At 67.2% G+C, this 55930-nt stretch carries 53 protein-coding genes and 1 riboswitch (2 of these 54 only partly in view); of the genes, 20 read left to right on the plus strand and 33 right to left on the minus strand.

The window, feature by feature from the left end; all coding sequences use genetic code 11:
* A protein-coding gene (locus OU998_RS00800) for a heparinase II/III family protein (protein ID WP_267514957.1) crosses the window boundary here: on the minus strand, positions 1-1487 show its 5' portion. It extends 367 nt beyond the left edge of the window; 1487 of the gene's 1854 nt are visible here — the first part of the coding sequence; it begins with the start codon at positions 1485-1487; its stop codon lies off the left edge, out of view.
* Positions 1484-2149 carry a ribulose-phosphate 3-epimerase gene (rpe, locus tag OU998_RS00805; protein WP_267516668.1) on the minus strand — a complete coding sequence of 222 codons (666 nt, stop codon included), beginning with the start codon at positions 2147-2149 and terminating at the stop codon, positions 1484-1486. The genes OU998_RS00800 and rpe overlap by 4 nt, the downstream gene beginning before the upstream one ends.
* A gap of 102 nt (positions 2150-2251) precedes the next feature.
* Between rpe and rhuM the strand changes: the two genes are divergently transcribed.
* A complete protein-coding gene (rhuM, locus tag OU998_RS00810; protein ID WP_267514958.1) occupies positions 2252-3307 on the plus strand; it encodes a RhuM family protein in 1056 nt (351 codons plus the stop codon).
* Here rhuM and OU998_RS00815 read toward each other — a convergent pair.
* Together OU998_RS00815 and OU998_RS00820 are read right to left on the minus strand one after the other, a co-directional pair.
* A complete protein-coding gene (locus tag OU998_RS00815) occupies positions 3304-4641 on the minus strand; it encodes an RsmB/NOP family class I SAM-dependent RNA methyltransferase (RefSeq protein ID WP_267514959.1) in 1338 nt (445 codons plus the stop codon). The two genes, rhuM and OU998_RS00815, sit on opposite strands and share 4 nt — an antisense overlap.
* A gap of 65 nt (positions 4642-4706) precedes the next feature.
* Positions 4707-6683, minus strand: coding sequence for a potassium transporter Kup (locus OU998_RS00820; protein ID WP_267514960.1), 1977 nt, complete (start codon positions 6681-6683; stop codon positions 4707-4709).
* Between the two features lie 167 nt (positions 6684-6850).
* Here OU998_RS00820 and OU998_RS00825 point away from each other — a divergent pair, with 167 nt between their 5' ends.
* Entirely contained in the window at positions 6851-7321 is a 471-nt protein-coding gene (locus tag OU998_RS00825) for an Rrf2 family transcriptional regulator (protein WP_267514961.1), read from the plus strand.
* Between the two features lie 7 nt (positions 7322-7328).
* Positions 7329-8126, plus strand: coding sequence for an SDR family NAD(P)-dependent oxidoreductase (locus OU998_RS00830; RefSeq protein ID WP_267514962.1), 798 nt, complete (start codon positions 7329-7331; stop codon positions 8124-8126).
* Here OU998_RS00830 and OU998_RS00835 read toward each other — a convergent pair.
* From OU998_RS00835 to OU998_RS00845, 3 genes are all read right to left on the minus strand, one after another.
* The gene (locus OU998_RS00835; protein WP_267514963.1) at positions 8123-10336 is read right to left on the minus strand and encodes a protein-disulfide reductase DsbD family protein; all 2214 of its coding nucleotides are present in this window, start codon (positions 10334-10336) and stop codon (positions 8123-8125) included. The genes OU998_RS00830 and OU998_RS00835 overlap by 4 nt on opposite strands.
* Before the next feature lie 57 nt (positions 10337-10393).
* Positions 10394-10837 (minus strand): OmpA family protein, encoded by a 444-nt coding sequence (locus tag OU998_RS00840; RefSeq protein WP_267514964.1) that lies wholly within the window; start codon positions 10835-10837, stop codon positions 10394-10396.
* Positions 10838-10941: 104 nt separating this feature from the next.
* A complete protein-coding gene (locus OU998_RS00845) occupies positions 10942-11283 on the minus strand; it encodes a glycine zipper domain-containing protein (protein ID WP_267514965.1) in 342 nt (113 codons plus the stop codon).
* 153 nt (positions 11284-11436) lie between these two features.
* On the opposite strand from OU998_RS00845, the gene OU998_RS00850 reads away from it, so the two are divergent.
* From OU998_RS00850 to OU998_RS00860, 3 genes are read left to right on the plus strand one after another with little or no spacing between them, the layout of a single operon-like run.
* On the plus strand, positions 11437-11715 hold the full coding sequence (locus OU998_RS00850; RefSeq protein ID WP_267514966.1) for a hypothetical protein: 279 nt from the start codon (positions 11437-11439) through the stop codon (positions 11713-11715).
* A 44-nt stretch (positions 11716-11759) separates the two neighbouring features.
* Entirely contained in the window at positions 11760-12722 is a 963-nt protein-coding gene (locus OU998_RS00855) for a diacylglycerol/lipid kinase family protein (protein ID WP_267514967.1), read from the plus strand.
* The gene (locus tag OU998_RS00860) at positions 12722-13573 is read left to right on the plus strand and encodes a metallophosphoesterase family protein (RefSeq protein WP_267514968.1); all 852 of its coding nucleotides are present in this window, start codon (positions 12722-12724) and stop codon (positions 13571-13573) included. The genes OU998_RS00855 and OU998_RS00860 overlap by 1 nt, the downstream gene beginning before the upstream one ends.
* Positions 13574-13660: 87 nt before the next feature.
* On the opposite strand, the gene OU998_RS00865 is transcribed toward OU998_RS00860, so the two are convergent.
* From OU998_RS00865 to OU998_RS00875, 3 genes are all read right to left on the minus strand, one after another.
* Positions 13661-13840: a DUF1328 domain-containing protein gene (locus OU998_RS00865; RefSeq protein ID WP_267514969.1), complete on the minus strand. Its 180-nt coding sequence runs from the start codon at positions 13838-13840 to the stop codon at positions 13661-13663.
* A 110-nt stretch (positions 13841-13950) separates the two neighbouring features.
* Positions 13951-14364 (minus strand): hypothetical protein, encoded by a 414-nt coding sequence (locus tag OU998_RS00870; RefSeq protein WP_267514970.1) that lies wholly within the window; start codon positions 14362-14364, stop codon positions 13951-13953.
* Entirely contained in the window at positions 14364-14708 is a 345-nt protein-coding gene (locus OU998_RS00875) for a glycine zipper domain-containing protein (protein ID WP_267514971.1), read from the minus strand. Before OU998_RS00875 ends, OU998_RS00870 begins: the two co-directional genes overlap by 1 nt.
* 141 nt (positions 14709-14849) lie before the next feature.
* Between OU998_RS00875 and OU998_RS00880 the strand changes: the two genes are divergently transcribed.
* From OU998_RS00880 to OU998_RS00890, 3 genes are all read left to right on the plus strand, one after another.
* The gene (locus OU998_RS00880) at positions 14850-15503 is read left to right on the plus strand and encodes a fumarylacetoacetate hydrolase family protein (RefSeq protein WP_267514972.1); all 654 of its coding nucleotides are present in this window, start codon (positions 14850-14852) and stop codon (positions 15501-15503) included.
* Positions 15503-16138, plus strand: coding sequence for a maleylacetoacetate isomerase (gene maiA, locus OU998_RS00885; protein ID WP_267514973.1), 636 nt, complete (start codon positions 15503-15505; stop codon positions 16136-16138). The genes OU998_RS00880 and maiA overlap by 1 nt, the downstream gene beginning before the upstream one ends.
* A gap of 83 nt (positions 16139-16221) precedes the next feature.
* Complete coding sequence (locus OU998_RS00890) at positions 16222-17142, plus strand: aldo/keto reductase (RefSeq protein WP_267514974.1); 921 nt, start codon at positions 16222-16224, stop codon at positions 17140-17142.
* Here OU998_RS00890 and OU998_RS00895 read toward each other — a convergent pair.
* A complete protein-coding gene (locus tag OU998_RS00895; protein WP_267514975.1) occupies positions 17126-18967 on the minus strand; it encodes a TonB-dependent receptor plug domain-containing protein in 1842 nt (613 codons plus the stop codon). The two genes, OU998_RS00890 and OU998_RS00895, sit on opposite strands and share 17 nt — an antisense overlap.
* Positions 18968-19116: 149 nt before the next feature.
* A riboswitch (cobalamin riboswitch) is annotated at positions 19117-19312 on the minus strand.
* Positions 19313-19374: 62 nt separating this feature from the next.
* Here OU998_RS00895 and mutS point away from each other — a divergent pair.
* Both mutS and OU998_RS00905 read left to right on the plus strand, forming a co-directional pair.
* On the plus strand, positions 19375-22077 hold the full coding sequence (gene mutS / locus OU998_RS00900) for a DNA mismatch repair protein MutS (RefSeq protein WP_267514976.1): 2703 nt from the start codon (positions 19375-19377) through the stop codon (positions 22075-22077).
* An 87-nt stretch (positions 22078-22164) separates the two neighbouring features.
* Positions 22165-23991, plus strand: coding sequence for a methyl-accepting chemotaxis protein (locus tag OU998_RS00905; RefSeq protein ID WP_267514977.1), 1827 nt, complete (start codon positions 22165-22167; stop codon positions 23989-23991).
* Positions 23992-24081: 90 nt separating this feature from the next.
* On the opposite strand, the gene lpdA is transcribed toward OU998_RS00905, so the two are convergent.
* The 3 genes from lpdA to OU998_RS00920 all read right to left on the minus strand — a co-directional run bounded on the left by lpdA (position 24082) and on the right by OU998_RS00920 (position 30042).
* A complete protein-coding gene (gene lpdA / locus OU998_RS00910) occupies positions 24082-25488 on the minus strand; it encodes a dihydrolipoyl dehydrogenase (protein ID WP_267514978.1) in 1407 nt (468 codons plus the stop codon).
* Between the two features lie 123 nt (positions 25489-25611).
* Entirely contained in the window at positions 25612-27483 is a 1872-nt protein-coding gene (locus OU998_RS00915; protein ID WP_267514979.1) for a PAS domain-containing sensor histidine kinase, read from the minus strand.
* 216 nt (positions 27484-27699) lie between these two features.
* A complete protein-coding gene (locus OU998_RS00920; protein WP_267514980.1) occupies positions 27700-30042 on the minus strand; it encodes a TonB-dependent receptor plug domain-containing protein in 2343 nt (780 codons plus the stop codon).
* 238 nt (positions 30043-30280) lie between these two features.
* On the opposite strand from OU998_RS00920, the gene OU998_RS00925 reads away from it, so the two are divergent.
* Positions 30281-31402, plus strand: a complete 1122-nt coding sequence (locus OU998_RS00925; protein ID WP_267514981.1) for a phytase — start codon at positions 30281-30283, stop codon at positions 31400-31402.
* Between the two features lie 4 nt (positions 31403-31406).
* Here the strand turns inward: OU998_RS00925 and OU998_RS00930 are convergent, their stop codons facing one another.
* The 5 genes from OU998_RS00930 to OU998_RS00950 form a co-directional block, all read right to left on the minus strand.
* A complete protein-coding gene (locus OU998_RS00930) occupies positions 31407-31679 on the minus strand; it encodes an HPr family phosphocarrier protein (RefSeq protein WP_267514982.1) in 273 nt (90 codons plus the stop codon).
* Positions 31676-32080, minus strand: coding sequence for a PTS sugar transporter subunit IIA (locus OU998_RS00935; protein ID WP_267514983.1), 405 nt, complete (start codon positions 32078-32080; stop codon positions 31676-31678). The genes OU998_RS00930 and OU998_RS00935 overlap by 4 nt, the downstream gene beginning before the upstream one ends.
* Positions 32081-32199: 119 nt before the next feature.
* Positions 32200-32628, minus strand: coding sequence for an HPr kinase/phosphorylase (locus OU998_RS00940; RefSeq protein WP_267514984.1), 429 nt, complete (start codon positions 32626-32628; stop codon positions 32200-32202).
* On the minus strand, positions 32625-34232 hold the full coding sequence (locus OU998_RS00945) for a stimulus-sensing domain-containing protein (RefSeq protein ID WP_267516670.1): 1608 nt from the start codon (positions 34230-34232) through the stop codon (positions 32625-32627). The genes OU998_RS00940 and OU998_RS00945 overlap by 4 nt, the downstream gene beginning before the upstream one ends.
* Before the next feature lie 319 nt (positions 34233-34551).
* Positions 34552-35256: a response regulator transcription factor gene (locus tag OU998_RS00950; protein ID WP_267514985.1), complete on the minus strand. Its 705-nt coding sequence runs from the start codon at positions 35254-35256 to the stop codon at positions 34552-34554.
* 200 nt (positions 35257-35456) lie between these two features.
* Between OU998_RS00950 and OU998_RS00955 the strand changes: the two genes are divergently transcribed.
* Positions 35457-37163 (plus strand): hypothetical protein, encoded by a 1707-nt coding sequence (locus OU998_RS00955; RefSeq protein WP_267514986.1) that lies wholly within the window; start codon positions 35457-35459, stop codon positions 37161-37163.
* Positions 37164-37166: 3 nt separating this feature from the next.
* Here the strand turns inward: OU998_RS00955 and OU998_RS00960 are convergent, their stop codons facing one another.
* The 9 genes from OU998_RS00960 to rho form a co-directional block, all read right to left on the minus strand.
* Entirely contained in the window at positions 37167-37520 is a 354-nt protein-coding gene (locus OU998_RS00960; RefSeq protein ID WP_267514987.1) for a zf-TFIIB domain-containing protein, read from the minus strand.
* Positions 37521-37789: 269 nt separating this feature from the next.
* Complete coding sequence (locus tag OU998_RS00965; protein WP_267514988.1) at positions 37790-37972, minus strand: hypothetical protein; 183 nt, start codon at positions 37970-37972, stop codon at positions 37790-37792.
* 82 nt (positions 37973-38054) lie between these two features.
* On the minus strand, positions 38055-38936 hold the full coding sequence (locus OU998_RS00970) for a ParB/RepB/Spo0J family partition protein (protein WP_267514989.1): 882 nt from the start codon (positions 38934-38936) through the stop codon (positions 38055-38057).
* A gap of 38 nt (positions 38937-38974) precedes the next feature.
* Complete coding sequence (locus OU998_RS00975) at positions 38975-39772, minus strand: ParA family protein (protein ID WP_267516672.1); 798 nt, start codon at positions 39770-39772, stop codon at positions 38975-38977.
* 4 nt (positions 39773-39776) lie between these two features.
* Positions 39777-40352: a 16S rRNA (guanine(527)-N(7))-methyltransferase RsmG gene (gene rsmG / locus OU998_RS00980; protein WP_420709776.1), complete on the minus strand. Its 576-nt coding sequence runs from the start codon at positions 40350-40352 to the stop codon at positions 39777-39779.
* Positions 40353-40408: 56 nt separating this feature from the next.
* Positions 40409-42277 (minus strand): tRNA uridine-5-carboxymethylaminomethyl(34) synthesis enzyme MnmG, encoded by a 1869-nt coding sequence (gene mnmG / locus OU998_RS00985; RefSeq protein ID WP_267514991.1) that lies wholly within the window; start codon positions 42275-42277, stop codon positions 40409-40411.
* A gap of 116 nt (positions 42278-42393) precedes the next feature.
* Positions 42394-43704, minus strand: coding sequence for a tRNA uridine-5-carboxymethylaminomethyl(34) synthesis GTPase MnmE (gene mnmE, locus OU998_RS00990; RefSeq protein ID WP_267514992.1), 1311 nt, complete (start codon positions 43702-43704; stop codon positions 42394-42396).
* 199 nt (positions 43705-43903) lie between these two features.
* On the minus strand, positions 43904-44128 hold the full coding sequence (locus OU998_RS00995; protein ID WP_267514993.1) for a DUF6489 family protein: 225 nt from the start codon (positions 44126-44128) through the stop codon (positions 43904-43906).
* A gap of 84 nt (positions 44129-44212) precedes the next feature.
* A complete protein-coding gene (gene rho, locus OU998_RS01000) occupies positions 44213-45658 on the minus strand; it encodes a transcription termination factor Rho (RefSeq protein WP_267514994.1) in 1446 nt (481 codons plus the stop codon).
* A gap of 279 nt (positions 45659-45937) precedes the next feature.
* On the opposite strand from rho, the gene OU998_RS01005 reads away from it, so the two are divergent.
* Positions 45938-46900 (plus strand): IS5 family transposase, encoded by a 963-nt coding sequence (locus OU998_RS01005; protein WP_267514995.1) that lies wholly within the window; start codon positions 45938-45940, stop codon positions 46898-46900.
* A 321-nt stretch (positions 46901-47221) separates the two neighbouring features.
* Here the strand turns inward: OU998_RS01005 and OU998_RS01010 are convergent, their stop codons facing one another.
* From OU998_RS01010 to hemE, 3 genes are read right to left on the minus strand one after another with little or no spacing between them, the layout of a single operon-like run.
* A complete protein-coding gene (locus tag OU998_RS01010) occupies positions 47222-47689 on the minus strand; it encodes a CopD family protein (RefSeq protein WP_267514996.1) in 468 nt (155 codons plus the stop codon).
* The gene (gene hemH / locus OU998_RS01015) at positions 47686-48747 is read right to left on the minus strand and encodes a ferrochelatase (protein ID WP_267514997.1); all 1062 of its coding nucleotides are present in this window, start codon (positions 48745-48747) and stop codon (positions 47686-47688) included. The genes OU998_RS01010 and hemH overlap by 4 nt, the downstream gene beginning before the upstream one ends.
* Complete coding sequence (gene hemE / locus OU998_RS01020) at positions 48744-49802, minus strand: uroporphyrinogen decarboxylase (RefSeq protein ID WP_267514998.1); 1059 nt, start codon at positions 49800-49802, stop codon at positions 48744-48746. Before hemE ends, hemH begins: the two co-directional genes overlap by 4 nt.
* A gap of 460 nt (positions 49803-50262) precedes the next feature.
* On the opposite strand from hemE, the gene OU998_RS01025 reads away from it, so the two are divergent.
* From OU998_RS01025 to dnaQ, 5 genes are read left to right on the plus strand one after another with little or no spacing between them, the layout of a single operon-like run.
* Positions 50263-51129, plus strand: coding sequence for a pyruvate, water dikinase regulatory protein (locus OU998_RS01025; protein ID WP_267514999.1), 867 nt, complete (start codon positions 50263-50265; stop codon positions 51127-51129).
* Positions 51130-51762 carry a Maf family protein gene (locus OU998_RS01030; protein ID WP_267515000.1) on the plus strand — a complete coding sequence of 211 codons (633 nt, stop codon included), beginning with the start codon at positions 51130-51132 and terminating at the stop codon, positions 51760-51762.
* Positions 51759-52589: a shikimate dehydrogenase family protein gene (locus tag OU998_RS01035; protein WP_267515001.1), complete on the plus strand. Its 831-nt coding sequence runs from the start codon at positions 51759-51761 to the stop codon at positions 52587-52589. The genes OU998_RS01030 and OU998_RS01035 overlap by 4 nt, the downstream gene beginning before the upstream one ends.
* Positions 52586-53236, plus strand: coding sequence for a dephospho-CoA kinase (gene coaE / locus OU998_RS01040; protein ID WP_267515002.1), 651 nt, complete (start codon positions 52586-52588; stop codon positions 53234-53236). Before OU998_RS01035 ends, coaE begins: the two co-directional genes overlap by 4 nt.
* 6 nt (positions 53237-53242) lie before the next feature.
* Complete coding sequence (gene dnaQ / locus OU998_RS01045; protein ID WP_267515003.1) at positions 53243-53968, plus strand: DNA polymerase III subunit epsilon; 726 nt, start codon at positions 53243-53245, stop codon at positions 53966-53968.
* Positions 53969-54045: 77 nt separating this feature from the next.
* Here dnaQ and OU998_RS01050 read toward each other — a convergent pair.
* Together OU998_RS01050 and secB are read right to left on the minus strand one after the other, a co-directional pair.
* Positions 54046-54988 (minus strand): IS630 family transposase gene (locus OU998_RS01050; protein ID WP_267515004.1). Its coding sequence is split into 2 segments (ribosomal slippage): positions 54046-54651 and positions 54653-54988, totalling 942 coding nucleotides; the frame shifts between segments, so codons are not numbered across the junction.
* 202 nt (positions 54989-55190) lie between these two features.
* Entirely contained in the window at positions 55191-55703 is a 513-nt protein-coding gene (secB, locus tag OU998_RS01055; protein ID WP_267515005.1) for a protein-export chaperone SecB, read from the minus strand.
* A 189-nt stretch (positions 55704-55892) separates the two neighbouring features.
* Between secB and timA the strand changes: the two genes are divergently transcribed.
* Positions 55893-55930, plus strand: partial view of a TIM44-related membrane protein TimA gene (timA, locus tag OU998_RS01060; protein ID WP_267515006.1) — the start only. It continues 613 nt past the right edge of the window; the window shows 38 of its 651 coding nt (coding positions 1-38); it begins with the start codon at positions 55893-55895; the stop codon falls past the right edge of the window.

Raw genomic sequence — 55930 nt, forward strand, 5'->3', positions numbered from 1 at the left:
CGCTGGTGGTTCAGGCCGAAGGCCTCGTTCCAGCCGTCGTGCTCCATGTCCAGCCAGACGGCGCCGTCGCCGTCGCGCTGATCGGTGGTGACATGGATCGGCGGGCCGACCAGGCGCGGGCCCAGCAGTTCGCCCTTCCAGCCGCCCAGAGGTTCGTTCAGCGACCGCTCGCCCAGGGTCAGGGTCGAATGGCCGGGCGTCAGCCGCAGGGCCTGACGATCGGTCGAAGCCGGGGTCCAGCCCGAGCCGGTGATCAGACGATCCTTGCCGCAGACGATCTCCAGCGCCATCGGCTGGGCGCAGGCCGACGCCCCCCAGGCGCCCCCGGCGGGCGCGGCGGCGTCGGCGAGGATGGTCAGCAGCGGACTGGCGATCCGGGTCAGGCCGGCGACGGCGCCGAAGGGCGGATGTTCGGGCTCGGCCTTGGTGCGGGCGGTGGCGGTCTCGTCATGGGCGCGGGCGGCGGCGACGCGGGCGACGGTGGACGGGCCCCCGCCCTGGAAACTGGCCAGACGACCGTCCGGCAGGGCCAGCAGGCGCAGACCTTCGGTCAGGCGGGCAATGGCGCCGGTCACAGCCTCGGGCGTCGGCTCGGACAGTTGCGCCAGGGCGTCGTCGAGGGTCAGCAGGTCCAGCAGCAGCTCCAGCCCAGCTTCGGGACTGCGCGAGGCGTGGCCGCCGTCGGCCTGGACCGTGGTCTTCAGCGCGCCGGTCAGGCCGGACAGGGCGCGACGGCGCAAGGATTGGCCCGGCGCGCCGGCCAGGACGCAGCCGCCGATGGCCGCCGCCGTCAGCCGTTCGGCGCGGGTGGCCAGGCCGCCGGGCGGGCGCAGCAGCTGTCGGGTCTGGCGCGCCAGGCTGTCGGCCAGTCTCAGCCGCTCGGCCTCGGTGGCGACGGCGCCCATCTTGCGGGCGGCGCAGGCCAGGTTGACGACCCGGCGCGGCAGGATTTCGGGGCCCCAGGCGAAGGGGGACCAGCGGGCGAAGGCGTCGCTCCAGCCCAGGGTCAGACGCAGGGCCTCGCGGGCGCCCCGCTCCCCCTGGGCCATCAGGGCCGGCAGCCAGTTGAAGGCGTGCAGTTCGACGGCGAAGGGTCGCGACGGACTGGGGCGGTTCCACGGATCGGCCGGGGCCTCGACCTCCATCGAGGCGCCCGCCAGGATGAACCGTCCGACCAGAAGATTCTTGCCCGGCGCAGCGTCGTGCGGCCGGAAGTCGCGCGGCGTGGCCGCGAAGGCCGTGACCTTGCCCCCGCCCAGGACCGGGCCCAGCGTCAGGCCGTAACCCGGAAGGCCATACAGTTCGATCCACAGCTGGCGGGTCAGGATGCGTCCGGCGATGGCCGGCCAAAGCGCGGGACCGGTCTCGGTCGCGCCCGAACGAACGGGCGTACGGACCGGGGCGCCGGCCAGGCCGGGGATCTGGCCGGAGGCGACGTCGGGCGTGGCGTCCTGGCCGCGCGGACTAAAGGGACCGATCGGGCTCACGCGGCCGCCGGCACAGCCTTCAGGGCGGCGATATTGGTCGCATAATCACCCTTGAACACGAAGGAGCCGGCGACCAGGGCGTCGGCCCCGGCGGCGACGCAGGCGCCGGCGTTCGCCGAGGTCACGCCGCCGTCCACCTGAAGATGGGCCGCCGATCCGGCGCGGTCGAGGATGGCGCGGGCGCCGGCGATCTTGCGCAGCGAACTGTCGATGAATTTCTGACCGCCGAAGCCGGGATTGACCGACATGATCAGCACCAGGTCCACCAGATCGACCACTTCCTCCAGGATCGACAGCGGCGTGGCCGGATTGAACACCACCCCGGCCTTGGCCCCCAGCTGGCGGATACGGCCCAGGGTGCGGTGCAGGTGCGGGCCGCTTTCGGGATGGACGCTCAGCAGGTCGGCCCCGGCGTCGCGATAGGCCTCCAGCCACGGATCGACCGGCGCGACCATCAGGTGCACGTCGAACGGCAGGGCGGTGTGCGGCCGGATCGCCTTCACGATGTCCGGACCCAGGGTGATGTTGGGCACGAAATGGCCGTCCATCACATCGACATGGATCCAGTCGGCGCCCGCGGCTTCCAGCGCGCGGACCTCTTCACCCAGCCGCGCGAAATCGCTGGCGAGGATGGACGGGCAGATCAGGGGGGTGAGGGCCATGGCCACGGGATAAGGCGGCACGGCGGGTCGAGCAACCGGCTTGGCGAAGACGATCTGCCGTGTTCTACTCTTGTTCACGCCAAATCCACCGTGGAAGACTCGATGTCGATGGAAGACCTGTCCGCCGCCGAACCGGTCCGTGTGTTCGAGGACGGTTCCGGCGACCGCTTCCTGATCTATGGCGCCCATGACGGGGCGCGGGTCGAGATCCGCTTCGACGGCGACGCCCTGTGGATGAGCCAGGCCCAGATCGCGGGCCTGTTCGGCCGCGACGTCTCCGTGATTTCGCGCCACATCGCCGCCATTCTGGAAGAGGGCGAACTGGGTGAGGCCGCCGATTTGCATTTTATGCAAATTAAGGGGCCCGCTGACCGCACGGTCAGGGCCTACAGCCTCGATATGGTGATCTCGGTGGGCTACCGGGTCAGTTCGGCGCAGGCGACCCTGTTCCGCCGCTGGGCGACGGCGGTGCTGATCCGCTTCGCCACGCGCGGCTTCGTCGTCGATGTCGAGCGGATGAAGGCCGGCGGCGAGCAGGATCGCGTCCGCGAACTGCGCGACATCATCCGCGACATCCGCAGCGAGGAGGCCAACCTCTATGCGGAAATTCGCCAGATCTGCAGCCTGTGCCAAGACTATGACCCCAAGTCTGACGCTTGGCGGACCTTCTATCGCAACACCCAGGCCAAGCTCTGTTTCGCCGTGACCAGCCAGACGCCCGCCGAGATGCTGATGGCGCGCGCCGATGCGGCGGAGCCCGACATGGGCCTTCAGACCTGGAAGGGCGAGCGGGTCGCTGCGGCGGATGTGACGGTGGCCAAGAACTTTCTGGCGCCAGCCGAGGTGCGAGAGCTGAACCGGCTGACCGACCTGTTGCTGACCATCTTTGAGGACCAGTTGGAGACCGGCCGCCTGACGACCATGGCCGAGGCGGCGACCCTGCTGGATACGCAGTTGAAGGGGCTGGGTCGGGTGGTCCTGTCCGACGGCGGACGCGTGTCCAGGGACAACGCCGACCGCCACGCCAAAGCGGCCTACAAGACCTTCGACACCGAGCGGAAGGCGCTGGAAAAATCACGGATCGAGCAGGAGTACGCCGAACTGCGCAAATCCGCCGACGCCCTTCCCGCGTCTAAGCGCGCGCCTCGAAAACCCTAGGCGATCCGTTCCAGCTTGGCGGCGAAGAAGCCATCCAGGCCGCCGTGTTCGGCCCACATGGAGGGCAGGATGCGCAGCCAGCCTTCGGGCGTCAGGGCTTCCAGCGGAGCGCCCAGGGCGGCGGGATCGGCCGCGACGGTGCGGAAAGCGGGGTTGCGGCGCAGGAAGGCGATCACCTGGGTCTCGCCCTCCTCGCGCTCCAGCGAACAGGTGCAATAGACCATCCGGCCGCCCGGCTTGACCCGTTCGGCGGCGACGTCGAGCAGCCGGTGCTGGACGTCGGCCAGTTTGGCGACCTCGGCCGGTTTGGTGGCGCGCAGGACTTCGGGGTTGCGGCGGAAGGTGCCGGTGGCGGTGCAGGGGGCGTCCAGCAGGACGGCGTCGAAGCTGCGGTCGTCCTCCCAGTCCTCGGCGGGGACCGCGATCACCTCGGCGGTCAGGCCGGTGCGTTCCAGGTTCTGGCTCAGGCGTTTCAGGCGCGGGGCCGAGCGGTCCAGGGCGATCACCGATGCGCCGGCGGCGGCCAGTTGCAGAGTCTTGCCGCCGGGGGCGGCGCACATGTCCAGGGCGGTCTCGCCGGATTTCACGTCCAGCAGGCGCACCGGGACGGCGGCGGCGGCGTCCTGGACCCACCAGTCGCCGTCGTCGAAACCGGGCCAGGAGGCGACATCGCCGCGACGGCCGGTGCGGACGGTTCCGCCCTCAAGCGCCTCGCCCTCGACGGCGGCGGCCACGGCGGCGGGATCGACGCCGGGCTTCAGGCTGAGGTCGGTGGCCGGTTCCTCGCGCGCGGCCAGGGCCAGGCCGGTCAGGGCCGCCTCGCCATAGGTCGCCTTCCAGCGGGCGGCGATCCAGTCGGGCAGATTGCTCTCGGCCGTCGTCAGACCGGGGCCGTCGCGGCCCACGCCGCGCAGGACCGCGTTGACCAGGTTCTTATAGGGGCGGGTCTTGGGATCGCGTTCGGCCAGTTTTACGGCGGTGGAGACGGCGGCGAAGGCCGGGGTCTCCAGCACCAGAGTCTGGGCCAGGGCGATCCGCATCAGGGTGCGGACGGCCTCGGGCGGCGATTTCTGCAAGCGTCGGTTCAGGATCTGGTCGATCTCGCCCAGACGACGCAGGGCGGCCATGGCCACAGCGCGGGCGAAAGCCCGATCGACGGGTTCCAGGGCGCGGGCGGCCGGCTGCGACAGGGCCTCGTCCAGACCGTTGCGCTTCTCCAGCGCCGCGTTGAGCAGGAGGCCGGCGACGACGCGGGCCTCGACGCCGATGTCGTCCTGCGACGGGGCTTGCGCGACCTCGGGCGCAGCGGGGCGCGGCCGGCCCTTGGTGGCCATGCGGCGACCGCGCGCCTGCGAGCTGTGACCCCCGCCCCGTCCTTCAGAACCGCGTCCTTCGGAACTCATACGGCCACCTGCGCGCCCAGCTCGACCACGCGGCCGGGCGGGATATGGAAGAAGTCGGTCGGGTTGGCGGCGTTGCGCATCAGGAAGATGAACAGCTTGTCCTGCCACAACGGCATGCCCTGGCGCGCCGAGGGGATCAGCGAGCGGCGGCCCAAGAAGAAGCTGGTCGACATGATGTCGAACTTCAGCCCCTGTTTGCGGCACAGGCCCAGGGCGCGCGGCACATTCGGCGTCTCCATGAAGCCATAGGTGATGGTCAGCTTCTTGAAGTCGTCGTTGATCGGCTCCATCCGCACCCGGTCGGCCTCCCTGACGCGCGGCCGCTCGGACGTCTGGACGGTCAGGATGACGTTCTTCTCGTGCAACACCTTGTTATGCTTGAGGTTATGCATAAGGGCGACCGGCGCGACGTCCGGGTCGCTGGTCAGGAAGATGGCCGTGCCGGGCGCCCGGTGGGGCGGCCGGGCCTGAAGCATCTCGATCAGGTCCGTCAGCGGCAGGCTGTCCTTGCGCGTCTTGGCCGTCAGGATCTGGGTGCCGCGCACCCAGGTCCACATGATCAGCACCAGACAGGCGCCCAGCACCAGGGGCATCCAGGCGCCGTCGGGGATCTTCAGCAGGTTGGAGGTCAGGAAGACGCTGTCGATGAAGGCGAACGGGATCAGGGTTCCGGCCACGGCCCACATCGGCCATTTCCAGCCCTTGGTGATGACAGAATAGGCCATCAGCGTATTGACCAGCATGGTTCCGGTGACGGCCACGCCATAGGCGGCGGTCAGATTATGCGAGCTCTGGAACACGACCAGCAGCACCAGCACCCCGATCATCAGGAAGCTGTTGACCGCCGGGACGAAGATCTGACCGGCCTGGGTCTCGGAGGTGTTGCGGATGTCGATGCGGGGCAGAAGGCCCAGCTGGACGGCCTGTTGCGTGACCGAGAAGGCGCCGGTGATCACGGCCTGCGAGGCGATGACGGTGGCGGCGGTGGCCAGGATCAGCATGGGCCAGTAGGCGAACTGGGGCACCATGTTCCAGAACGGGTTTTCGGCCGCGCCCGGATTGTCCAGAATCAGGGCGCCCTGGCCCAGATAGTTGAGGGTCAGGCAGGGCAGGACGAAGGCCAGCCAGCCCATACGGATCGGCGCCTTTCCGAAATGGCCCATGTCCGCATACAGGGCCTCGGCCCCGGTCACGGCCAGGAAGACGCTGCCCAGGATGATGAAGCCCAGGAAGCCGTCATTGATCAGCAGCATAACGCCATAGTGGGGCGACAGGGCCCGCAGCACGCTGATGTCGTCGAAGATATGGTAGAGGCCCAAGGCCCCCAGGCACAGGAACCAGACGGCGGTGATCGGGCCGAAATATTTGGCCAGGCTGGCGGTGCCGCGCGACTGAACCATGAACAGGGCGATCAGGATCCCGGCCGAGATCGGCACGATGAAGGGGTCCAGCCGACCGCTGAGGCCCGGCGCGTCCTGCAAGCCTTCGACGGCCGACAGCACCGAAATGGCGGGCGTGATGATGCCGTCGCCGTAGAAGAGGGCCGCGCCGCAGACGCCCAGGATGAAGATCCAGGCGCTGCGCCGACCGACCGCGACCTGGGCCAGGGCCATCAGCGACAGGGTGCCGCCCTCGCCCTTGTTGTCGGCGCGCATCAGGAAGAAGACGTATTTGAACGTCACGACGACCATCAGGGCCCAGAAGGCCAGCGAGACGACGCCGATCACGGCCAGGTCGCCGCCGACGCCGGACTGGGCATGGGCGATCGCCTCGCGCAGGGCGTAGAGCGGACTGGTGCCGATGTCGCCGAACACCACGCCGATCGCGCCCAAGGTCAGGGCCCAGAAGCCGCCGTGCTTGGCGACCGAACCGCCCGGAGCGTGGGACTGGGGTCCCTTGGCGTGGGTGGGTTTGTCCGGCGTATTCGACGCGGCGGGGAGAGCGCCCGCGTCGTGGGGAGTATCCCCGGCCATGCGTATCCTCCGGGTCTCCGACGACAGGTCGAGCCCTTCAAAGCGGCGAGCCTTTAGGCTCATTCCGCGCCCGCTTCAATCGTGACGCGCGGGATTCGCTTTCGCAGCGGGGGCCGGCATTTGTGATTCGGCGTCGGAACGCCTATTTTACGTGCAGGAACACAAACATGTCAGACAGCCAGCGCTTCCCCGTCGCCGCCCACGCCCTGGCCTATATGGCCCACAAGGGCGCGTTTTCGCCTGCCCAGGCGGCCCCCAGCGGCGTACTGGCCTCATCGATTCCGACCAATCCCGTGGTTGTGCGTCGGATCACCGCCCTGCTGGCCAAGGCCGGACTGATCGCCACCCGGCCCGGCGCCACCGGCGGATCCTGGCTGTTGCGCCAGCCGCAGGACATCCGGCTGGACGAGGTGTTGCGGGCCGTCAACGGATGCGCCCACATCGGCTCGCCTCACGCCGGGGCCAAGGGCTGCCCGATCAGCGAACATATTCCGCGCCAGGTGGCCAAGGCCCTGACCGCCGCCGACCAGGCCGCGACCGAGGCCCTGTCCAAGATCACCATCGCCGATCTGCTGGCCGAAAATCCGATCTCCCTGGCGGCCTTCACGCCGCACAAGTCCTGCCCCGTCGCGGCCTGAGGCTCGGATGAGCCGGACCGTGCTCGTCACCGGCGCCTCGGCCGGCATAGGCGCGGCCCTGGCCCGGACCTATGCGGCGAACGGCTGGGACCTGATCCTGACCGCCCGGCGCGAGGGGCCGCTGAAGGCTCTGGCCGATGAAATGGTCGCAGCGCACGGCGTGACCGCGACCGTGATGCCCGAGGATCTGTCCGACCCCGCCGCGCCTGAACGGTTGATCGCCGCCATCGCGGCGCGGGGTCTGACGGTGGACGGCCTGATCAACAATGCGGGATTCAGCCGGGTGACCGGCTTCCTCGACACCGATCTGAGCGCCCACCGGGCCATGATCCAGGTCATGTTGACGGCGCCGGTGGAGCTGTCGCGCCTGGTCCTGCCGGGCATGGTCGAACGAGGCTTCGGCCGGGTGCTGAACGTGGCGTCCCTGGCGGGCCAGATGCCGGCGACCGGCGGCGACACCCTGTATGGGCCGATCAAGAGCTTCCTGATCAAGGCGTCCCAGGGCCTGTACCTGGAGACCCTGGGGACGGGCGTCCATGTGACGGTGCTGAACCCCGGCTACACCCTGACCGAGTTCCACGACGTCAATGGGTCTCGCGATCAGGTGTCGCGCGCCTATCCGGCCTGGATGTGGATGGACGCCGCCCGCGTCGCCCGCATCGGCTATGAGGCCTGCGAGGCGAACCGGGCCAGCGTCACGCCCGGCGTCATGAACAATCTCATGGCCGGACTGGCGCGGTTCCTGCCCGACGGGCTGGCGCTGCGCATGGTGGCGAACCACGCCAGACGGCTGGACCGGCTTTAAGGGGCCGGATTGGGCGTCCGGGCGGTTTGCAGGGCGTCCGTCACCACCCCTTCGGTCAACAGTTGCGGCAAGATGCGGGGTTCGCCGCCCGACGCCGGATAGAGCAGATACAGGGGCACGCCCGAGCGGCCGTGACGCTCCAGCTCGCGAGTGATGGCGTCGTCGCGGCGGGTCCAGTCGCCGACAAGATAGACGGCGTTCGCCGCCTGCAAGGCTTCGGCCACGCGCGGCGAAGACAGGGCCGCGCGCTCGTTGATCTTGCAGGTGACGCACCAGTCGGCGGTGAAATTGACCAGGACCGGACGGCCCTGGGCCTGGGCGGCCCCGACGGCCTCGGCCGACCAGGGCGCGGCGGCCAGGGGGCCCGCCTCTGACCCATTCGCAGGCGGTTGCGCACGACTGGCGGCGAGGCCGGCGAAGCACAGGGTGAAGAAGATGGCGAGGGCCGCCGCCACGGCGCTGACGACGGCGGTCCCGCCCTCGCCGCGACGCGTCTGGTTAACGCCTGTCAACCATAGACCGAAGGCCAGCATCAGGGCGGCGGCCAGGAACAGCGCCAGAGCCTCCGCGCTGGTCTGACGAGAAAACACCCAGACCAGCCAAAGCGCCGCCCCATACATGGGGAAGGCCAGCAGGCCTTTCAGACGGTCCATCCAGGGGCCGGGGCGGGGGAAGCGGCGCAGCAGGCCGGGCGACAGGCTGACGGCCAGATAGGGCAGGCCCAGGCCCAGCCCCAGCATCAGGAAGACCAGCAGGGCGGCGGGCCAGGGCATCAGCAGGGCCGCGCCCAGGGCGACGGCCATGAAGGGGGCGGTGCAGGGGGCGGCGACGACCACCGCCAGAACCCCGGTGAAGAAGGCGCCCACGCCACCCGGCAGGCGCGACAGGGGACCGGCGCCGACGGCCTGAACCCCCGCCCCGACCTGGAAGACGCCCGACAGATTCAGTCCGACCGCCAGCATCAACAGGGCCAGGCCGGCGATCACCGCCGGGGACTGCAGCTGGAAGCCCCAGCCTATGGCCTCGCCGCCCGCGCGTAGAACCAGCAGGACGACGGCCAGGACCAGGAAACTGGCCAGGACCCCGGCCATGAACAACAGGCCATCGCGGCGGGCCGTCTTGGCGTCGTGGGCCGAGGCGGCCAGGGCCGCCGCCTTCATCGCCAGAATGGGGAAGACGCAGGGCATCAGGTTCAGGATCAGACCGCCGATCAGCGCGAACAGGGCCGATTGCAGGATCAGCATCAGACCGGTCTTCGCCGGCGCAGGTGTCTCGACCTCTCCCGACAGGGTCCGGCCGCCAGCGGCGCCCGCCAAAACCGGGCCAGGGCGGGCCGTGATCTCCCAGGCGCCTGCGTCGGTGGCCAGGACGCCGGAGATCGGTCCATTGAGGCCCTTCGCCTTCAGGTCGTCCGCCGCAATCAATCTCAGGCTCAGGCCGTTCGGCCCGGTCTGGCCCGACTGGGCGGCCGCGTGATCGATGACGCCGCCCTCGAACGGATAGAAGACGGCCTGGGTCGGTTCGCCGTCCGCCAGGGCCGCGCTCAGGGGACCGCCCGTCGCCGACAGGGTCAGGACGCCGTCTATCAGCGTGGCGCGGGCCTCGATCCCGGCAGGACGGGGCGCGGCGGCCAGCACGGCCTCGAGAGCGGCGCCGTGGTCGGGGTTCAGCGGCGGGGCGCCCTCGCGGATCGGCAGGTCCAGGCGCAGGCTCATCTGCACCGGCACGCACATCTGGTCGCTGCACACCAGAAACAGGACGTCGGCCGTCAGGGGCAGGACGGTTCCGGGGCGAGCCGAGGCCGGAACCTCGATCGGCACGGGCAGATAGACCTCGCCGGAATAGCCGTAGTTGACCAGGCTCATCAGCCGCTGGCGGCTGGGCAGGGGCCAGACGATCTCGCCGGCCTTCACCCCCGGCGGCAGGCGCCAGTCGAGGGTCGTCGGCCCGCCGGAATCGCCGGGATTGCGCCAATAGGTGTGCCAGCCGGGCGCAATCTCCTGGCGCACCGCGACGACGACGGTCGACCCCGGCGCCGCCCATTGCGACAGGGAGACCAGTTCGGCCTCGATATTGTCGGCCTGGCGCGGTCCCGCCGAGACAGGCGTCGCCGTCTGGGCGGGACGGCTGACCGGCTGAGCCGCCGCCGAGATCCAGCCGCCCGACAGGACCAGAAGGCAGAGGGCGAACAGAGGGGCGATGGCGCGCATGGCCGAGCTTTTAGGCCCTGGAGGTGGGCCTGTCAGCGTCTCTGTCGCCGCGCCTGTTTAACGACGCGGTCGGGCGTCCACCACGACCTCGGTGCGGCGACGCAAAGGTTCAGAGGCTCCGCCCGCCGTCGTCGCGCCGGCGTCGCCGGCCGCCGTCACGTCAAACACCGGCGTGGGCAGTCCTGCCGCGCTCAGGGCCTGGGCCACGGTCCGGGCTCGGCGTTGCGACAGGGTCAGCTTGGCTTCACTGGCGCCGGTCGCGTCCGCAAGACCCAGCACCTGGATGCTGCGCACATCGCACGTCCGCAGCACGGCCGCCGCCGCCTCGACCGCCTGGTCGGCTGAATCGGTCAGCCGCGCCTCATTTTCTTTAAAATAGATGTCGAACCGGACCGGCATGCACAGTGAGCTGCTGGTCACGATCTCATCCCGCCGCATCGGCGTCGCACAGGCCCCGAGCGCCAGCATCCCGGCCAAGGCCGCAATCGCAAAATTCTTCATGCCCATCCCATTCCCTGCACAAGAAAAGGGCGGCCCGCCCATGACGAACCGCCCCTCTGAAACCCGATCAGCGCGGCAGGCCCAAGCCCGCCGAGCTTGGTCGATCAGTAACGGCGCTGGCCGTTGTCCCAGTAGCATTCGTCCTGGCGATTATCGTAGCAGTAGTAGGTGCGACCCTGGCTGTCGCGGTAACGCTGCTGGTTGTTGCGGTCCTGGGCCGAGCCGCGGATCGCGCCGGCTGCGCCGCCGAGGACGCCGCCGATCAGGGCGCCGGTGGCCGCATTGCCGCCGCCGACATTATTGCCGATGACAGCGCCTGCGACGGCGCCGAGGCCGGCGCCGATGGCGCCTTGGCGCACGGTCTGGTTCGAATTGCCGTAGGGGTCGCTGGCGCAGGCCGAGGCCAGAAGGCCGGCCCCGGCGATCGCGATGATGGCCTTGTTCATGATGAAATCCTTTGTCTGGGTTCGCCCCGAAGGCGAGAACGCTGGAATACGGCTCCGGTTCCCGCGCCTATCGTCGTTCTGTAGAAAGCGTTAAGCTTCAATCCTGGGCCTAGCCCGGCAAAGTCAGTGGGGGGAATGATGCGATTTTCAAAAATGGTGCGCGCTATCGACGGCGCCGAAGGTCCGCTCTGGACCCGGCGCAAGAAGAAAAAGGCCTCAGCCGCCCCGTTGATCAATGTGCTGGTGACGCTGCTGGCTTTGATCGGCGCCCTGACGCTGGTCCTGTCGATCAAGGAGCGGTCTATCGAGGCGGCCGGTCGGATGGCGGACGGCTGGATCGCCACCGGTTGGGCCGGCGCCCAGAAACTGGCGGGACGCACCCCCGAGGCGGAACCCGGGGCTGCAACCGCCCGCGACCAACTGAAGCCATAGCCAAGCTTTAGGGAACGGGCGCGCGCGCAGAACGTTCGGGCGCCATGACCGATATCGTAAGTCCCCAACCCGAGGCCGAGGCCGACATCGGCCAACCGCAGGGCGCGCCCCTGCGGACCCTGACGCCCCATGTCCCGTTGAAGCGGGCGGTCATGCTGGTCAATCCCCTGTCCGGCAGCGTGGGTCCGCGCGCCGCCGCCGAGGCGGAGGCTGTGCTGGCCGACTACGACCTGGAAACCCAGGTCGTGGTCCTGGACGGCGGCAATTTCGATCAGGCGATCGCCGAGGCGTTTGCGGCGTCGGCAGATGTGATCTTTGTTCTGGCCGGCGACGGTACGGCGCGGTCGGTGGCGTCCAAGGCCCGACCCGACGGCCCGATGATCGCCCCCTTGCCGGGCGGGACGATGAACATGCTGCCCAGGGCCTTGTACGGCACGGCCGACTGGAAACTGGCGCTGCGCCGCGCCCTGGAAGAGGGGGCGCCTCAAGTGGTGTCGGGCGGCGAGGTCGAGGGCGAATATTTCTATTGCGCCGCCATACTGGGCTCGCCGGCCCTATGGGCGCCGGCGCGCGAGGCGATGCGGACCGGCAAGGTCAAGCTGGCCTGGACCTATGCGCGGCGGGCGTTGAAGCGGGCCTTCACCGGTCGGTTGAGGTTCAGTCTGGACGGCGGCCCCCGGCGTCGGGCCGAGGCCCTGGTCCTGATCAGCCCCATGATCTCCAAGGCTATGGAAGAGCCGAACGGGCTGGAAGCGGCGGCCATGGACCCTTCGGACGCCAGCCAGGCCTTCCGTCTGGCCGCCAACGCCCTGTTCAGCGACTGGCGCCATGATCCGGCGGTGTCCACCCGAGCCGCCAAACGGATCGATGTTCGGGCGCGCTCCAAGATTCCGGCCGTGATAGACGGCGAACCCGTTCTGCTGAAATCCGAGGCCACCGTGCGATTCATACCCAAGGCGTTCCGCGCCCTCGCCCCCCGGCCCCCGGCGGCCGAGGACGGCCTTTAATGGGGCGGGTCCTCCAGTTCTCCGACGTCCATTTCGGGTGCGAGCACAAGGGCGCGGTGGCGGCTGCGCTGGAATACGCCCACGCCACGACCAATGACCTGGTGCTGATCACCGGCGACATCACCCAGAAGGGTTATCCGGCCGAATTCCGCGCGGCGGGCGAATGGATGCGCGCCATGCCCGAGCCGCGCTTCGTCATCGTCGGCAATCATGACGTCCCCTACTGGAGCCCGGTCGCCCGGCTGTTCCATCCGTGGCGGGCGTTCGAGACGGCGACCGGTTTTCCCGCTCATGACGGCCAGTTCTGCAATGACACGGTGATGGTGCGCGGCGTCGTCACCGCGCGCGGCTGGCAGGCGCGCCCCAACTGGTCCAAGGGGGTCATCGATCTGGACCAGACCCGGCGCGCCGCCGAGGCCCTGCGTCAGGCGCCCATCGGGGCGCTGCGCATCCTGGCCTGCCACCATCCGCTGATCGAAATGGTGGGGACGCCGATGACGGGCGACGTCAAACGCGGTGACGAAGCGGCCTCAATCTTCGCCGAGGCCGGGGTGGATCTGATCATGACGGGCCATGTCCATGTGCCCTTCGCCTTGCCGATCGACCTGGCGGACCGGTGCTCCTATGCGGTGGGCTGTGGAACCCTGTCGCACCGTGAGCGCGGATCGCCGCCTGGGTTCAATCAGGTCGATTGGGACGACAGGACCATCACGGTTACGGCCCTGGCCTGGGACGGCCAGGCCTATAGTTCGCAACAGATTTGGCGGCTGCCGCGCCGTCAGGACACCCGCAAGGCCGCCACTGCGCCCAGCCCCGATACGCCCGGCGTCCTGGAGAAGGCGGCGGTCTGAGACATCTTTCGTGTGCGAGCGCGAGTTGGAATAGAAAAGGGCCGGAACTCGCGTTCCGGCCCTTTCGTCTTGTCGGTTCGACGCCCGTTATAATCGGGGGACGCCGCGGCCGCGAAGTCCGCCGGCCACCAGGGCGATGACGAACAGAATGATAGCGATCACGGCGATGAATTTGGCGATCTCGAACGAGAAGTTCGCGATGCCGCCGAAGCCGAGAACGGCTGCGATCAAGGCCACGACCAGGAAGATAATTGCCCAACGGATCATGGGTCTAGCTCTCCTGCGTTGAGGTTTCCGACGGCGGCCTTGCAGCCGTTCGTCCCGTCGGAAGATCAACGATCACGGACGACGCCCGTTCCCTGTCAGGAGGGATAAACTCAGCGGCGACGCCGACGTTTCGGATAGCCGCCCTGATCCATCTTGCGCTCCGCCACCAGGCTGGCGACGATGGCGGCAAGCGCGGGATTGCGCAGCAGCAGGAAGGCCACGCCCAGGCCGCCGACCGCGCCGATGATCGGCCGCTCGCGCACGATGTGGATCAGCTTGCCGACCAGACCGTCGGGCGCATCCTCCTCGTCTTCATCATCGTGACTGTCGCCCTTCAGGAAGATCAAGGCGACGATCAGGGCGACCAGGGCGAACAGGCCGAAGGTGATGGCGGCCGCGCCCAGGGGCGTGGTGAGCAGGCTGATCGCATAAAAGAGGGCGACGCCGAGGAAGACGACGGCCAGGAACACGCTCGCGGCGACCACGCTGGTCGCCACGATCCGTTTGACGATGCCCTTGAACATCAGCGGCGGCGGCCGGCCAGCAGCAGGCCGAGGACGACGCCGACGCCGAGCGCGATGGCGGTCGACTGGACCGGCCGTTCCTGCACCCGTTCGACGATATAGCGCTGGGCCTCGTCCAGGCGTTCGGCGGCGTCGTCATAATATTCGCGGCCGCGCACCCGGGCGGTGTCGTAATAGCCCCGCGCCTGTTCGCGCACTTCTTCACCCTTGGCGCGCAGCTTGGCCTCGGCCTCTTCGGCCTTTTCGCGCAGGCGCTGGGTTTCCTCGCGGGCGCCGGTCTTCAGATCCTCCTTGAGGGTCTTCAGGTCGGCCTTGATGTCTTCTCTAGCCTTGGTGGTGGCCATGGTGCGCGCTCCAGTTTCAAGCTTGGCGATAGAATAGGGGACCCCGTTTGCGAACGCTACACCGGGGGCGAAGTTCCCGTCGATCCATAAGGCCTTATGGCCGACCTCGTCAGGCGCGATTCGCCGCACTAGATTGCGCCCATGACCGACTTCCTGTTCGCCCCCCGCCCCCTACCCAGCCTGCCGATCACCGGCGACGACCGGCGTTTCCCGGTCCGCCGCATCCTGTGCGTGGGCCAGAACTACGCCGCCCATGCGCGGGAAATGGGCTCAGACCCGGACAAGCAGTCGCCCTTCTTCTTCTCCAAGCCCGGCGACGCCCTGGTGTCGGACGGCGCCGACCCGGCCTATCCGTCCGCGACGGCCAATCTGCATTTCGAGGCCGAACTGGTCGCCGCCATCGGCGAGGGCGGGCGGATCGTGGGCTGGGCGGTCGGCTGCGACCTGACCCGCCGCGACCTTCAGGCCGAGGCGAAGACGGCGGGCCGTCCCTGGGACGCGGCCAAGGGGTTCGACCAGTCGGCCCCCTGCGGCGCCCTGACCCTGGGCGCCCTGCCGGACCCGGCGGGGGTCATCGCCCTGACGGTCAATGGCGAGACGAAACAGTCCAGCACCCTGGACGACATGATCCTGAACCCCGAGCGGATCGTCGAAGAGGCGGGCAAACTGTGGTCGCTTCAGGCCGGCGACCTGATCTTCACCGGCACGCCGTCGGGCGTGGGTCCGCTGACGCGCGGAGACCGGGTCGTGGTGACGATCGACGGGCTGGAGCCCCTCAGCTTCGAGGTGGTCTGATGATCCTGCACGGCTATTGGCGTTCGGGCGCCAGCTATCGGGTGCGCATCGCCCTGGGGCTGAAGGAGCTGTCCTACCAGACCGCAGCGCATGATCTGCGCCAGGGGGAACAGAAGGCGGCCGATTATCTGGCGCTGAATCCCCAGGGCATGGTGCCGGCGCTACAGGACGGCGACCTGGTCGTCACCCAGAGCCCGGCCATACTGGAATGGCTGGAAGAGACCCATCCCGAACCGGCGCTGCTGCCGAAAAAGTCGACGGACCGCGCCCATGTGCGAGCCATGGCGGCCCTGATCGGGTGCGACATCCATCCGCTGAACAATCTTCGGGTGCTGAAGTCGCTGCGCGGGGATTTCGGGGCCGATCAGGCGACTGTGGACGCCTGGGCTGCGCGGTGGATCACGCCGGGATTCACGGCGCTGGAAGCCCTGGTGACGCGCCACGGTGACGGCTGGAGCTTCGGCGATGCGCCGGGTCTGGTCGACTGTTATCTGATCCCACAACTCTATTCGGCGCGGCGATTCAATATGGATCTGAAAGCCTGGCCGAGACTGCTGGCCGTCGAATCCCGCGCCCTGGCCCATCCCGCCTTCCAGGCCGCCGACCCCGACAGACAGCCCGACGCCGACGCCTGATCTGCGATACCAACGGTGGATAAGTAAGGTTCGCGTAACCTCTTGCTCAGCCTCCCTTAAGTATTGAGGGCCAAGATGGGAATGTGACGCATTCCCCCGCCACCCCCTCGGCGCCCTCGCCTATTGATCGCCTGGCTCTCGCCGTGGCGACCGAGCCCCAGCGCCTGCATAGTTCACCCATGACGGGCCAGACAGGCGCGCGCGAAGACGCGATGCGATTCCTGTTGCAGACCGGCGCCGACGCCGGCGTGCGCATGATCGCCACCCGCCCCGGCGGCGACGGCGAGCGCCTGCTGGGCCAAGCTTGGCCCTTTCCCTCGCCCTTCCGGGTGACGGTGCGCACCGTGTCGCTGAACGAAGGTCTGGATCGGGTCGAGGCTCAGGCGCGCCGGTCGCTGGAACGACTGGGCTTGCCGCGCGGCGAAGCCCTGCTGGTCGATAATGCGGCCGATCTGGCCGGGGCCGAAGGCCGCGCCCTGTGGGATCGTCTGCAATCCTTGAAAAATCGCGGCCTGTTCCGCAGCATCGGCTTCTGCGCCACGATCGAGGACGGGCCCGCCCTGCTGGCGCGACGTCTCGAGGCGGATGTGGTGCAGGTCTCGTGCAATCTTCTGGATCAGCGCGCCGCCGCCGAAGGCGTTCTGGACGAGCTGAAATCCGTCGGCGCCCAGGTGCATCTGGCGTCCGTCTTCGCGGGCGGCCTGCTGTTCGCCGGCGGGGACGATCTGCCGCCGCATCTGGCGAACTACGCCCAGGTTCTGTCGCGGACACGGCGGCGCCTGGCGGAACGGCGTTGCGACCCGATGCAGGCGGCCCTGGCCTACGCCTTTTCTCTGGACGCCGTGGACCGGGTGGTGGCCAGCGTCGCCTCGGCCGCCGAGCTGCGCGCCATCCTGGCCGCCGCCCATGCGCCCCGCCCCGATCTGAACTGGTCGGAACTGGCGCTCGAGGCGCCGGCGGCCTTCGCCGCCGACGCCCGCGCCCGCATCAGTAGCGCAGCCTGACCCCGACATAGGCCGAACGACCGGGCTCGCCGTAGCCCAGCACCTGCTGATACTGCTCGTCGGCCAGGTTCTCGACCCGCGCCGTCAGGGCGATCTGATCCGTCAGCTGATAGGCCGCGTTCAGATTGGCGGTGACGAAGCTGTCGCGCACGCCGCCCGAATCGTCCTGGTCGCCCTCGGCGCGAACGGTCAGGGCGCCCGAAATCCGATCCCCCGTCCAGCCCAGGGTCGCCGATCCCGCATGTTCAGGCACGCGCAGCAGGCGCGCGCCGGTCGAGCGGTCTTCGGCGTCGGTCCAGGCATAGGCCAGGGTCAGGTCGAACCCGCCGCCGAGCATGGCGCGTCCTTCCAGCTCGACCCCGTCCGAGCGGGTCCGCGCGATGTTGATGTAATAGCTGTCGAAGGTCGTCCGATCGGTGAAATAGGTGATCTGGTCTTCGATGTTCAGCCGGTACAGGGTGGCGCGACCGTCGAACCGGCCGTCGGCGGAGGCCCAGCCGAGGGCGATCTCGACGCTGTCGGCCGTTTCCGGCTTCAGCGTGGGGACGGGGACCGACGAATAGCAGAAGTCGCAGACCGCCTGGCTGATCGACGGCGCCTTGAAGCCCGTGCCATAGGCGCCGGACAGGGTGAAGCCGCCGGCCAGGTCATAGGCCGCCGAGATTCGGCCCGTGGTCTTGGAGCCGAAGTCGTCGGTGTCGTCGAACCGCAGGCCGCCGGTGACGCTGAGCGCCTCGGTGACGGCGTAGCGGCCGGTGGCGAAGACCGAGGTCGTGCCCAGATCCTGTTTGGCGCCGGTGGAGACGCTGCCTTCGGTCTCCTCGCGCTCTGCCCCGAAGGCATAGGTCGCGGCGCCGGTCGCGCCGTCGGCCTGCCAGCGATAGGCTTGGCGGTTGGCCTCATAGGTCGAGGGATAGTCGCTGAAGGTGTCGCGCTGGATGTCCGAGGCGGAGACGCTGAACTGATGGTTCAGACCCAGGGCCTTCAGGCTGATGCGGCCGAAGCCGGACCATTGTTCGGACTCCTGGCTGTCATCGGTGTCGGCCAGGGCATAGGTCGGGGCCGGGTAGCCGTCCAGATCGGCCTCGCTCTTGGACCAGCGGGCCGAGCCGTCGAGCTTGACCGTGTCCGAGACGGCGTAGCGCCCCTTCAAGCCCACGGTGGTGTTGGTGAAGCCGTCGGCTTCCGTATTGCCGTCGGCCTCGTCCGCCGCAGAAATCCCGTCGGTGTCGAAATGCGAGACATAGCCGCCCAAGGCCCAGGTCTCGTTGGCGACGCCGGCGGCCAGGCGGCCGCGCACGGTGTCGTAGCTGCCGGCCTCGGCCTCGGCGCGCAGGCCGTCGATCTCCTTGGTGGTGAAGGCGATCACGCCGCCGATGGCGTCGGAACCCCACAGCGAGGACTGGGGCCCGGACAGGACCTCGATCCGGTCGATGTCGCCCAGTTCGAAGCCGGAAAAGTCATAGGCGCCATTGACCTCGGAGGCGTCATTGACCGGCGCCCCGTCGACGAGGACCAGGGTCTTGCCGGGGGTCGCGCCACGCATGCGGACCTGGGCGACGCCGCCAAACGCGCCCGTGCGGGTCACCGACAGGCCCGGAACATCGGACAGGATGTCGGCGGCGAAGACGGCGCCGCGCTGTTCGATGGTCTTGGAATCGATGACGCGGGCGCCGGGCGTTTCGGCGACGATGGCGGGCAGGCGGGTGGCGGTGACGACGACGTCGTCCAGCGGAGTCGCATCGTCGGCCGCCAGGGCGGGCGCGGCGAAGGCGCCCACCGTTACAGAAAGGGCCGCCGTGGAGAGAAGAATGGAGCGCTTCATTGAGCGAGAATCCCCGATGTCGGCTCCGCGAGTGCGCGCGAGGAACCGGTATGAGCGAGCCGATCCGCCGGGCCTGAAAGGTCCGGACGGCGCAAGATCGGGTCGCTACGACGAGAAGTCCCCGCGCCTCTGTCTGGTCCCGGACAGCGGACGAGCGACGTTAGGCGGCCAGGTTTCCTGGCTTGCGGGTCAAAAACCGCCGTCCTCGCCTTCCCAGTTTCCCAGTGGCGCCGAGGTCGAGACCCCGGACGGACGACGCTCTCGCCGCCTACAGTTGCGGGCACAGCCACGGTGTCTCACCGTGTTCCCTTAACCGCCTGACGCGGCCTATCGCAGGGGTGAGAAGCCTGTGCAAGAGCCGTGAACGGGCTTGAGCGGTCGGCTGTGATCCTTCACCCTGACAGCACATGAACGCGCCCGCTTTCCCGCCCCCCGAACATTCGCCCGAAATCGCCGCCTCCCTGGAGGGCGCGACGCCCTTCATGGCGCAGTATCTGACGGCCAAGGCCGGGCAGCCGGACGCCATACTCTTCTTCCGCATGGGGGATTTCTACGAGCTGTTCTTCAAGGACGCCGAGGTGGCCGCTGCCGCCCTGGGCATCACCCTGACCAAGCGGGGCAAGCATCAGGGCGAGGACATTCCCATGGCGGGCGTGCCGGTCCATGCCCTGGACGGCTATCTGGCCCGGCTGATCCGCATGGGTCACAAGGTCGCCATCTGCGAACAGCTGGAAGACCCCGCCGAGGCCAAGAAGCGCGGCGGCAAGGCCGTGGTCCACCGCGGCGTGGTGCGGGTGGTGACGCCCGGCACCCTGACCGAGGACAGTCTGCTGGACGCGCGCGGCGCCAATCGGCTGGCGGCCGTGGCGATCCGCAAGGGGCGGGCGGCGGTCGCCGTGGTGGAACTGTCGTCCGGGGCCGTGGACAGCGTCGCCTGTGCGCTCGAGGATCTAGGCGCCGCCCTGGCGGCGTTTCGGCCGTCCGAGGTTCTGGTCACGGACCGGATCTACTCCGACCCGACGACGCGGGACGCCCTGGACGGGTCCGGCGGCGTGGTTCAGGCCCTGGCGAGCGCCATCGCCGAACCCCAGGCGGCGCGGGTCCGCGTCGAACGGCTGTACGGGGTTGCGGCCCTGGACGGTTTCGGCGCCTTCGAGGAGGCCGAGGTCTCGGCCCTGGGCCTGATCGCCGCCTATCTGGAAACGACCCAGGCCGGCAAGGTTCCGGCCCTGGCCCCGCCGCGCCGGCTGGGCGAGAGCGGATTTCTGGCCATCGATCCGGCCACCCGCACCAGTCTGGAGATCGACCGGACGCAGCGGGGCGAGCGCGAAGGCTCGCTGCTGGCCTGTATCGACCGCACCGTCACCTCGGGCGGAGCGCGGGCCCTGGCGGAGCGGATCGCCCGGCCGCTGCGCGATCCGCTGGCGATCAACGAACAACTCGACGCGGTCGAATGGCTGCTGGAGCGGCGCGACCTGCGGCGTGATCTGCGCGACGGCCTGAAGGCTTCGGCCGACGTCGCCCGCGCGGTCGGGCGGCTGGCCTTGGGCCGCGGCGGTCCGCGCGATCTGGCGGCGGTGCGGGTCGGCCTGTCGATCGCGGAGGGGATCGCCGGTCTGTTCATCGGTCAGGTGGACCCGATCACCGGCCAGCCGCGCCGCATCGCCCTGGCCCTGGACCGGCTCAGCCTGTCGCCCGAGGTGTCCCGGCTGAAGGCCGATCTGATCGACGGCCTGGTGGACGAGCCGTCGCATCTGGCGCGCGACGGCGGCTTTGTGCGCCCCGACTATCGCCCCGAACTGGACGCCGCCCGCACCCTGCGCGACGACAGCCGACGGGTGGTCGCCGATCTGGAGGCCCGCGCCGTCGCTGAGTCCGGCGTGGCCTTTAAGGTCAAGCACAACGCCGTCCTGGGCTATTTCCTGGAAACCTCGGCCAAGGCGGCGGAGGGCCTGCTGCGAGCCGGCCCCGACAGCCCCTTCATCCATCGTCAGACCCTGGCCAGCCAGGTGCGGTTCACCACGGTCGAACTGTCGGAACTGGACGCCAAGATCAGCCAGGCCGGCCATCGCGCCCTGGCCATCGAGGGCGAGACCTTCGAAGGCTGGCGGCGCGAGGTCGCCCGTCTGGCCCAGCCGTTACAGGCGGTCGCCGAAGCCCTGGCGGAACTGGACGCCCATGCGGCCCTGGCCGAATGGGCGCAAGAAGTCGGGGCGACCCGGCCGGTGGTGGACGACAGCCTGGTCTTCTCGGTCGAGGCCGGGCGGCATCCGGTGGTCGAGGCGGCCGTCAAGGCGGCGGGCGACGCCTATACGCCCAATAATGCGCGTCTGGACGGGTCCGGATCGGACTGCGCGCGTCTGGCCATCGTCACCGGACCGAACATGGCGGGCAAGTCGACCTTCCTGCGTCAGAACGCCTTGCTGGTCATCCTGGCCCAGGCCGGGGCCTTCGTGCCGGCGCGGTCGATGCGTCTGGGCGTGGTCGATCGGCTGTTCAGCCGCGTCGGGGCGGGCGACGACCTGGCGCGCGGCCGGTCCACCTTCATGATGGAGATGGTCGAGACCGCCGCCATCCTGACCCAGGCGACGCCGCGCAGCTTTGTGGTTCTGGACGAGATCGGGCGCGGCACGGCCACCTATGACGGCCTGGCCATCGCCTGGGCCACGGCCGAGGCCCTGCACGACGTCAATCGGGCCCGCACCCTGTTCGCCACCCACTATCACGAACTGGCCCAGCTGGAGACGCGGCTGGACCATGTCTGCAACCTATCCATGACGGCCAAGGAGTGGAACGGGGATCTGGTCTTCCTGCATGAGGCGGCGCCGGGGGCGGCGGACCGGTCTTACGGGGTGCAGGTGGCCAAGCTGGCCGGGGTGCCGCTGGCCGTCGTGGCCCGCGCGAAATCGGTGCTGGAGCGGCTGGAGGGCGAGAAGGCGGCGACAGCGCGGCTGGACGACCTGCCGCTGTTCGCCATGGCTGAACCGCCGCCCGTCTGGACTCCCTCGCCGGTGGAGACGGCGCTGGACGCCGTGGATCCCGACGCTCTGACGCCTCGCGAAGCGCTGGAGGCCCTCTACAGACTGAAGGGAATGCGCGCGTCGGGGTAAGATAAGCGATTTGCGACAGGAAGGTTTTTAACCTCGTCGTGTCAGTGAGGCTTGACTGGGAAGAGTAAGCTTCCCCTGGATACGACCATGAAACTCAGCGCGCTATCCCTCTCGGCCAAGGCGGCCCTCATGGTGATCGCCGCCTTGGCCGCCCTGACCGCAACCTTGCTGGCGGTGGCGGTGGTTCTTCTGACGCGGGATGCAGAGGCCGGCGCCGCCGAACGCCAAGAGACGAACATGCGCGTCGCTTGGGATGTTCTAGCCGATTACGGCGACGGCTTCTCGGCGCGGGACGGCAAACTCTATGTCGGCTCCACCCCGATGAACGACTTCGTCGAGCCGGTGGACCGGATCAAGGCCCTGGTCGGCGGCACGGCGACGATCTTCATGGACGACCTGCGGGTTACGACCAATGTGGTCAAGGACGACGGGTCGCGCGCCGTCGGCACCAAGCTGAAGCCCGGTCCCGTCTATGATGCGGTGTTGAAGTCCGGCCAGACCTATCGCGGTCAGGCGGACATCCTGGGCAAGCCCTATTTCGTCGCCTACGACCCCATCAAGAACGCCGCCGGCCAGACGATAGGCGTGCTGTATGTCGGGATTCCCAAGGCCGACTTCATGGCCTCTGTGAACCATATGATGATCGGCCTACTGATTTGCGGCGTCGTCGTCACCCTGCTGGTGGTGATGGGATGTCTGCTCGCCTCGCGCCGGATGTTCTCGCCGTTGAAGGCTCTGTGCGAGCGGATGGAGGCCCTGCGTCAGGGCCGCACCGACTTTGACGCCCCCTGGGTTTCGCGCTCTGACGACATCGGCCAGATCGCCCGCGCCGTCATCGCCTTCCGCGACGCCGCCGTGCGCCAGAAGGCGACCGAAAGCGAGGCCGAGGCGATGCGCGAGACCGCCCTCGCAACCCACGCCGCCGGGGAAGCCGAACGCGAACGTCTGGCTGAGGAGGACGCGATCGTGGTCGGGGCCCTCGGCGACGGGCTGGCGGCCCTGGCGCGCGGCGATCTGAGCCACCGCATCACCGCAACCTTCGCCGAACGCAGCCGCAAGCTGAAAGACGATTACAACACCGCCGCCGACACCCTGGCGGGAACCATGGGCGACATCATCGAACTGGTCGGCGCCATGCAGGCGGGAACCACGGAGGTGTCAGGCGCCACCGACGACCTGTCGCGCCGCACCGAACGTCAGGCCGCCGCCCTGGAACAGACCGCCGCCGCCCTGGATCAGATCACCGTCACCGTCCGTAAGACGGCCGAGGGCGCTCAATCCGCCGCCGACATCACCGCCCAGGCGCGCGGCGGGGCCGGCACGCGCGAACAGATCATCGCCGACACCACCGCCGCCATGGGCGAGATCGAGGCCACCTCGGGCCGGATCAGCGAAATCATCGGCGTCATCGACGAAATCGCCTTCCAGACCAATCTGTTGGCCCTAAACGCCGGGGTCGAGGCGGCCCGTGCGGGCGAGGCGGGTCGAGGCTTCGCCGTTGTGGCGTCCGAAGTGCGCGCCCTGGCGCAACGCTCGGCCGACGCCGCGCGCGAGATCAAGGGCCTGATCGCCGCCTCCAGCGCCAGCGTCGGCGAAGGCGCCCGTCTGGTGTCCCAAACCGGCGGCGCCCTGACCGCCCTGATCAGCCAGGTGGCCGAGATCAACCAGCTGGCGGCCGATATCGCCGCCTCAGCCAAGGAACAGGCCGTCGGCCTGGCCGAGATCAACGTCGCCGTGAACCAGATGGACCAGACGACCCAGCAGAACGCCGCCATGGTCGAACAGACCACCGCCGCCAACCAGGCCCTGAGCCAGGAAGCCGAAAAACTGGCCGAACTGGTGTCGCGTTTCCGCATCGGCGAGACCGCGCGCGGCGGTCGCGCCCAGGGCGACCGGACGTCCTGGGCCGCCTGACGCCTGATCGACCCGCCCAAAACAAGAGGCCCGCCCGGTGATCGCCGGGCGGGCCTTTTTCGTTTCAGACACCTGAGAAGCTGCGGCCGATCAGGCCTGCATCATCCAGCCTTCGACATCCATGGCCGCCTGACGCACGGCTTCCGAACGGGTCGGGTGGGCGTGGCAGGTGCGGGCGATGTCTTCCGACGAACCGCCGAAGCCCATGGTGATGGCGGCTTCGTGGATCATCTCGCCGGCCTGGGGGCCCATGATGTGGACGCCCAGAACCTTGTCGGTGGCGGCGTCGGCCAGAACCTTGGCGAAACCGTCGGTCTCGTGGTTGATCTTGGCGCGGCTGTTGGCGGTGAAGGGGAATTTGCCCTTCTTGTAGGCGACGCCGGCGGCCTTCAGCTGTTCCTCGGTCTGACCGACCCAGGCCACTTCGGGGAAGGTGTAGACCACGCTGGGGACCAGGGCGTAGTCGACGTGGCCGTATTTGCCGGCGATGGTGTCGATCACGGCGACCGCGTCTTCTTCCGCCTTGTGCGCCAGCATCGGGCCGTGGGTCACGTCGCCGATCACCCACACTCCGTCGGCCACCTTGAAGTGGTCATGGTCGATGAAGCCGCGCTTGTCCGGCGTGACGCCGACGCTCTCCAGACCCAGGCCTTCGGTGTAGGGGCGACGGCCGATGGCGACCAGGACGACGTCGGCCTTCAGGGTTTCCGCCGCACCGCCGGCCGACGGTTCGACCGTCAGCTCGACCCCGTCCTTGACCGACTTGGCGGCCGTGACCTTGGCGCCCAGTTTGAAGCTCATGCCCTGTTTGGTCAGGGTGCGTTGGAAGGCGGTGGCGACCTCGGTGTCCATGCCGGGGGTGATGCGGTCCAGGAATTCGACCACCGTGACCTCGGCGCCCAGGCGGCGCCAGACCGAACCCAGCTCCAGGCCGATGATGCCGGCGCCGACCACAATCAGCTTCTTCGGCACGGCCGGCAGGGACAGGGCGCCGGTGGAATCAATCACCTTGCCCGCTTCGAAGGCGACGCCCGGCAGGGGGGTGGGCTCCGAGCCGGTGGCGATGACGATGTTCTTGGCGTCCAGCGTCTGGACCGAACCGTCGGCGGCGGTCACCTCGACCTTTCCTTTTCCGACAATCTTGCCGCGACCCTTGATCCAGTCGGCCTTGTTCTTCTTGAACAGGAATTCGATCCCCTTGGTCAGGGCGGTGACGCTGTCGTCCTTGGACTTGTGCATCTGGCCCAGGTTCAGCTTGGGCTGGACCTCGATGCCGATCTTGGCGAATTCGGTATTGGCGGCGTCGAACATTTCCGAGGCGTGGAGCAGGGCCTTGGACGGCATGCAGCCGACGTTCAGGCAGGTGCCCCCCAGGGTGGCGCGCATCTCGACACAGGCGACCTTGAGGCCCAGCTGGCCGGCGCGGATCGCGGCGTTATAGCCGCCGGGCCCTCCGCCGATGATGACGACGTCGTAGGGAGCGGTGGCTTCGGCCATGATATCCTCTGGTCTTCTGGCGCGTGGGGGCAGGCGGGCGGACACTAGCGCCGACCCGGCAAGGGTCAACCGCCGTGCGTCATATGGGGCCTCGGAATCGACCTTTGCAGGGGGCCGCGGCGCTCAGGACGCGGTTTCTGTCGCCATTTCGTCCGTGGAAGGCTGGTTTTCAACCCGACTCCCGTCGACGCCGGGCCCCGACGGCAGGGTGACGGAGACCTCCGCCCCTTCGCCCGGCGCGCTTTCGATGGCCAGCGCGCCCGAGGACTGACGCGCGAAGGCGAAGGCCTGCGACAGGCCCAGGCCCGCCGCATCCGGCCGGGTGGTGAAGAAGGGCTCCGCCGCACGTCTCACGGTGTCGGCGTCCATGCCGGGCCCGGAATCGCGCACGCTCAGCCTCAGGCCCTCGTCGGGAAGGACCGCCAGTCGGACCGCAACCGAGCCGGCGCCGTTCGAGGCCTCGACCGCGTTTCGGGTCAGGGCCAGCACGGCCGCCTCGAAGGCCGCCGGATCGATCCGTGCGAAGGCGGGGCCGGCCGGCGTTTCGATCATCAGATCAATCGCCGGTCCCGCCAGCATGCGCAGCTTCCTCTCCATGCCTGACAGCAGGACGCCGATGTCCAGTCGTTGCAGATTGGTCTGGTCCTCGTCCTGGGAGAAGGCGCTCAGACGGCGGGTCAGGCGTTCGCCGCGCTGACCGGCGGCCAGGGCGGCCTGGCCCAGGCGACGCACGCGCTCGGGCTCGTCGACATGGCGCAGCATCAGGTCCAGGGCCGAGGTCATGACCCCCAGCAGGGCGTTGAAATCATGGGTCACGCCCCCCGTCAGACGGCCGACATTGGCCATGCGGCGTTCGGCCTCCAGCTCGGCGCGGACGGCGCGCTCCGCCTGTTCGGCCTGGGCCATCGTCTCCAGCAGGGCCTGGTTGTGGGCGGCGAGAACCTCGCGCTCGCGCCGCGCGAAATCGGCCTGAGCCGCCTGGATCGCCGAGGCCATGGGATCGGATGCGTCCGGCGCGCCCTCGGCCTGTTCGGCCTCGATCACTTCGGCGACAGGTTCGACGGTCGGAACCTCCGCCATGGGGACGCCGGCCACAAGAATGGCGTCCGGCCGGTCGGTCTCGTCGGTCAGCGGCAGCAGGGTCCAGCGGATGCCGGCGCCGTCGGCGTCGACCGTCTCGATCGGCGTCGGGCTTTCATCCTCGACGGACAGGGCGGCGCGCAGGGCCTGACGGCCTTCGGTGCGTCGGTCCAGCGGCAGGAACAGATCGGCGAAGTCGGATCCCGTCACCCCTTCGCCACGCCCCAGCATGATCAGGGCGGTGCGGTTGGCCTGGTGGATGCGACCTTCGGTATCGACCACGACCAGGGCGCTGGAGGCGGCGTCGAACACCCGGTCGGCCAGGCTGGCGCGGCCGGCGGGCGGCGGAGGCGGGGGCGCGGGTTCAATCGCCGGGGTGGTCAGGACATCGGTCTCGACCATGGCCGCGATGGATCCGGTGACCTGACCCCGTTCGTTCTCGATCGGCATGGCGGTGACCGAGACCAGCATCTTCTTGCGGGTCGCGGCGTTCATCATCAGGTGCTGGAAGCCCCGCACCGTCTGACCGCGCAGGGCGCGGGCGCTGGGCAGCAGGTCGGCGGGGATCGACTTGCCGTCCGGGAAGGTGATGCCCCAGGTCGCAGAGTGGAAACGCAGGCCCAGCAGCTCGGCGTCACGACGCCCCAGCAGTTGGTGGGCGGCCCGGTTGGCGAAGACGAACTTGCCGGTGGCGTCGGTCTCGACCATGGCCACGGGCACGGCGTTCATGGTCTCGAACAGACGTTTGTCCGAGGACTCGGCGACCTTCTGAACCATGTCGAGCTGGTCGGTCGCGCTGGCGTGGCGGGCGCCGTGGGTGACCGCGAACCACAGGGCGATGGCGGCTATGGCGTAGCCGACGACGGCCATTATGCCGAAGATCAGCGCCCAGTTGACCTCGCCTTCGAGGAACATCAATCAATCCGTCTCAATATGGGGCGCGGTCCGCCCGTTCCATGCCCGGCTGTGCAAGGGCTGAACCAGCGATCCGACGAGGGGGGAGTGCAGGGAACAGCCTGACGACATCGGCATGGGCGCCGTCAAGCGCCTGCAACCCGGCTTGTTCGCCACGCATGAAAAAAGGGCCGGACGTCGCCGTCCGGCCCCTTCCTCAGCTTGGTCTCAAAGGGCTTAGAAGGCCATCCGGGCGACGATCTGATACCAGGGACCGGACGATTCCGTCTCCAGTTCATATTCGTCGTAGTCGCGGTCGATCTGGCCCACGATGGTGTTGAACTTGTCGAACACCTCGTCCTTGGACGAGTCGAGCAGGTTCGATCCGGTCAGGCGGAGCACCACGTTCGAGGCGACCTGCTTCTCGACGAAGATCTCGAGGTCGCCGCCGTAGCTGGTCACGACTTCTTCGCCGACGATCCGGCTCTTGGCGTCGCCCTGCTTGCGATAGGTGGCGCCGAAGGCCGCGCCCCAGGTCGGGATGTCCTGGGTGAAGCCGACATTGAAGACATAGTCCGACTGCGAGTTGAAGCGGCGGTCGCCCATGAAGTCTTCGACCGAACTGTCCAGCCAGGAGTAGTTCAGGAACACGCCGGTGTGCTCCATGCCGATGAAGTCCAGCGGCGTCGACAGGTCGAACTCGATACCCCAGACCTGGCCGTCGCCGACGTTCTCGGCCGTCAGGACGTAGGAGACCAACTCTTCGGCCGCTTCCGCCGGCGTCGCGCCGTCGTCAATGGCGGCGTCGTAGTCGTCCTGGGCCTGTTCCGAGTATTCGCCCGTGTTGGTGATTTCGATCAGGTCGGTGATGTCGCGATAGAAGGCATTGACGCCGATCACGCCGCGACGGCCCAGACGACGCTCGAAGCCGAGGTCAGCGCCCCATGCCGTTTCCGGCTCGAGATCCGGATTGCCCACGAAATCGTTGTCGCCGTATTCGCCCGTCAGGACCGCCGGAGAAATGAAGTCGAAGCTGGGGCGACGCACAGTGCGGGCCACGGACGCGGTGATCCGATCCGTGTCCGACAGCTTGAAGCGGACGCTCGCCGAAGGCAGCAGTACGGCGTAGTCGTTGTCGTTGACGCGGTCGGCGTCGTCATCCACGGTTTCGTCGGTGATGGTTGAATCGGTCGTCTCGTAGCGCAGACCGGCTTCCCACTTGGCCGGGCCGTTTTCGCCCGACAGCATGACGTAGGGGTCGATCCGGGTTTCCTCGATCTTACCCACGCCGCCAGGAACGCCTTCGAAATCGCCGAAGCTCCAGTTGGTCGCGGCGTTGGTCGAGCCGTTGGCGACGCTGAAGCGAACGCGCTCAGGTTCGGTGATCGAGGTGTCGCGATCCTTCTGATTCCACTGAACCCCGAAGGCCAGTTCCAGATCTCCGCCCAAGGGCCGCTTGTGGTCGATCGCGCCGCTGAGCTCCTTGTCCTCGATGTCGGTCCGGGTCGCGTCGGCGGTGAAGCGGTCTTCGTCCGGATAGACGACGGAGTCGCGCCGGAACTCGGATTCGTATTCGAACTCGTACTGCTCGTCCTTGATCGAGGCGTAGCCAAGCTTGAACTTGGTTTCGCCGCCCAGCATTTCGCGGACATAGCGCAGGTTCAACGACAGGTTGTCGGTTTGGATATCGACGTCGTTGTCGTTGATCGTGTTGATATTGGCGTCGGTCTCGACACCGGCGATATATTCGATCGAATCCTCGTCCTGATAGCGATCCGTGCGGACGAAGACTCCCGAGAGATCCAGGCGGCCGCCGGCGAAATCGACGTCATACGAAGCGTTGAAGGAGTAGTCGGTGCCGTCGCGGGTGTCGGTCTGCACCTCAGTGTTGTCGAGCGTGCCGTTCGGCTCGTCGAAACGCTGGCTGTATTTTTCCTTGGGATTGCGGCGGTCCTGGATATTGGCGCCTAGAAGCAGGCGGCCCGGGCCGGCCTGGCCGCCCCAAACGGCGCCATAGGTGCCGCCCCATGAGCCATAGTCGCTGTCTTTCCAGTTCAGCGCCCCGAGCCGCACATAGCCGCCGTCCAGCGACAGGGCGTCGCGCAGGACGATGTTGATGGCGCCGGCGACCGCGTCGCCCGACCGGTTGGCCGAGGACGAACGGACGACCTCGACGCGCTCGATCAGTTCGGCGGGGATGCGGTCGACGAAGAAGGAGCGATCCACGCCGGCGCCGGGCACGCGCTCGCCGTTGATCAGGATCTGCGTATAGGCCGAGTCCAAGCCGCGCATCCGCACGCCGTCTGATTCCAGCACGTCGGACAGGAAGGTGACGGAAGGCACGCGCTTCAGGGCGTCGCCGGCAGTCAGCGGTTCGAAGCGCTGGAAATAGTCGAGGTCGTAGGACAGGGTCGGAACGACATCGTCGGTGCGGTTACGCATCGCCGGCTCGCCGGTGACGATGATTTCCTCGAGCGCGGTGACGGGCGCCGCGTTGGCCTCTTGGGCCTGAACCGCGCCGGCGAAGGCCAGCGAAGCGAGGGACGCGAGCGAGGCGCCCGCGAGCAGTTGCAATCTCATGATCTTGATCCCCTGACGTCGGGCTATGCCTTCGACGAATGTTGGGCGCTTAAACTTGAGCGGCGACGCGTCCATGACGAATAGACGACGTCTAGTGCGAGCTTTTAAGTCGTGTCCGCGACAAGTGTGATGGGTGCGGATCAATGTTCGCCGAGCCGCCCGACCTGCGGCGTCATCGTCCTTGACCGACCGACGGCGCCTGTGGTCTCGGGAGCCGTCCCTGGAGAGGAGGATCCCCATGAAGTCGTCCATCAAGCGCGCCGGCGCCCTGACCGCCACCGTCTGCCTTTTGGCCCTGTCCGGGGCGGCCCTGACGGCCTGCGCCACGCACGAAGTCGATTTCCAGGGCGAGGGCGAAGGTTTCGTCGGGCCGGGCGCGCCGGTCCAGGCGGTGCTTGAAACCCCCTCGGTCGGCACGGCCGGCCAGGACGCAGCCGATGATCCCGCCGTCTGGGCCTCGGCCTCGCCAGTGACGGTCATGGGCAAGACCACGCCGGGCTTCGTCGCCGGAACGGACAAGAAGTCGGGCCTCTATATCTACGGTTTCGACGGCCAGATCCTGCAGTTCATGCCGGAAGGCCTGCTGAACAATGTCGATCTGACCGAGGGACTGAGCGTCGGAGGGCGGCCGCAAATCGTCCTGGGCGCCAGCGATCGGACGCCGGGCAAGACCGGGATTTCGCTCTATCTGTTCGATCCGGCGGGAACCGGTGAGAACGGCGTACGGCCCTGGGGCGCCATCGCCACCGACGTGATCGAACCCTATGGCTTCTGTTTCGCGCGGCGCGGCGCCGAGATCCACGCGGTCCTGGTGGGCCACGAGGGCGAACTGCGTCAGTTCATATTGAGCGTGGACGCGGCGGGCCAACCGGTCTCGCGCGAGGTGCGTCGCGCCGAGATCGGCACGATTTCCGAAGGCTGCGCCGCCGACGAGGCGACCGACGCCCTCTATATCACCGAGGAGAACGTCGGCCTGTGGCGCTACGGCCTCAATCCGGCGAGCGGGGCGGCGCGCACCCTGGTGCAGCCGATCGCCAAGGACATATTGGTCGCCGACGCCGAAGGCCTGACGCCCCTGACGGACGGCGACAAACGCTATCTGATCGGCTCAAGCCAGGGCGACTCGACCTTCCCCGTCTGGCGCATCGACGGCGCGACGCCGGAGTACAAGGGCCGGTTCAAGATCGTGGACGGCGTCGTGGACGGGGTCACCGGTACAGACGGCCTGGCGGCCGCCAGCGGCGTGGTCGGTCCCTTCCCCGAGGGTCTGGTGGTGATCCAGGACGACGTGAACGACGTCGGAACCCAGAACTTCAAATATGTGGACTGGCGCGACATCCGCCGCGCCCTGGGCCTGTAAGCGCCTACTGATCCTCGTCGAACTTGCGGGCGACGAGGTCCGTCAGGGCCTCGATCGCTTCCCCGGCGTCGGCGCCTTCGGCCGTGACATCGATGCTGCAACCGATGCCGGCGCCCAGCATCAGCAGGCCCATGATCGAGCGGGCGTCTACCGTCACCCCGTCGCGCGTGACGTGGATTTCGCTGTCGAAGCTGGACGCCAGTTTGACGAACTTGGCCGAGGCGCGGGCGTGCAGGCCGCGCGTGTTGCAGATGTTCAGCGTCGCCGTGACCGTCATTTTTCGCCCGCAAGCACCCAGGACGCCACCGAGATATATTTCCGACCCGCATCCTGAGCGTGGGCGACGCAGGATTCCAGCGTCTCGCGCCCCCGTACACTGGCCAGTTTGATCAGCATGGGCAGGTTCAGGCCGGCGATGACCTCGGCATGGGTCTGTTCCATCACCGAGATGGCCAGATTGGACGGGGTGCCGCCGAACATGTCGGTCAACAGGATCACGCCGTCGCCGTCGTTGACCGCAGCGGCCGCATCGACGATGTCACGCCGACGGCGCTCCATGTCGTCCTCCGGCCCGATACAGATGGCCGCGACGCCGCGCTGCGGCCCGACCACATGCTCCATCGCCGCCAGAAATTCAGAGGCCAGCCCACCGTGGGTGACGATAACAAGGCCAATCATGAGAACTTCACTCGCATCCCACCCCAAACCATCCCCGGACTTCCCCGTGCCCGACAGGGAGGTCGGACGCGCCCGTTTGGGACCGCAAGGGCCGTGTCATAGACCCGTTATGCACGGGTTCAAAGCGTCTGAAACGCGACTGTGACCATATCGACCGCCGAGGCGGGGCGAGGGTCCAGCGCCAGGAGGGGCAGGTCGATCCCTGAGAAACGCCGGGACTGCGGCTCCGGCAGCCGTTCCACAGCCTCTGGCAGGCAGGCGACGGCCAGGACGATCCGGGCCGTCAGCCGTGTCCTCACGGACACGATTCCAACGCCGCGCGCCTCGATCCGTCCGGCGATAAGAGCTGGCGCCGTGGCGTAAAGCGCGCCCTCGGACGCCCAGATCTGGGTATAGTCGTCACTGACCAGCCGCCATCCCCGGCCGATCAGGCGAAGGGCCAGGTCGCTCTTGCCCGCCCCAGAGGGGCCCAGGATCATCACGCCCTTCCAGGCTCCGCCCTGGCGCACAGCGACCGTGGTGGCGTGGAGGGGCGGTTCCGGCGTCATGGACGGCGGCCGGCCCCGAGGACGGAAGGCAGGTCGATCTCGAACCGGGCGCCGATCACCAGGCCGTCGTCGCCCGTGCGATTGGACGCCGTGACCCGGCCGCCATGCGCCTCGACGATCTGTTTGGCGATGGACAGGCCCAGGCCCGAGTTGGAGCCAAACACCGCCCCCTTCGGTCGCGACGTATAGAAGCGCTCGAATACGGTCTCGAGGTTCTCGGGCGGTATGCCCGGCCCCTGGTCCTCAACGCGGATACGGATCGGCAAATCTCCGTCGATCTCTTCCAGCACCACCCGCACCTCGCCGTCGGCGGGGCTGAAGGATCGGGCGTTGTCGACGAGGTTACGGAACACCTGTCCCAAGGGACCGTCGCGGCCCGCCACCTTCAGGGTCTGCGATGGACGTTCGAACCGCACAGGGATTTCGCCCGGCCGCGCTGTCGTCTCATAGACGCTGACGATATCCGCCAGCAGTCGGTTCAGATCGATGGGTCGAGGCCGATCACGCGACAGTTCCGCGTCCAGGCGCGAAGCGTTGGAAATGTCGGTGATCAACCGGTCGAGCCGGCGCACATCCTGCTGCAACAGACTGGTCAGCTTCTCCCTCTGGGCGTCGGTCTTGACCAGAGGCAGGGTTTCCAGGGCCGAACGGATCGAGGTCAGCGGGTTCTTGATCTCGTGCGACACATCGGCCGCGAACCGCTCGATGGCGTCCATCCGCGTGGACAGGGTGTCGGTCATGGATTCCAGAGACCGCGCCAGATCGCCGATCTCGTCCTTGCGCTCTTCCAGATCGGGCAGGGAGATGGCGCGCGCCCGCTGCAGCTTGACCTGATCCGCCGCCGCCGACAGCCGCATGATCGGCCGCGCCACAAACAGGTGCAACACCAGTGACGCCAGCAGATTGACGGCCAGGGCCACCAGGGCGAAGGGCACCAGGGCGCGCCGCTGGTCGTCCAGGATTTCATCGACATTGCCGGCTTCCAACGTCAGGACGCCCAGAACCTGTCGGACGTGCCGAATGGGGATGGAGACGGACACGACCCGATCGCCCGATTCGTTGCGCCGGACGGTGGTCTGGGGCTCGCCGGCCAGGGCGCGTTCGACCTCGGCCATGACTTCGCGTTCGGACTCCGATGCCAGCCGTTCCTGCCGATGCGTGCGTACTTCTTGATCACTAGATGGTGGTGTTCCTGCCGGTTTCGCAGGGGAGAGGACAGCGCCAGGAATAATTTCCGTGACTTGATAACTGTCTACTAAAATAAGGCCGTTTGTATCAAATATTCGAGCTCTTTGTCCGCGAGGTATGAATACATCTCTAAGCAAAGTTGGAGTCTTTAGCAAATTAAGTTCCGGTACCGGCTCGCCTATAGTGTACTCCTTATCTGCTAGGACAGTCGATAGTAGCTCGGCTTGTCCTAACAGAGATTCCTTCTTTGCATCAATGAGCCCTCTGCTCCATTCATTTAGGGCAAGAGCTCCTCCAAAAAGAACTAGAAGAGATAGGAGATTTAGAGCCAGTATGAAGAAACCAAGACGGGAACTTCGGCCATATTTGACTTGCAAATCACCCTTGGGTTGATCATTATGCAACCTAATAGACACTGAAACCTCAGGATCGAGAAATGAATGCGTCGAAGTTGATGATTGCAATGTTTGTGGGAGTTTTCATTCCGGCATCGAGTTTTTCAACGCAAACGCGCGCCGAATTGGAGACTTCAGATATCAAGACGTGCGACTATGTTGAGGCGGTTTGCAACATTAAGTATGAGCAAGATGTGGTAATGTGCCAAAACTATCCGCATCTCCACCCAAACGCTCCGACGGTCAATGGAGTGCGAGATTGTTATCCTTATGCGGCCCAGAGGTATAACCGGTGTATTGTAGAGACACCTTGCGTTTAGGCGTCTCTACAATCTAATCGTCAGCTTTCGCGGTAGCGGTAGCCGACGCCATACAGGGTCTCGATCGCGTCGAACTCATTGTCCACGGCGCGGAACTTCTTGCGCATCCGCTTCACGTGGCTGTCGATGGTGCGGTCGTCGACATAGACCTGATCGTCGTAGGCGGCGTCCATCAGATTGTCGCGGCTCTTCACGAAGCCCGGGCGCTGGGCCAGGGCCTGGAGCAGCAGGAACTCGGTCACGGTCAGCTTCACCGGCCTGCCGTCCCAGGTCGATTCGTGGCGGGCCGGGTCCATGCTCAGCTTGCCGCGCTTGATCGCCTTGCCCGAGATTTCGGCCGAAGGCTCAGGTTCGATCCCGTCAGCGCCAGTGCGGCGCAGCAGGGCCTTGACCCGCTCGATCAGCAGCCGCTGGCTGAAGGGTTTGTGGATATAGTCGTCGGCGCCGAGGTTGAAGCCGAGGATCTCGTCGATCTCCTCGTCCTTCGAGGTCAGCATGATCACGGGGATCTGCGAGGTCTGGCGCAGGCGGCGCAGCACCTCCATCCCGTCCATGCGCGGCATCTTCACATCGAGGATGGCCAGGTCCGGCGGGGTGCTTTCCAGCGCCGCCAGGCCCGAGGCCCCGTCGTGATAGGCCGTGATCTTGTGGCCATGGCTTTCCAGCGCCAGCGACACGGACGCTACGATGTTCTCGTCGTCGTCGACCAGGGTGATATTGGCCAAGGTGGTCTTCTCCTGAACTTCCCGTTCCCGCAAGCGAGAACGCACGGCAAGCGTAACCGTTCGATCACGGTTACATTAGGGCCAAGGCAGATGGGCCGCCAAGCCGTCGGTTTCAACGATAGACGGATCGGTTTCCGTCGGCGCAATGAAAATTCACCCTGAAAACTCCGTTTTAAAGCCTTGGCCCCCAGGGTCCGCGTATGGCTGGTCCGATTCACTACGAAGTCTATGTCCGCAGGACGGTTCCATCGTCCTGGTCCCTGCTGATCGCGACCGAGGACCGCAAACACGCCCTCGAAACCGCCGAGGACCAGTTGTCCAACCGGCTGGCGGCGGCCGCCCGCGTCACCAAGGAGACGCTCGATCCAGAAACGGGGGAGTTCAACACCCTCAACATCCTGACGATCGGGGCGCCGGAGGAAAAGAAGAAGCCCAAGGCCGTGGAGGGCGCTCGTCCGGCCTGCAGCGCCCCGCCCGAACTCTATACGCCCCATGCGCGCGCCCTGATCTCACGCGTTCTGGAGGACTGGCTGAAACGCCAGGGGGTGACGGCGTTCGAACTGCTGCACCGACCGGACCTCGCCGAGCGGCTCGACGCCTCAGGCGTGGAGCTTCAACACGCGGTCCAGAAGGTGGCCGTGCCGGAAAGTCAGTCCAGCGGACAAGATCTGCACGCTGTCGTCCGCCATTACCAGCGTCTCGCCGAGGCCTCGGTCGCGCGTCTGATCAAGGCGGGCCAGGCGGGCCTGTTCCCCTCGCTGAAGAACCAGTCGATCGCCGACCTGGCCCATCGTCTGATCGCGGCCCAGGATCGGGCCTTCATCATGGGGGGGGTGATCGCCGACGGTCTGGCGGATCGCAAGGGCGCGCGCGACCGGCTGGACTGTCTGATGGCGATGGTCGAGGCCGCCCCGTCGGAAGGCCAGCCCCGCGCCCTGGTCCTCGGGGCCGTCGAGCAGATCGCGTCCGATATCCTGGCGGTCCGGTCCAATCTGGCGGAAATCCTCGGGCCGTCGCTGGATCACGGGGCCAGTCTGGCGGCCGTGGTGCGCATGGTCGCCCCGCGCGAGGTCGAACGGCTGATCCAAATGGACCCGCGTATGGCCCTGATGACCCCCGTGGTCGAAGGGCCGGCGGCGCGCCTCGGCCAGGGTCTGGCGAGCGGCTATTTCCCCAAACTATCGACATCTCTCGCCCGGATGGTGACGCGCGAAGTGGCGAGCCAAAGACGCCTCAGACCCAATGATCCGGTCGGAGAGATCGATATTCTGCGGACGCTCGCGATGGCCCTGACGGCGGCGGCGGGACGGCTGCTGACGCTGGAAGAGGTGCAAAACGCCTTCGTGGACCGCTCAAAGAGCCTGGTCACGCCCGATTTCGTCGGCGCCTATGTCCGCCAGTGCAAGACCGTCCTGTCGGAGGCCGAATATCTGACGCGGCTGTGCGAAAACGTCACCGGGGGCGCCAACAAGCGGGCGGCGGCGCGCTGGCTCAGCGCCTGCGTCACCTCGCTGAGGCTGGAAAACGAGATGCGCCAGACGACGCCCGGCGGGCCTAGCGTCTCGCAGAAACTGCTGGTGCTCGCTCGACTTCAACGGTCGGTGCGCGCCGTGCAGCTCGGAGAAATCGACGAAAGAGAGATCTCGATCGCGATCGGCGTCCTGGGCGGGACGCTGGAGGCCGACGCCGGCCTGCTGAACCAGATCGGGCGGGCCCAGGCTACGACTGTGCAGAAGCTGACCGCCCTGATGAAGATGATCACCGGCGAAACCGCCCCGCTTGGGCCGGCGGCCGACCGAGCCCGCAGCGAAGCGATCAAGATGCTGCGCATTCCCGAAATCCGCGACGCCGCCGCAATCGAGCCGGCGCTTCAGGCCATGATGCAGGCCGCCGGTCTTAAGATCTGACGCTCAGTCGAAGATGTCGAAGATGCTGTCCCGCTTCTTCTTCTTGTAGCGGTAATCGTCGTCGTCACGGCGGCGATCATCGCGATAGCCCCGATCATCCCCATACGGCCGCGCGCCGCCCCAAGGCTGGGGCTGGGGCTGGGGCTGGGTGTGGGGAGGCGGGGCATAGGCCTGGGGCTGGGCGTGAGGCGCGGGCGCAGAGGCTCGCCCGTCCTGGGCTGCTGACTCCATCAGCTTTTCCAGTTCGCCACGATCAAGCCAGACGCCGCGGCAGGCGGGGCACATGTCGAACTGAACCCCGTCGCGATCCAGGGTCTGCATCGCGGAATTGTCGTTCGGGCACATCAGAAGGGGCATGAGGTCTCCACACGGATCATGAACAGATCAAGAAACGGGCGCCGACGCGAGGGAACCGAGGGGGCGGTCCGTTCGCATCGGCGCATCCGTACGGTGCGACATCGCATCGTCGCGACCCGGCGGGGCAGGGGAACACTCGCCGTTCGCGGCGACGCCAGAGGGGCCCGTTCCGCCCATCCAAGCTAGGCGCCGCGACGCGGCTCCGCCATGCGGCCTGGCGCCACAGGGGGGGGGTGGCCTTAAGGCGCAACAGGCCTTTGGTCCGGAATCTAGCCCCGCTTGGACGCCTTGCGGAAGGCCGGTTGGGCCATGGCGACATTGCGCGCCGAGACGGTCTTTTCCTCGGCCTTGGCGCCGACCTGGGCGTTGAACCCGTGACCGGCCTTGGCCTTCTTGGCGGCCAGGGCCTGTTTAAGCTTGTCGGCGGCGGTCGGTGTCGTTTGATCGTTCATCCGGCCATCCTAGCACGCCTGGCGGCCCGAGTCTGGCGCGAGTCTGGCCCACGTCTGGCCCGACCACACCGGCGGCATTCCCTCAGGTGCGCATTAACCGGCGGCACAGGTCGTCGAGCTGTTCCAGCGAGCCATAGCGGATGGTCAGCTCGCCCTTGCCGCTGCGGTCGTTCAGCTGAACATTCAAGCCCAGGGCGTCAGCCAGATCCTGTTGCAGGGCGGCGACGTCGGCCGCCCCCTCCCCTGCCGGCGCCGACACGGCTTTGACCGGCTTGGGGCCTTCCGCAGCGCGACGCGCCAGGGCCTCGACCTGACGCACGTTCAGACCCTCGTTGAAGGCCTGGTCGGCCAGGGCGGCGGCGTTGGGCGCGGTCACCAGGGCGCGGGCGTGGCCGGCGGTCAGCTTGCCGTGCCGCACATACCACAGCACTTCTTCCGGCAGCTGCAGCAGGCGCAAGGTGTTGGCGATATGGCTGCGGCTCTTGCCGACAATGCCCGCCACCTGGTCCTGGGTACGGCCGAACCGCTCCATCAGCACCCGATAGGCGTCGGCCTCTTCCAGTGGATTCAGGTCGGCGCGCTGGACGTTTTCGATGATGGCGACTTCGAACACCTCGACGTCGTCCATTTCGCGGACGACGATCGGCACCTCGGTCAGCCGTGCGGCCTGAGCCGCGCGCCAGCGGCGTTCGCCGGCGATGATCTGCCAGACCCCGTCTTCGCCCGGCTGGGTCCGGACCAGGATCGGCTGAAGCACGCCCTTGTCGCGGATCGAGGCCGTCAGTTCTTCCAGGTGCTCCTGGGTGAAGATCTTGCGCGGTTGGTCCGGATTGGGCTTCAGGCTTTCGATCGGCGCCAGCTGGACGCCCGACGGCATAGGCGCGCCGGCCGCCGTCGGCGCCTCGACATTCTCGCCCATCAGGGCCGACAAGCCGCGTCCCAGACCTCTTTGTCGTTCAGCCAAGATATTCTTCCGTTCTTCTAGAATTCAGACGCGCGGCGTCACGCCGCCAATTTCAGGCGCTGGCGCTCGCGCTTCACCACTTCCTTGGCCAGACGCAGATAGGCCTGGCTGCCGGCGCATTTCAGATCATAGATCAAGGCGGGCTTACCGAAGGACGGCGCCTCGGCCACCCGCACATTACGCGGGATGACGCTGTCATAGACCTTGTCGCCGAAATGGGCCCGGACGTCATTGGCCACCTGGCCGGACAGGGCGCTCCGGCGATCAAACATGGTCAGGACCAGCCCCTGGATTTCCAGCGCCGGATTAAGGCTCTGCTTCACCATGTCGATGGTGCGCATCAACTGGCTCAACCCCTCCAGCGCGAAGAATTCGCACTGCAAGGGCACCAGAACCGCATCCGCCGCCGCCATGGCGTTCAGGGTCAGCAGGTTCAGGGACGGCGGACAGTCGATCAGGACATAGTCATACGCGGTAGGGCCATGGTCATGCGCCCGCAAAGCGTCCCGTAAACGATAGGATCGGCGATCCGCCTGGCTCAGTTCGATCTCGACGCCAGACATGTCGGCGTCCGCCGGCACGATCCAGAGGCCGGGAACCGTGGTCTGCACCGCGGCGTCATCAACCGAGCGCTGGTCTACGACGACGTCGTAAATCGTGACCCGACGCGTTTCACGTGGAACGCCCAAACCGGTCGAGGCATTGCCCTGCGGGTCCATATCGACGATCAGGACGCGCTTGCCGATCGCGGCCAGGGCCGTGCCCAGATTGATGGCCGTCGTCGTCTTGCCGACGCCCCCCTTCTGGTTGGACACGGCGAGAACGCGGGCAGGCAGTTTGTTAGTGCTGGGGGCGGGCACGTCGAACACTCCGGACTGTCACGATACGGCCGCGCGGGTCGCTTTGCGACGGGGCCAGTTCAGCTTCGAAATGCCAGGATTTCCGCGCTTCAATCAACTCGGATTCGGCCTTCTCCCCCTTCAGGAACAGACCTTGTGCACCCCTTTGGAAGTAGGGCTGTGCATAACCCAGCAGCCGCTCCATCGGGGCCACGGCGCGAGCCGTGACGACGTCGCACGTGACGCTCTGTTCCTCGGCGCGGCCATTGATGACCGTGGCCGGCAGAGCGAACCCATCGACGATTTCCTGAAGAAATCGGCAGCGCTTGCCCAGGCTGTCGATCAACCAGACGTGCGCCCCTTCCCGTCCCTTCAGCAAAAGCGCCAAGACCACGCCCGGAAAACCGGCCCCCGCCCCCAGATCGGCCCAGGTCCGGGCGTCGGGGGCTTGGGCCAGAAGCTGGGCGCTGTCCCAGGCGTGACGGTTCCAGAAGTCCGGCAGACTGTCAGGCCCAACCAGATTCATCACCGCATTGGCCTCGACCAACCGAATTCGGAAGGCTTCCAGGTCGGCCATCTGCGTTGCCGACGCGCCCGTCCTGGCCTGAAACGCGGCCCGCTCAGTCTCCAACATCAGGCGGCGACCGCGGCTTTGGGCGATCGTTTCACGTGGGCGAGCAGCGCCGTCAGGGCGCCGGGGGTCATGCCCTCGATCCGGCCCGCCTGGCCCAGGGTGCGCGGCTGGACCCTCACCAGCTTCTCGCGCACCTCGTTCGACAAACTCCCTATCGCGGCATAGTCGAGGTCGCCGGGAAGCCGCAGATCCTCCTCGCGCCGGAGCGCCTCGGCATCGATCGACTGGCGGTCAAGATAGTTGGCGTAACCCGCGTCGATCTCGACCTGTTCGCGAACCTCGGCATCCCATTCCGCGATGTCAGGCCGCACGCTGACGAAATGGTCCAGCGTCACATTTGGAAAGGCGAGCAGCTCCCGCATCGATCTGCGGCGTCCGTCGGCATTGACCGGAATGCCCAATCTATTGGCCTCTTTAGGCGTAAAGACGGTTTCACGTGAAACAACACCGGCCACGGACAGTTTCTCAGCCTTGGCCAAAAACCGCTGCGCGCGCGCTTCCCCGACAAGACCCACGGCCATACCCAGCGGCGTCAGCCTCTGGTCGGCATTGTCCGCACGCAGAGTGAGCCGATATTCGGCCCGGCTGGTGAACATGCGATAGGGTTCGGTCACCCCTCGCGTCACCAGGTCATCGATCATCACCCCGATATAGGCCTGCTCTCGTCCCAGGATCACCGGCTCCTGACCGGCCGCCGCTCGCGCGGCGTTCAGACCCGCCATCAGGCCCTGAGCCGCCGCCTCCTCATAGCCCGTCGTGCCGTTGATCTGGCCGGCCAGATACAGCCCAGGCCGCTTCTTCACTTCCAGCGCCGGGCTCAGTTCGCGGGGATCGACATAGTCGTATTCGATGGCATAGCCGTAGCGAAACACCTCGACCGCCTCCAGGCCGGGGATGGTTCGCAGGAAGGCCAGCTGGGTCGTCTCTGACACCGAGGTCGAGATGCCGTTCGGATAGACCGTCGGATCGTCCAGACCTTCGGGCTCCAGGAAGATCTGGTGGCTGGTCTTGTCGGCGAACCGCACCACCTTGTCCTCGATAGAGGGGCAATAGCGCGGCCCCCGCCCCGACAGCTTGCCGCCATAGACGGCGCTCTCGCCCAGGTTCTCGGCGATGATGCGGTGGGTTTCTTCGGTCGTATGAGTCACGCCACAGGCGATCTGTTCCACGTGGATTCGGTCGGTCATGAAGGAAAAGGCCGACGGCTCCGCGTCCGCCTGCTGCATCTCCAGCCGCTCCCAGGCGATGGTGCGCCCATCCAGCCGCGCCGGCGTGCCGGTCTTCAACCGGCCCATCATCAAGTCTGCGGCGTGAAGATCGCCGGCCAGGCCGGTCGAGGGATCCTCACCATGACGCCCAGCTGGAATCCGTTCGTCTCCCCGATGAATCACGCCGTTCAGGAAGGTGCCGGTCGTCAGGACCACAGCTCCGGCTCGCACCGTCTCCCCTGCCCCGGTCATCACGCCGACCACGCGAGCTCCGTCGAGGATCAACCGCTCGGCCGTTCCCGCCATCAGACTGAGGTTCCCCGTGGCGGCCAGCTCGGCCTGCATGGCCTCACGGTATAGGCGCCGATCAATCTGGCTGCGCGGCCCGCGAACGGCCGCGCCTTTTGAACGGTTTAAAAGCCGAAACTGAATCCCCGACACATCGGCCAGCCGCCCCATAACCCCGTCCAGGGCGTCGATCTCGCGCACCAGATGCCCCTTGCCCAGACCGCCGATCGCGGGATTGCAGGACATCTCGCCGATGGTCTCAAGCTTCTGGGTCAGCAACAGGGTGCGAGCGCCCGCGCGCGCCGATGCTGCGGCCGCCTCACAGCCGGCGTGGCCGCCGCCGATCACGACGACGTCGAAGGATTTATCCATTGGGAGGGTCATCCCGGCCACATAGGCCAAACGGGCGGATTTCGCCAGTCCCGGCGCTCAGGCCGCGGTTCGTTGAACGTAGTCATACTTAGGGTGTTTCACGTGAAACACCGGTATTACTTTCCGATGCAGAAGGTGGAGAAGACCTCGCCCAGCACATCCTCGACCCCAATCTCGCCTGTGACCCGCCCCAGGGCCCCGGCCGCTCGACGAAGATCATCGCCCGCCATTTCGGGCCCGATGCTCAGGGCGCCCCGGCCTGCTTCGACCGCCTCCAGCGCCTCGGTCAGGCGCAGTCGGTGACGCTCACGCGTGATCGCCGGAAAGTCCGCACCCGATAGATCGACCGCCAGACGACGGGCGATCCAGTCGTGAAGCTCCGCCAAACCCTCGCCCGTGCGACTGCTGACGCGGATGGCCTCCAAACCCGGATGCTCGAAAACGGCCGCCGCCTCATCCGACTTATTGGCCACGATCAGATCGCCTGCCCGGACATAGTCGGCCGCGACTCCTTCAGGATCTCCAGGGGCGCGGACCCAGAGCCGCAACTCCGCCTCCTCCGCCCGTCGCCGCGCCCGGCGCACACCCTCGGCCTCGACGGGGTCGTCGCTCTCCCGCAGGCCTGCTGTGTCCGACAGGGTCACAGCATAGCCGCCGATCACCAGGTCGGCGTCCAGAACGTCACGCGTCGTCCCTGCAATCGGGGTGACGATGGCCGCTTCACGTTCGATCAAGGCATTGAACAGCGAGGACTTGCCGGCGTTTGTCTCGCCGATCAGGACGATGCGATAGCCGTCCCGCACGCGCTCGCCTCGCCGCCCCGCCGCCACAGCCCGCCGCAGATCCTCGGCCAGCCGGTCCAGCACCGGCCCCGCCGTCTGCGCCAGATTGTCCGGCACCTCTTCGTCCGGAAAATCGATCTCCGCCTCGACCAGGGCCAGGGCGAGCAACAGGTCGCGGCGGAAGCCGGCATAGGTGGCGCTGAGCTGGCCATCCAGCTGACCCAGAGCTTGCCGCGCCTGGGCCGTGGTCTCGGCGTCGATCAGGTCGGCCACCGCCTCGGCCTGGGCCAGGTCCATCCGCCCGTTCTGAAACGCGCGCCGGGTGAACTCGCCTGGCTCGGCGGGCCGCAAACCCAGGGCGATCAAGGCCTGGCTGGCCGCCTCGACGACGGCCCGTCCCCCGTGCAGGTGCAGCTCGGCCGCATCCTCGCCGGTGTAGGAGTTCGGCGCGACAAACCGCAGAACCAGCGCCTGGTCGATGGAAGCGCCGTCATGGGTCAGAGCCCGCACCGAGGCCATCCGCGGCTTCAACCGCCCTGCACCAATCGCATTCAGCGCAGACTCAACCGCCGGCCCCGACAGCCTCAACACGGCGATAGCGCCCCGACCAGGCGGAGTGGCGAGGGCGAAAATAGTGTCGGTCATGATCTTGCTGTCTCCTCCCCGCCCCGCGGGGAGGTGGCGCGGCGCGTCTTCCGCGCCGTGACGGAGGGGCTCTTTCCGCACGACCGGCATCTCTGGGATTTCAAGAGCCCCTCCACCGCGTAGCCTGTCCTCGGGCTCGCCTCCGGCGAGGCCCGGGGGCGGTCCCCCTCCCCACTATGTGGGGAGGAGACAAATCTTTTCACTTCACCGCCGCTTCCATCAAGCGCCGGAACTGGTCCTGGGCCTGAAGCCCGAAACTGGTCCAGGTCTTCAGCAGTTCGTCGGGTTGCATGGCGGCGACATTGGCCTCCATCCGCTTCGTCATCTCGGCCACCATCGCCTCGTTCAAAGGCGTGACGTCGGGCAGGCCCAGAAAGGCCCGCGCCTCGGCCGGCGTGCAATCGATCTCGACTTGAACCTTCATGCCTGCGGTCTCCATTTCACGTGAAACCGCCTCTCCTCAAGCAGCCCCGCGCCGCGCGCGGAGCGATAGGAGAGAGACGACGGATCAGGTGTTCATCGACTGGAAGAAGTCCGAGTTGTTCTTCGACTGACGCAACTTGTCGAGCAGGAATTCGATCGCATCCTGCGGACCCATGGGATTCAGGATGCGGCGCAGGACATAGGTCTTGGCCAGCTGATCCTTCGGCGTGATCAGGTCTTCCTTGCGGGTGCCGGACTTCAGCACATCGATGGCGGGGAAGATGCGCTTGTCGGCGACCTTGCGGTCCAGCACGATTTCCGAGTTGCCGGTGCCCTTGAACTCTTCGAAGATCACTTCGTCCATCCGGCTGCCGGTGTCGATCAGGGCCGTGGCGATGATGGTCAGCGACCCGCCCTGCTCCACATTCCGCGCGGCGCCGAAGAAGCGTTTCGGCCGTTGCAGGGCGTTGGCGTCCACACCGCCGGTCAGCACCTTGCCCGACGACGGGACGGTGGCGTTATAGGCGCGGCCCAGGCGGGTGATGGAGTCCAGCAGGATCACCACGTCCTTCTTGTGCTCGACCAGACGCTTGGCCTTTTCGATCACCATCTCGGCGACGGCGACGTGGCGCGTGGCCGGCTCGTCGAAGGTCGAGGCCACGACCTCGCCCTTGACCGTCCTCTGCATGTCGGTGACTTCTTCCGGCCGTTCGTCGATCAGCAGGACGATCAGGATGACTTCGGGGTGGTTCTTCTCGATCGACTTGGCGATGTTCTGCAGCATCACCGTCTTGCCGACCCGCGGCGGCGCCACGATCAGACAGCGCTGGCCCTTGCCCAGGGGGGCGACGATGTCGATGACGCGGCCGGAACGATCCTTCAGCGTCGGATCCTGGATTTCCATGTGCAGCCGCTCTTCGGGATAGAGGGGCGTCAGGTTGTCGAACAGGACCTTGGTCTTGACCATCTCGGGGTCTTCGAGATTGATCGTATCGACCTTGAGCAGGGCGAAATAGCGCTCGCCTTCGCGCGGGGCCCGCACCGCGCCATGGACCGTATCGCCCGACCGCAGGCCGAAACGGCGAATCTGCGACGGCGACACATAGACGTCGTCGGGGCCCGGCAGATAGTTGGCGTCCGAGCTGCGCAGGAAGCCGAACCCGTCGGGCAGGATCTCCAGCACCCCGTCGGCGATGATTTCGACTTCTTCGTCAGCCAGGGCCTTCAGGATGGCGAACAGCAGATCCTGCTTGCGCAGGTTCGAGGCGTTCTCGACCTCCAGCTGTTCGGCGAAGGCGACCAGGTCGGCCGGGGTCTTCTCGTTCAGTTCGGCCAGGGTGATCCGGCCATTGGCGACCACGGGCTCGCCATCATCCTCGTCGTCGTCCGCCGTGGTGTCCACGCCGGAATCGGCGCCCGCCGCCTCGCCGGCTTCATGCTCGGCGCCGTGATGGGTCGGGGCTTCAGCCCCCGAGTTCTCAGCCTGGGCGTTTTCGGTCTCGGGGGTGTCGTTATCGGTGACGTCGGTCATGATGCAGGCTCGCGGACGCGCGCACGGAACCGCACGGCGTCAGGTCTCTGGAAATGTCTGGCCGTGAGGCCGAAGGGGAGCACGACGGGCTCCCGCTGGTCGAACCGGCGGGCGTCGCGAAAAGAGAGGGACCGCCGGAAGGACCGAACGGTTCATCGCCAGCGGAACCACAGGCGGAAGGTCAGGTCAAGCGGAGGCGTTGGCAAACTTCCCTCTCCCGCCGGAGACCTTTGCATAACTGCGGTTCGGTGATTCACTCCTTTGAGAAGGAGACGGCTCATGCATCGGTCAAGCGGACAGGGTCACCTGAGCGAAGCCTGGCTTTCGCCGAGTTTGGGTCGCAACGAGCAGCTTGAGCGGATTGGCTCGGTGTTCGACTGGACGGCGGTGGAGCGGTTGGTGTCGGAGGTTTATTCGGCCCGGTCGGGTCGACCGTCTTGGCCGCCTCTGACGATGGTGAAGGCCTTGCTATTACAGCAGTGGTACGGACTGTCGGACCCGGGGCTCGAAGAGGCTCTGGGAGACCGCCTCAGCTTTCGTCGGTTTGTAGGCCTGGGTCTGGACGAGGGGGCGCCGGACCATTCGGTGATCAGCCGGTTCCGCAAGGCCTTGCGTGACCGGGGTCTGGACGGGGCGCTGTTTCAGGAGATCGGTCGCCAGTTGGAGGCGCGGGGCCTAGTGGTCAGGTCGGGGACGCTGATGGACGCGACCCTGGTGGAGGCTGCGGTGGCTCGGCCGTCGCGCGAGGCAGGCCTGGGCCGACGTGGGACAACCGATCCGGACGCGGACTGGACCATGAAGAACGGTCGGTCTCACTATGGCTACAAGGCTCATATGGGCGTCGATCAGGGGTCGGGGCTGATCCGGCGCGCTGAACTGACCTCGGCGAAGGTCAGCGACAGCGAGACGGCGGATCGGTTGATCTGCGGCGACGAGCGGGCCGTCTATGGCGATCGGGCCTATGAGCACAAGGGTCGCCGACGTCGGCTCAAGGCCGCCGGGATCAAGGATCGCATCCTGCACCGCAGCCACAAGCATCAGGACGGACTCCCCAACTGGCAGGCGGTTCGCAACCGGCTGATCGGTCCTGTCCGCGCCGCCGTCGAGCGCGTGTTCGGAACCCTGAAGCGCAGTTACGGCTATCGCCGGGTCCGATACCGAGGCCTGGAGGCCAACCGCCTCCAGCTCAGACTGCTGTGCATAGCCTTCAATCTCAGGAAGGCGGCGATGCTGCTGGCCTGAAGCCCATCAGATCGGCGAGACGCCCGCCTAAAACCAACCGCACCCCTCCGATCCAGCCCCCAAACACATCCTCAGCGCCACGCCTATCAAGAGCCCCGGCCAACAACAGGCTTACGCAAAGGTCTCCGCCGGGAGAGGGCTTGAGCGCCCGAGAGCGCAGCGATCGGTCTTGCGCGACCCGAAGGGCGGCGCGAAGCAGCCAAAGGGTGATGGGCGCAGTGTTGAAGGGATGGGGGGACGGCTGTGCGAGCTGGCCCACCGGCGGGCCCTCATCCGGCCCTTCGGGCCACCTTCTCCCACGGGAGAAGTGCAGGGAACCTCTCACCCGAACGTCCACTCCGTCGTCACCGACAGCACCATGACGATGGCCAGAACGAACGGGACCTCGTTCGTCATCCGCCAGAACTTGCCCGAATATTTGGACGTCCCCGCCGCAATCTTCTTGCGTTGCGCCGCCAGGAAGCCGTGCCAGCCGCTGAGCAGGAAGACACCGATCAGTTTGGCGACCATCCACGGCTCGGCCAGAAACGCCGCGCCCCGCGCCGAGACGTCGATATGGATCAGCCACAGGCCGAAACCCCAGGCCAGGATCATGGCCGGATTGACGATAATCCGCAGCAGCCGCGTCTGCCACAGCCTCAGAAGCGCCTGCATCTCACTGCGCAAAGGCTCGGGCTTGGCGTTCTGCTCGACGTCATAGGCATAGAGGCGCGGCAGAAACAGCATGCCGGCCATCCAGGCGATCACCGCCAGAATGTGCAGGCCGCGCGCCAGATCATACAGGTTCATGCCGCATCCTTGCGATGACGATAGGGGCAGGCCTTCCAGTCCGCCTTACAGCCCGGCCCAAAGGGCGCGACGCCGGTGCGGCCCAGGGCGCCGACGGCCGCATCGGCCAGGGCGTCAATGAACAGCGGCGCCGTCCCGACGGCCGGCGCCCTCAAATACAAACTGACCCCTTTTTCGTGGGCCAGTTCGCCGTATTCGATATCCAACTCGACCAGGGTCTCGATATGTTCGGAGACGAAGGCGATGGGCGTGATCACGACTCCGACCCCGTCGCGACCCGCCTGTTCGATGGCCTCCGGCGTGGATGGACCCAACCACTTCATCGGCCCGACACGGCTCTGGTAGCAAAGCGCGTGGTCGATCGGCCCTCGGTCGCGTTCGATGGCGGCGACCACGGCGGCCACAGTGGTCTCGACCTGTTCCTGATAGGGGTCGCCCTTACCGCTGACCAGTTTCTCGGGGATGCCGTGGGCGGAAAACAGCACCCGCACAGGCCCCTCGCCCGCCTCGTCCAGCTTCGTCCCGATAGCCTGGGCCTGGGCCTCGACCCAGCCGTCGGCGCGGGGATAGCAGCAGACGGCGCGACTGACGCCGGACCCGGCATAGGTCTCGTTCCAGATCTTCAGCGAGGACTGGGTCGTGGTGGTCGAAAACTGCGGATAGAGCGGCAGCAGCACCACTTCATCGGGGCCGAAAGCCGCCACATCAACGGCCGTCTCCTCGGTAAACGGATGCCAGTAACGCATGGCGATAAAGACCCGAGCCTCGTCCCCGGCCAGGCGTGCATTCAGCACCACCTCCAGGGCCTCGGCCTGACGGCGCGTGCCCGGCAACAACGGCGACCCCCCGCCCATCAGGGCGTAGTTGGCCTGGGCGCTGGTCTCGCGCCGGCTGGAGATCAGCTTGGCCAGGGGCGTCCGCGCAAATCCCGGCAGGCCGATGATGGCCGGATCATTGAACAGGTTGAACAGAAACGGCTTCACCGAGGCCTGATCATCGGGTCCGCCCAGATTGAACAGCACCACCGCGATCCGGCGGCCTTGCGGGGTTTGAGTCATTGGGCGCCGATCCTTTTCAGAACCCGTTCGACATGGTCGATGGGCACGTCCGGCAATATGCCATGACCCAGGTTGAACACCCATGGCCCCTGGCCCCAGGCCTCCATCAGCTGATCCACCCGGCGATCCAACAGTTCGCCCCCGGCGCGCAACAGCAAGGGATCCAGCGCGCCCTGGATCGGCTTGATCTGTTGCACCCGTTTGCCGACCTCCAGCGGACAGGCGGTGTCCAGGGCGACGGCGTCGACCTCGACCTCCTGCGCATATCGCTCTGCAAGCGCCGCAGAGCCCCGTGGGAAGCCGATCAAGGGCACGGTGACGCCCAGCTCCCGGGTGCGCTTCACAAGCGCCTGGTGGGGCTTCAGGACCAATCTTTCGAACAGGTCGTCCGGCAGACCCTCGGCCCAGCTCTCGAAAATCTTCAGCACCTGGGCGCCGGCGTCGGCCTGCATCTTCAAATACCGCGCCGTGGCCTCGACCAGAACCTCCAGCGTCTCGTCGACCCGCTTGGGCTCCGCATAGGCGTAGGTCCGGGCCTGGGCGCGTTCGCCCTTGCCGATAGTCCGGTGTTCGCCGTCCAGCATATAGGTCGCCACCGTCCAGGGGGCGCCGGCGAACCCGATCAAGGCGCGTTCCGGCTCCAGGGCCTTGCGCACGATCGACAGGGTCTCGCCCACGGCCGACAGATGCGCGCCGGCCTCGGGCGCCAGTTCCGCCATCCGGCCGGGGATCGGCATTTCGCCGAGCCGCGGCCCCTCGCCCGTCTCGAACCAGACGTCCTGACCCAGGGCGCGCGGGATCAGCAGGATGTCGGCGAACACAATGGCCGCGTCGAAACCGAAGCGACGCATCGGCTGAAGCGTCGCCTCGGCCGCCATCTCGGGGTTCAGGCAAAAGGCGATGAAGTCCGGCGCCTCGGCTCTCAGTCGCCGATACTCGGGCAGGTACCGTCCCGCCTGGCGCATGAACCAGACCGGCGGACGATCCAACGTCTCCCCTCGGAGAGCCCGGATCATCACGGGAGTCTGAACGGCGTTCTGGATCGGATCGGTCATGTCGGACGATTAAGGTCACAGCCCCCCGCTCTCAATCCCTAATCAGATTAAGAATTAAAAGATTCGAAGTGGCAGGTAGGGGGGTGGAACGGCGGGGACGAATGCGACGGCGGCGGCGGAACAAAAGCGGATATCCACGCGGCCTGGAACCCGATCGGGGATGCGGAACAGGACTATCCAGCCGGTGGACAATCCCTAACAAAACCTTAACGCCAAAGGGTTTGCGGGGGCCTGCGGCTGTGAACGGGGTAAACTGACGTTAACCCTTCATTAGGATTTTCCACAGCCAAGACGAAAACGGTTTTCCGCCTTGGGATGAACCGGGGTCGGACTGACGTCGTCATCCACCCTCATCCCCGCTCGCGGCCGGATCGATCAGGCGTTAAGGAGAACGGCGCCCCGACGGTCCCCCGCCGTCCCCAAGGCGCCGCGAGTCTGTCAACAGGGAGTCGAACATCGCATGAGCCCCGCTCGTCCCGGTCCTGCGCGTCTGGCGACCTATTTCCACGTCCATCTGGTGTCGGACTCCACCGGCGAGACCTTGAACGCCATGGCCAAGGCGGTGACGGCCCGGTTCGACGGGGTCATTCCGATTGAGCACATCTACGCCCTGGTCCGCTCCGAGAAACAGATGGAGCGGGTGTTGCAGGAGGTGGCGGCCGCGCCGGGCGTGGTGCTGCACACCCTGGTGGACCGGGATCTGCGCGAACAGCTGGAGGACGGCTGTCGTCGGCTGGACATGCCCCAGATCGGCGCCCTGGATCCCCTGGTCGGCGCCATGTCCCGCTATCTGGGCGCGGCCCTGTCGACCCGCGTCGGGGCCCAGCACGCCCTGGACCACGACTATTTCAACCGGATCGCCGCCCTGGACTTCGCCATGGCCTATGACGACGGCCAAGGTTCGCTGGAACAGCTGGAGGGCGCCGACGTCGTCCTGTGCGGCGTCAGCCGGACGTCCAAGACCCCGACCTGCATCTATCTGGCCCACCGCGGCATCCGCGCCGCCAACCTGCCCCTGGTGCCGGGCCAGGAGGACGGCGAGCGTCTGACCCAGCTGAAGAACCCGCTGGTCATCGGCCTGACGGTCTCGCCCGACCGTCTGGTCCAGATCCGTCGCAACCGGATCGACAATCTGAACGCCAGTCAGGCCTCCAACTATACCGACCAGGACGCGGTCCGCGAGGAGACCATCAAGGCCAAGCGCGCCTTCGCCCGGCGCGGCTGGCCCACCATCGATGTCACCCGTCGCTCGGTCGAGGAGACGGCCGCCGCCATCACCAACCTGCTCAGCGAGCATCGCAATCACAAGATCGGGACGAGCTGGTAGATGGTCATTTCCGCTGCGCTATCGCCCTCTGGGCTGCTTGAGCGCCAACCCCTCATCCTGGCGTCCAAGAGCGCCGCTCGCCGCGCCATGTTGGAAAACGCCGGCGTTCCGTTCGAGGTCCGCGTCGCCGGCGTGGACGAAGACGCGATCAAGGCCGTCTCGGCCGACCTGGACCCCGCCGCCCTGGCGGTGCGCCTGGCTGAGGCCAAGGCCCTGGCCGTGTCGCGCGATGACGACGCCGCCTGGGTCCTGGGCTCGGACCAGACCCTGGCCTTCGACGAGGGGCTGATTTCCAAGGCCAAATCGCTCGAGGCCGCGCGGGAGCGGCTGAAATCCATGCGTGGCCGCACCCATCACCTCCATTCCGGCGCCGCCCTGGCGGTAAAGGGCCGGATCGTCTGGTCCGGCGTGGACACGGTCGAGATGCGGATGCGCGACTTCTCCGACGCCTTCCTCGACGCCTATCTGGCCGCCGAGGGCGAGGCCCTGCTGGCCTGCGTCGGCTCCTACCGGCTCGAAGGCATGGGCTCCCAGCTGTTCGAGGCGATCGACGGCGACTATTTCACCGTGCTTGGCCTGCCCCTGTGGCCGGTCCTGGCCGAGCTGCGCCGCGCCGGGGTCCTGCCCGCATGAGCCGTCATCGCATTACGGGCGCCGCCCTGGTCGCGGGGATCGCCGGCCATCCGGTGGCCCATTCCCTCAGCCCCGTCATTCACAACGCCTGGCTGGCCGCCGGCGACATCGACGGCGCCTATGTGCCGTTCGCCCCTGCTGATGCGGCGGGGTTTGAGGCCCTGGTCGCGGCGGGACGGGCTGGACTGATCCTGGGCCTGAACGTCACAGCGCCGTTCAAGGAACAGGCCTTCGCCCTGGCGGATCAGGCGACCCCGGCGGCCCGCCTGACCTCATCCGCCAATATCCTGACCTTCGACGCAGGCCGGGTTTCAGCCGACAGTTCGGACGGGATCGGTCTGATGCTGGGTCTGAAGGAACAGGCGCCGGATCTGGACCTCGCCGGCCGCCCGGTCGTCATGCTGGGCGCCGGGGGCGCCGCGCGGGCGGGAGCCGGGGCCCTGGTCGAGGCCGGGGCTCAGGTGCGGATCGTCAATCGCTCGCCGGATCGGGCTGAGGCCCTGGCCGCCGATCTGGGCGCTTCGGTCCGGGTCATGTCGTCGGCCGAAGCCCTCGACGGCGCGGTCCTGGTGATCAACGCCCTCAGCGTTCAGCCGGATCTCGATTTCGACGCCGTCGCGCCGGGCACGGTGATGATGGACATGACCTACAAGCCCCTGGCCACCCCCTTCCTGACGGCGGCGCGGGCGCGCGGTCTGCCGACCGTCGATGGGCTGGCCATGCTGATCGGTCAGGCGGCGCCCTCGTTCCAGGCCCTGTTCCGCCGCCCGCCCCCACCGCTGGACCTGCGCGCCCTGCTGACGGCCCATCTGGACCAGGCCAAATGATCATTCTGGGCCTGACGGGCTCCATCGGCATGGGCAAGTCGACCACGACCGCCCTGTTCGCCGAACTCGGCGCGGTGGTGTGGAACGCCGATGAGGCTGTGCACCGGCTCTATGCGCCGGGCGGGGCGGCCGTCGAACCGGTCGGATCCGCCTTTCCGGGCGTGATCGTCGATGGGGCGGTGGACAGGACTCGCCTGGCCGAGGCTCTGGGCCGGGACGAGACCGCCTTCCGCCGGCTGGAATCCATCGTCCATCCCCTGGTGGCTCAGGGTCGGGCGGGTGATCTGGAGGCGGCGCGGGCGTCCGGCGTGACACTGGCGGTCCTCGACATCCCCCTGCTGTTCGAAACCGGCGGCGACGCCCATGTGGACGCCGTGGTCGTGGTGACGGCCGACCCGGAGATCCAGGCCGAACGCGTCCTGGCCCGCCCCGGCATGACCCGCGACCGGTTCGAAACCATTCTGGCCCGCCAACTGCCCGATGCGGACAAGCGCGCCCGCGCTGACTTCATCATCGATACAGGCCAGGGCCTCGACGCGGCCCGCGTCGAGGTGGCCGCCGTGGTCGAGACCGTACTGGATCCGGCGTGGATATCTCCGCGTCGGCGTGCTGCGACCCTTTCGCCCGGCGGCGAACCCCCTCATTAAGAGCGAATGGCGCGCGAGATCGTTCTGGACACCGAGACCACCGGCTTCGACCCCAAGACGGGCGACCGGCTGATCGAGGTCGGCTGTATCGAGATTCAGGATCTGCTGCCGACCGGCCGCACCTTCCACCGTTTCGTCAATCCGGAGCGGCTGATCCCGCCCGACGCGATCCGGGTCCACGGCATCACCGACGACAAGGTCAAGGACGCCCCCAAATTCCACGAGATCGCCGACGATCTGATCGAATTCATCGGCGACGCGCCGATGATCGCCCACAACGCCGCCTTCGACCGCAACTTCATCGACTATGAGTACAAGCTATGCGGCCGGCCGATCACCGGCGAGGCGCGCTGGATCGACACCCTGAAACTGGCCCAGGCCCGGTTTCCGGGCATGCCCAACTCGCTGGACGCCCTGTGCAAGCGGTTCAAGGTGTCGCTGGTCGAACGCACCCTGCACGGCGCCCTGATCGACGCCCGTCTGCTGGCCGAGGTCTATCTCGAGCTGCGCGGCGGTAAGGAGCGGGTGCTGGACCTGTCGGCCGCCCCGGTCGCGGGGCGGGATGCGTCCGGCCTCATCCAGGCCGCCGCCTATGGCCCCCGCCCCCGTCCCCTGGCCCCGCGCTCAACGCCGGACGAACAGGCCGCCCATCTCGCCTTTCTGGCCGAAGTGCTCAAGGACCGGTCCCTGTGGGACGCCTACGGGGTCAAGGGCGAGGAAGAGGCGGCCTGAGCGCAACTATTCTCCCTCCCCTGCGGGGGAGGGGCGTCGCGCAGCGACGGGGTGGGGGCGGCTAGAGCGTGATTCCTTCACACGGAACCGTATCCTGAGTTGACGAGGTAGTTCGCACATTCGGCGGGGCTGAAGAGGTTGATGATCTCTCCGGCCTTTCGCCACGTGGCTTCAATGGTTCTGGGCTGGGCGTTGCGCATGAGGTGTTTGAGCTTGGCGAAGACCTGTTCGATGGGGTTCAGGTCGGGGGAGTAAGGGGGCAGGAAGATCATGTGTGCGCCCTTGGCCCTGACAGCGGCGCGGGCGGCCTTGCCCTTGTGACTGCCGAGGTTGTCGAGGACGACGACGTCGCCAGGCGACAGGGTCGGAGCCAGTATTTTCTCGATGTAGACGAGGAAGATCGCACCGTTGATCGGACCATCGATAACCCAGGGCGCGTCGATCCGGTCATGGCGCAGGGCGGCGATGAAGGTCAGGGTTTTCCAGTGACCGAAGGGCGAGTGGCCCTTCAAGCGTCGCCCCCTCGGCCCCCAGCCGCGCAAGGGCGCCATGTTGGTCTTGACCCAGGTCTCGTCCAGGAACACCAGTCGCGACGGGTCGATCCGCCCCTGATGCGCCTTCCAGCGTGCGCGGCGGCGCGCGACGTCAGGCCGGGCCTGCTCCTCAGGCAGCAGTGTTTTTTTTGAAGCTCAGTCCTTCAGCGTGCACGAACACCCACACCGCTCGAGGGCCGGTCTTGATCCCGCGCGCGGCAAGTTCGGCCGTCAGTCCTCTGAGCGTGAACGGCCCTGAGGCGATGCGGGTGCGCAGCCATTCGGCGCAGTCTCCTGACAGCGTGCGAGGCTTGTGGCCGCCGACCTGGCCCGGCGCCGCCGAACCTGTCTCTCCAACTCGCTTCGTCCACTTGGACACGCAAGACGGACTGATCCGAAGCGCCGCCGCGATCTCCCGGTGTGTCTCGCCCTGCGCCTTACGCGCCAACGCTCGCTCACGAAGATCCATCGAATAAGGAGCCGTCATCCGGGCTGGCCTCCCATCCAGCACGAACGTTGAATCAGATCACCGCAAACTTGGGAATCCCGATTCCGTCAAAGCGAGCCATGCTCTAGGCGACAGCGCACGGATCCAAAATCAGGCCTGTGAAGCCTTGCTTGGCCCGGCCCACCCGGCTTCGGCTACGCCTTCGCCCCCCTCCCTCGCAGGGGGAGGGAGACTTTCGTTCTTATGCCTGGCCCGTCTCGACGGGCTGCTGGGCGATCTGCTGCTGGCGCGCGATATAGATGGCGGCGAAGTCGATCGGGTCCAGCATGAAGGGCGGATAGAAGCCGCCGTCGGCCGTGGCGCGCGAGATGATTTCGCGGGCGAAGGGGAACAGATAGCGCGGGCATTCGATCAGCAGCAGCGGCTCGATGTCCTGCTCCTGGACATTGGCCAGCTGGAACAGGCCGCCATAGACCAGCTCGACGTGGAAGACCGCCTGGTTTTCGTGGCTGGCCTTGATCGACAGCTTCAGATCCAGCTCGAACAGGCCGTCCGGACGGCCCTGAGCCGACATTTCGACGCCCAGGTCGATGGCCGGCTTGCCGTCGATACGCAGGGATTCCGGCGCGCGCGGGTTCTCGAACGAGAAGTCGCGAACATATTGCGCCAGGATGCGGAAGCCCGGGCCGGCGGCCTGGCCCTGCTGGGGAGGCGTCGGGGCGTTGGTGTCGGCGGGCGGAGCGGCGTCGGTCATGGGCGTCTTCGATTACGGAAAAGGGCCGATTGGGCCGGGAATAAGGCGCCGCGACTAACACGGCGAGACGCTTGGCCGCAACTTCGCTTGCTCGACAGGGGCGCGCATCGCCTTGCGTCGTCCTATATGAGACCCTAATCGTTTCCGTGGCGCCTTCTCGCTTGCGCGCCGACAGTCAGGAAGTCCGCCTTGCCCGCCTTTCCGGTCCAGTTCCAGATCGTGATCTT

Source organism: Brevundimonas sp. SL130, assembly GCF_026625805.1.
Lineage (GTDB): Bacteria > Pseudomonadota > Alphaproteobacteria > Caulobacterales > Caulobacteraceae > Brevundimonas.

Excerpts from the sequence above, each read along its gene's own strand:
- rpe (WP_267516668.1), bottom strand. The coding sequence starts at position 2,149 with ATGGCCCTCACCCCCCTGATCTGCCCGTCCATCCTCGCCAGCGATTTC.
- rhuM (WP_267514958.1), top strand. The coding sequence starts at position 2,252 with ATGTCGATGGAAGACCTGTCCGCCGCCGAACCGGTCCGTGTGTTCGAG.
- OU998_RS00815 (WP_267514959.1), bottom strand. The coding sequence starts at position 4,641 with ATGGCCACCAAGGGCCGGCCGCGCCCCGCTGCGCCCGAGGTCGCGCAA.
- OU998_RS00820 (WP_267514960.1), bottom strand. The coding sequence starts at position 6,683 with ATGGCCGGGGATACTCCCCACGACGCGGGCGCTCTCCCCGCCGCGTCG.
- OU998_RS00825 (WP_267514961.1), top strand. The coding sequence starts at position 6,851 with ATGTCAGACAGCCAGCGCTTCCCCGTCGCCGCCCACGCCCTGGCCTAT.
- OU998_RS00830 (WP_267514962.1), top strand. The coding sequence starts at position 7,329 with ATGAGCCGGACCGTGCTCGTCACCGGCGCCTCGGCCGGCATAGGCGCG.
- OU998_RS00835 (WP_267514963.1), bottom strand. The coding sequence starts at position 10,336 with ATGCGCGCCATCGCCCCTCTGTTCGCCCTCTGCCTTCTGGTCCTGTCG.
- OU998_RS00840 (WP_267514964.1), bottom strand. The coding sequence starts at position 10,837 with ATGAAGAATTTTGCGATTGCGGCCTTGGCCGGGATGCTGGCGCTCGGG.
- OU998_RS00845 (WP_267514965.1), bottom strand. The coding sequence starts at position 11,283 with ATGAACAAGGCCATCATCGCGATCGCCGGGGCCGGCCTTCTGGCCTCG.
- OU998_RS00850 (WP_267514966.1), top strand. The coding sequence starts at position 11,437 with ATGGTGCGCGCTATCGACGGCGCCGAAGGTCCGCTCTGGACCCGGCGC.
- OU998_RS00855 (WP_267514967.1), top strand. The coding sequence starts at position 11,760 with ATGACCGATATCGTAAGTCCCCAACCCGAGGCCGAGGCCGACATCGGC.
- OU998_RS00860 (WP_267514968.1), top strand. The coding sequence starts at position 12,722 with ATGGGGCGGGTCCTCCAGTTCTCCGACGTCCATTTCGGGTGCGAGCAC.
- OU998_RS00865 (WP_267514969.1), bottom strand. The coding sequence starts at position 13,840 with ATGATCCGTTGGGCAATTATCTTCCTGGTCGTGGCCTTGATCGCAGCC.
- OU998_RS00870 (WP_267514970.1), bottom strand. The coding sequence starts at position 14,364 with ATGTTCAAGGGCATCGTCAAACGGATCGTGGCGACCAGCGTGGTCGCC.
- OU998_RS00875 (WP_267514971.1), bottom strand. The coding sequence starts at position 14,708 with ATGGCCACCACCAAGGCTAGAGAAGACATCAAGGCCGACCTGAAGACC.
- OU998_RS00880 (WP_267514972.1), top strand. The coding sequence starts at position 14,850 with ATGACCGACTTCCTGTTCGCCCCCCGCCCCCTACCCAGCCTGCCGATC.
- maiA (WP_267514973.1), top strand. The coding sequence starts at position 15,503 with ATGATCCTGCACGGCTATTGGCGTTCGGGCGCCAGCTATCGGGTGCGC.
- OU998_RS00895 (WP_267514975.1), bottom strand. The coding sequence starts at position 18,967 with ATGAAGCGCTCCATTCTTCTCTCCACGGCGGCCCTTTCTGTAACGGTG.
- mutS (WP_267514976.1), top strand. The coding sequence starts at position 19,375 with ATGAACGCGCCCGCTTTCCCGCCCCCCGAACATTCGCCCGAAATCGCC.
- OU998_RS00905 (WP_267514977.1), top strand. The coding sequence starts at position 22,165 with ATGAAACTCAGCGCGCTATCCCTCTCGGCCAAGGCGGCCCTCATGGTG.
- lpdA (WP_267514978.1), bottom strand. The coding sequence starts at position 25,488 with ATGGCCGAAGCCACCGCTCCCTACGACGTCGTCATCATCGGCGGAGGG.
- OU998_RS00915 (WP_267514979.1), bottom strand. The coding sequence starts at position 27,483 with ATGTTCCTCGAAGGCGAGGTCAACTGGGCGCTGATCTTCGGCATAATG.
- OU998_RS00920 (WP_267514980.1), bottom strand. The coding sequence starts at position 30,042 with ATGAGATTGCAACTGCTCGCGGGCGCCTCGCTCGCGTCCCTCGCTTCG.
- OU998_RS00925 (WP_267514981.1), top strand. The coding sequence starts at position 30,281 with ATGAAGTCGTCCATCAAGCGCGCCGGCGCCCTGACCGCCACCGTCTGC.
- OU998_RS00930 (WP_267514982.1), bottom strand. The coding sequence starts at position 31,679 with ATGACGGTCACGGCGACGCTGAACATCTGCAACACGCGCGGCCTGCAC.
- OU998_RS00935 (WP_267514983.1), bottom strand. The coding sequence starts at position 32,080 with ATGATTGGCCTTGTTATCGTCACCCACGGTGGGCTGGCCTCTGAATTT.
- OU998_RS00940 (WP_267514984.1), bottom strand. The coding sequence starts at position 32,628 with ATGACGCCGGAACCGCCCCTCCACGCCACCACGGTCGCTGTGCGCCAG.
- OU998_RS00955 (WP_267514986.1), top strand. The coding sequence starts at position 35,457 with ATGGCTGGTCCGATTCACTACGAAGTCTATGTCCGCAGGACGGTTCCA.
- OU998_RS00960 (WP_267514987.1), bottom strand. The coding sequence starts at position 37,520 with ATGCCCCTTCTGATGTGCCCGAACGACAATTCCGCGATGCAGACCCTG.
- OU998_RS00965 (WP_267514988.1), bottom strand. The coding sequence starts at position 37,972 with ATGAACGATCAAACGACACCGACCGCCGCCGACAAGCTTAAACAGGCC.
- rsmG (WP_420709776.1), bottom strand. The coding sequence starts at position 40,352 with ATGGCCGACCTGGAAGCCTTCCGAATTCGGTTGGTCGAGGCCAATGCG.
- mnmG (WP_267514991.1), bottom strand. The coding sequence starts at position 42,277 with ATGGATAAATCCTTCGACGTCGTCGTGATCGGCGGCGGCCACGCCGGC.
- mnmE (WP_267514992.1), bottom strand. The coding sequence starts at position 43,704 with ATGACCGACACTATTTTCGCCCTCGCCACTCCGCCTGGTCGGGGCGCT.
- OU998_RS00995 (WP_267514993.1), bottom strand. The coding sequence starts at position 44,128 with ATGAAGGTTCAAGTCGAGATCGATTGCACGCCGGCCGAGGCGCGGGCC.
- rho (WP_267514994.1), bottom strand. The coding sequence starts at position 45,658 with ATGACCGACGTCACCGATAACGACACCCCCGAGACCGAAAACGCCCAG.
- OU998_RS01005 (WP_267514995.1), top strand. The coding sequence starts at position 45,938 with ATGCATCGGTCAAGCGGACAGGGTCACCTGAGCGAAGCCTGGCTTTCG.
- OU998_RS01010 (WP_267514996.1), bottom strand. The coding sequence starts at position 47,689 with ATGAACCTGTATGATCTGGCGCGCGGCCTGCACATTCTGGCGGTGATC.
- hemH (WP_267514997.1), bottom strand. The coding sequence starts at position 48,747 with ATGACTCAAACCCCGCAAGGCCGCCGGATCGCGGTGGTGCTGTTCAAT.
- hemE (WP_267514998.1), bottom strand. The coding sequence starts at position 49,802 with ATGACCGATCCGATCCAGAACGCCGTTCAGACTCCCGTGATGATCCGG.
- OU998_RS01025 (WP_267514999.1), top strand. The coding sequence starts at position 50,263 with ATGAGCCCCGCTCGTCCCGGTCCTGCGCGTCTGGCGACCTATTTCCAC.
- OU998_RS01030 (WP_267515000.1), top strand. The coding sequence starts at position 51,130 with ATGGTCATTTCCGCTGCGCTATCGCCCTCTGGGCTGCTTGAGCGCCAA.
- OU998_RS01035 (WP_267515001.1), top strand. The coding sequence starts at position 51,759 with ATGAGCCGTCATCGCATTACGGGCGCCGCCCTGGTCGCGGGGATCGCC.
- coaE (WP_267515002.1), top strand. The coding sequence starts at position 52,586 with ATGATCATTCTGGGCCTGACGGGCTCCATCGGCATGGGCAAGTCGACC.
- dnaQ (WP_267515003.1), top strand. The coding sequence starts at position 53,243 with ATGGCGCGCGAGATCGTTCTGGACACCGAGACCACCGGCTTCGACCCC.
- secB (WP_267515005.1), bottom strand. The coding sequence starts at position 55,703 with ATGACCGACGCCGCTCCGCCCGCCGACACCAACGCCCCGACGCCTCCC.